The organism is Kitasatospora sp. NPDC056076 (assembly GCF_042266305.1).
GTDB lineage: Bacteria > Actinomycetota > Actinomycetes > Streptomycetales > Streptomycetaceae > Kitasatospora.
Genome location: NZ_JBHJWG010000020.1, coordinates 20,639 through 74,713, shown reverse-complemented (window position 1 = coordinate 74,713; position 54,075 = coordinate 20,639). Strand labels below are relative to the sequence as shown.

Genomic DNA, 54,075 nt, shown 5'->3' with positions numbered 1-54,075 from the left:
TGGCCAAGTTCGCGATGGAGCAGGCGGAGCGCTTCCCGGGGGGTGTGCTCTACGCGGATCTCAAGGCCTACCGGCACCGCTCGGCGGTGGATCTGGCCGGGGTGCTGGAGGGCTTCCTCCGCGCTCTCGGGGTCCGCCCGCCGGACGCGGAGGCGGAGCGCTTCGGGGAGTTCCGGACGGTGACCGCCGAGCAGCGCTGCCTGGTCCTCCTGGACAACGCCGAGCACGCCGCCGAGGTGCGCGCCCTGCTGCCCTCCAGCGGGATGGTGGTGGTGGCGAGTCGGCGGCGGCTGGACGCGTTGCGGATGGACGGTGCCGAGGTGCGGCAGCTGGACCGCCTGGGCGCGACGGCCGCGGCCGCGCTGGTGCGGGGCTGGCTGAGCGCCGAGCGCGGCACCGACGACGAGGTGGCGGCACTGGTGGAGCGTTGCGACGGGCTGCCGATCGCGCTGAACGCGGTCGGCAGCCAGCTGCTGCGTCGGGGCCGGCTGTCGGTGGGTCAGGTGATCGCCGAACTGTCCCACCAGGAGGGCAGGTTGGCGGTGCTGGACAACGACGAGGGGAACCTGCGGGGAACGTACGACCCGGTGTACGAGCGGCTCTCGCCGCAGGGGCGGGCGCTCTACCACCTGATCGGTGTGCACCCGGGCCCGTTCGTGTCGGCCGAACTGGCGGCCGCGGTGGGCATCGAACGGGCGGAGGACGCCCTGGACGAGCTGTGTGCCGTCCACCTCCTGGACGTGGTCGTCGACCAGGGGGTGGACGACCGCTTCCAGGTCCACGAGGTGGTGCGCACCCACGCCTACCTCTGCGCCCGTGAACTGCCCGACCGCACCGAGCTGTTGGCGCGGGCGGTGGCGTACTACCGGGGCAGGGCGTCGGTGGCCGACCGGGCGACCGGGCCACGGCTCCGGTTGCAGGACCCGACCGGCGACGCCCTGCCCGGCTTCCGGTCCGGAGCGGACGCGCTGGAGTGGCTGCACGCGGAACGGGCGAACCTGCGAGCGGTGGTGAAGGCCGCGGCCGACCAGCAGTGGCACGACGAGGCGTGGTGGCTGTGCGAGTCGCTGTGGCCGCTCTACCACGGTCGGAAGCTCTACGAGGACTGGATCGCCACCCACCGGACCGGCATCGAGTCGGCCCGGTGGGCCAACAACCCGGACGCGGTGGTCCGGATGCACAACCAGTTGGCCCGGGCGCATTACGAGCGCCAGGACTTCCGGCTCGCCGCCGAGCAGTTGGCGCTCGCCACCGAGCAGGTGCCGCTGGTGGCCAACCGCCAGGTGGTGGGCGTGCTGTACGAGACGGACGGCCTGCTGTGCCTGGCCGACGGCCGGCCCGGTGACGCCGTCGAGCGGTTCACGCTGGCGCTGGAGGAGAACCGGGGCGATGCCCACGGCGAGATCGTGCAGAGCTACAACCTGGCGCAGGCCCTGATCGCCGACGGCCGCCCGGAGGAGGCGCTGGCCGTGCTCGCGGAGGCCGGTGCCCGGGCCGTGGACACGGACGACCGGGACATGCTGATGAAGCTGCCGCTGGTCCGCGCCCGGGCCCACCGCGCGCTCGGCCGGCTCGACCTGGCCGTCGCGGACGCGGGCGACTGCGTGCGGCGGGCCGAGGAACGCAAGGCGTACCCGAAGGAGGCCCAGGCGCACACCCTGCTGCTCGCCCTCGCCGAGGAGCTGGACGACCCGGAGTTGGCGGCGCGGAGCCGGGCCCGGCTGCGGGAGCTGGCCGGTTAGGCCCTGTCCGGGCCGGTCAGGGCCCGGCGGTGAAGGCGACCCGGGTGCAGTGCCGGCCGGTGCGGACGGTGAGGCCGTGCTCGGGCAGGCCGGCCGGGTCGCCGCCGTCGGAGAGCCAGCAGGCGACGGCGGAGCCGAGCAGCAGGGGGTCGAGGACGGGCTCGGGGCTGCCGAAGTCGCGTGCGGCGTGGGCTTCGAGGAGTCGGCCGCCGGGCAGCCGGAGCAGGTGCCGGGCCGGGCCGAGGGCGGCCACCGCGACGGCGAGGCCGGGCAGTTCGAGGGCGGTGTCGGCGAGCCACTCGACGGCGGGGCGTTCGGCCCGGGCCTCGGTGCGGGCGAGGACTTCGGCGGTGTACCGCAGGGCGTCGCCCGGGTGGTCGTCGGTGAGGGCGTGGAAGCCGCGCGGGGTGTGGTCGTCGGGGTGGAAGGGGTAGCGCCGCAGGCTGACCTCCGTCCCCTCGCTCTTGCCCTCGACGTCGTACGCGCTGGGCCCTTCGCCGCCTCCGGGCCGGGGCGCGGGCTTGGGGTAGGGCGGCAGGACGGGTTCGCCGGCGGGCTCGTCGAGGCCGTCGAGGAAGGAGTAGAGCAGTGGGCGCAGCAGTCGGGCGGATTCGCCGCGGTGGGCGAGCGAGCGGTCGGTGATGGCGGTCAGGTCGGTGCGGTCGTCCGGGGTCCGGGCCAGGGCGAGTTCGAGTTGGGCGGCGAGGTCGCCGTCGGGGTCGAGGACGGGTGCGGCCTGGCCGAAGGCGTAGCTGGGGGACCGCGGGTCGAGTTCGGCGGCGCCGGTGGCGACGATCATCGTGGGCCGTCGCAGGGCGGCGCCGTAGAAGGAGACCGAGCCGTGGTCGCCGATCATGACGTCGGCGGCGACGAGGGCGGCCTGCCAGCCCTGGTGGGGCGGGACGAGGCGCAGGCCCATCCGCCGGGCGTCGTCGAGCAGGGCCGCCGGGTCGTGCCGGCTCCAGATGTTGGGGTGCAGCACGACGGCCACCGCGTACTCGTCGGCGGGCAGTCGGCGGACCAGCCGCTGCGGCAGGTCGGGGTGACGGCCGAATAACGAGTGCTCGCTCCAGGTGGAGTCGACGACGACGAGTCGGCGGCCGTCGACGGCGCCGAGGGCGGCGCGGTAGCCGTCGCGGGAGCGTCGGCTGCGCAGGATCCGGTCGAAGCACGGGTCGCCGACGACCTCGGCGACGTCCAGGGCCTCGGGGCAGGAGGCCCGCAGCCGGTCCAGCTGTTCGGGGTGGGAGAGGCCGAGGACGTCGACGAACACCTCTCCGCGGTGGGTGAGTTCGTTGCGGGAGAGGCCGGCGGAGCTGACCGCGTCGCCGGTGGACTCGGTGACCAGGCGGTTGTAGCCGGCACCGTGCGGGAGGACGACCAGGCGGGCGTCCAGCCGGTGCATGGAGGCGTGGACGGCGCAGGCGACGGCCAGGTCGAAGCGGTGGCGGACGGCGTCCTCCCAGTCCAGCACGGTGTAGCCGGGCAGGCCGTGGAGGTACTCGTCCAGGGCGCGGTCGGCGAAGGCGGAGCCGGGGTTGACGGTGAAGTACCGCTCGATGCCGTCCGGGTCGAGCAGGGTGAGGACGTCCAGGACCCGGGTCGCCGAGGTGAGGGTGCGGGCGACCGCCAGCACGCGGGCCTTGACCGGGCGGGTGTTCCAGCGGTCGGCGGGCCAGACGTGGGGGTGGGACGGCACATCGTGATCGTACTCACCCCGCCGCGCCCCCGGCGTGGTTTGCCGAGTGTCGGTCAGCCCGCCGCCGCGGCGGGCTCCTCGTGGTCGGCGGCGGCGCACTCGTCGAGGAGGGGGCGCAGGGCGTCGTCCACGAGCCGGTAGCGCACCACGCGTCCGTCCTTGTCGCCGGCGACCACGCCCGCCGTGCGGAGCAGTCGCAGGGCCTGGGAGACGGCCGGGTCGCGCATGCCGGTGGCGACCGCCAGGTCGCTGACGGCGAGCGGGCCGGCCCGGTGGAGGGCGAGCAGCAGGGCGAGCCGGCCGGGGTCGGAGAGCAGGGAGAACCGCTCGGCCCAGGTCCGGACGTGGGCGGTGTCCCCGATGGCGGCGATGGCCTCGCAGACCCGGTGTCCGTCGATGGTGCGGTGGCCCGCGCGGTCGGCCGGTACGAGATGCATGCGGACATTCTGGCAGCTCACGACCTGTGATCCTGGACACCTGCACAGGTGCGCAACCTTGCGAGGGTGTGGTCCTGCCCCTACGGTGTTCCCCGCCGTGGTGCTCGGGAAGACCGGTGACGGACCCTCAACAGGTCCCATTCCGGAGCGGCCCTCGCCACTGTGATCGGGGGACAGTCGTCCGGATCCACGTGCCACTGGGTGCTTCGTGCACCTGGGAAGGCGGGTCGGGAAGCCCCGTGAGCCAGGAGACCGGCCACGGCATCTCACGAAGTCATTCCACGAGGTGCTGGAGCGTGATCCGAAGATGACCCTGCCCGAAACCGCCGCGCCCGCCGAGGCGGGCCCCGCCCCCTCCGTACTGCCCACCTTCCGGTGGAAGCGCGAGGACACCCTCCGGACCGCCGGGTTGATGGGGGTGATCCTGGCCATGCACGTGGTGGCCTTCGGGACCCTCGTCTTCCTGGTCGCGCCGCACAACTACGCCGTCGGCACCCAGGTCTTCGGGGTGGGCCTGGGCATCACGGCCTACACCCTCGGCATGCGGCACGCCTTCGACGCCGACCACATCGCGGTGATCGACAACACCACCCGCAAGCTGATGGCGGACGGCAAGCGGCCGGTCTCGGTCGGCTTCTGGTTCGCGCTCGGCCACTCCTCGATGGTGGTCATCATGGCCGCCCTGGTGGCGGGCGGCGCCCAGCTGGCGAACACGCTGATGGACGACGACTCGGCCACCCACAAGTGGCTCGGGCTGGTCGGCACCACGGCCTCCGGGGCCTTCCTCTACCTGATCGGCGCGCTCAACCTGGCGGCGCTGCTCGGCATCCTCAAGGTGTTCCGCTCGATGCGGGCCGGGCAGTTCGACGAGTCGGAGCTGGAGGCGCACCTCGACTCGCGCGGCTTCATGGCCCGGATCCTGAACCGGGCGACCCGCTCGATCACCCGGCCCGGGCAGATGTTCCCGGTCGGCATGGTGCTGGGCCTGGGCTTCGACACCGCGACCGAGGTCACCCTGATGGTGATGGCCGGTTCGGGCGCGGCGGCCGGGCTGCCCTGGTACGCGATCGTCTGCCTGCCGCTGCTGTTCGCGGCCGGGATGAGCCTGTTCGACACCCTGGACGGGACGTTCATGAACTTCGCGTACCAGTGGGCCTTCTCCAACCCGGTGCGCAAGGTGTACTACAACCTGACCATCACCGGGCTGTCGATCGCGGTGGCCTTCATCATCGGCACCATCGAGCTGGTCGGCGTGCTGCACGAGAAGCTCGACCTGACCGACCCGGTGACCGGGTTCATCGCGGACATCTCGCTGGACAACGTCGGCTACGCGATCGCCGGGCTGTTCGTGGTGGTGTGGGCGATCGCCATCGCGTACTGGAAGCTGGCGGGCGTCGAGAAGCGCTGGACGCCCACGCAGCAGCAGTAGCGGTGGCGGCAGTGCCCGCGCGTCGCGAACGGCGCCTCCCCGAGCCGGGGAGGCGCCGTTCGCGTTCCGCCGTCAGTGCCGGTCGCCGTAGCGGCGGCGGAACTGCTCGACCCGGCCGGCGGTGTCGAGCACCCGGGACTGGCCGGTGTAGAAGGGGTGGCTCGCCGAGGAGATCTCGACGTCGATCACCGGGTAGGTGTTGCCGTCCTCCCACTCGACCGTGCGGTCACCGGTGACCGTGGAGCGGGTGAGGAAGGCGAGGCCGCCGACCTTGTCGCGGAAGACGACCGGGCGGTAGGCGGGGTGGATTCCGGGCTTCATGGCTGGGCTCCTCCGAGGGGGTTCGTGCGGTCAGCGCTCTTCGCGGAAGTCGACGTGCCGGCCCGCGACCGGGTCGTACTTGCGCAGGACCATCCGGTCCGGGTCGTTGCGGCGGTTCTTGCGGGTCACGTACGTGTAGCCGGTGCCGGCGGTGGAGCGGAGCTTGATCACGGGGCGCAGTTCGCTGCGGGCCATCGGGCGTCCTCCTGGGGTCTCGGGCCCGTGGACCCTCGGGGTCCGGGGGCCTCCGGGTGCGGGGTTCGCGGGGCTGGATCGGAACCGTACACCGAAATGGATGTCATTTTCATCTGGTGTAACGTGACCTCCGTCCTGCCCATTCCCGGACGCCAGGGAGCACCCATGTCCGCCCACTGCCGGCTCACCGGCCGCCGGCCCGGCTTCGGCAACGCGATCTCGCACTCGCACCGCCGCACCCCGCGCCGCTTCGACCCCAACATCCAGCGCAAGCGCTACTGGCTGCCCAGTGAGGGCCGGTACGTCCGGCTGGTGCTGAGCGCCAAGGGGATCAAGACCGTCGACACGATCGGCGTCGAGGCCGCCGTCGCCCGCATCCGCGCCCGAGGGTGGAAGGTCTGATGGCCAAGCAGAGCAAGATCGCCAAGAACGAGCAGCGGCGAGTGATCGTCGCCCGCTACGCCCAGCGCCGGGCCGAACTCAAGCGGCTCATCGCCCACCCCGGCACCGCCCCCGCCGAGCGCGCCGCCGCCCAGGCCGAACTCGCCCGCCAGCCCCGCGACGCGAGCCCCACCAGGGTCCGCAACCGCGATGCCGTCGACGGCCGGCCGCGCGGCTACCTGCGCGCCTTCGGCCTCTCCCGGGTCAACCTGCGCGTCCACGCCCACGCCGGACACCTGCCGGGCGTGCGCAAGGCGAGCTGGTGAGCGGCATGGACGGCACCAGGCTCCCGGTGGTGGTGGTCGCCGGGCTGCACCCGGACGAACGCCGGTCCGCCGTCGAGGAGTTGACGGCCGCCGCGGTGGACGCCGTGGTGCTGCGGCACGACCTGCGGGACGCCGCGCGCGGCCTGGTCCACCGCGAACTGCGGGACGCCGGCGGGGCGTTCGACACCGGCTCGGTCCCGCTGGTGAACGACTGCCCGTGCTGCGCCCTGCGCGAGGACCTGCTGCCCCGGCTGCTGGAACTCGCCGACGGCGGCCGGTACGGGCTCGCGGTGGTCGAACTCTGGGGCGGCAGCGACCCGCACCCCGCGGTCGAGGTGCTCGCCGGGGGCGAGGTGGACGGCCGCCCCCTGGCGGAGGCGATCGAACTCGCGGGCGTGGTCACCGCCGTCGACCCGGACCGGCTGGTCGGCGAACTCTCCGTGCCCGACGAGCTGGTGGAGCACGGGCAGCACACCGCCGCCCGGGACGAACGCACCCGCGCCGAGGCGCTCGCCCACCAGGTCGAGTACGCCACCACGCTCGCCGTGCCGCGCGCCACCGCGCACGCGCCGGGGCTCGCGCTGCTGCGCCAGCTCCACCCGACCGCCCGGGTGGTCCGGCTCGGCACCGGTGCGCTCGTCCGGGCCGCCCTCGGCGGCTTCGACGTGGCCGCCGCGCGCGACCGCGTCAACCCGGCGATCGCGCTGCTCCCCCAGGAGAGCGACGAGGCCGGGGTGAGCACCCTGGTCTGGGAGCGCCGCCGGCCGCTGCACCCGGAACGGCTGCACCGGGCCCTCGAACTGCTCGTCCCGGCCGCCCAGCGCAGCCGCGGCCGGTTCTGGCTCGCCAACCGGCCCGACCTGATGCTCGCCTGGGACGCGGCCGGGGCCAACCTCGCGGTCGAGGAGTGCGGGCCCTGGCTGATCGCCCTGCCCGACGCCGCCTGGGACCTCTACCCGCCGGCCCGCCGCGCCGCGGCCGCCCTCGACTGGCACCCCCTGCACGGGGACCGGGTGCAGCAGCTCAGCTTCACCGCGGAGGGGCTGGACGTCGACGGCCTCACCGAACTGCTCGACTCCTGCCTGCTCACCGACGCCGAACTCGCCGCCGGCGAACCCGGCTGGAAGGCCCTCCCGGACGGCTTCCGGGACCTCCTCGACCCCGTCCACCACTGACCGACCCCGCCCACCACCGCAAGGGAGCACCCGTGCGCAACCGCACCGCCGCGCCGAAGGCCCGGCCCAACCCGCTGGTCGCGGCCGGCATCGAGTACGTCGACTACAAGGACACCGACCTGCTGCGCCGCTTCGTCTCCGACCGCGGCAAGATCCGCAGCCGGCGGGTCACCCGGCTCACCGTCCAGCAGCAGCGGGCGGTGGCCCGGGCGGTCAAGAACGCCCGCGAGACGGCCCTCCTCCCGTACGCCTCCGGCACCACCCGTTAGCCCGGACCCGACGGCCCGGCACCACCCGACAGGAGCCCCCGATGGCAGTTCCCAAGCGCAGGACCTCGCGCAGCAACACCCGGCACCGCCGCGCCCAGTGGAAGGCGACCGGCCCGAAGCTCGTCCCGATCACCCTGAACGGCCGGGAGATGCTCGTCCCGCAGAACCTCGTCCCGGCCTACCGCCGGGGCCTGATCGACCCGGAGGGGAGGTGACGGCGGTCAGCGGGGAGTGCGCAGGGGCGCGCGGGGCGCAGTGGGGTGCCGGCGCATCCCTCGGGGGTGCTCGGCGGGCGGTTCGGGCCGGGGGTTCGTAGGCTCGACGCATGGCGGATGCGTACGCGGGGCGGCGGGAGCGGGTGAGGGAGCACTGCAGCGCGGCCGGCGCCGACGCGGCGCTGATCACCCGGGCGGCGAACGTGCGGTACCTGACGGGCTGCGCGCCCTGCGGGGCGACCCTGCTGCTGACCCGGGACCGGGTGCTGCTGACGCTCCCGGACGACCTGCCGCCGGACGACTCGGGGGAGCACCTGATCGCCGCGGACGTCACCCAGGTGCCGGTGGCGGCCGGGGCGGACACCGCCCTGGCGGCCGCCGCCACCGCGGACCGGCTGGGGGTGCGCGACCTGGCGGTCGAGGAGCACGACCTGACCGTCACCCGGCACCGGGCGGTCGCGGGCCTGCTGGAGGGCGGCCGGCTGGCGGACCTCGGCCAGGTGGTGGAGCGGCTGCGGGTGGTCAAGGACGAGCACGAGATCGCGGACCTGCGGATCGCCGCCGAGATCGCCGACCAGGCGCTGGGCGAGCTGCTGGAGTCGATCCTGGTCGGCCGGACCGAGCGGCACCTGGCGATGGAGCTGGAGCGCCGGATGATCGACCACGGAGCCGACCGGGCGGCCTTCCCGGTGTCGGTCGGCACCGGCAGCCACTCCGGCCAGCCCGCCCACCAGCCCACCGACCGCCGGGTGGAGGAGGGCGACTTCCTCACCGTGGTGATGGGCGCCCAGTACCGGGGCTACGGCGTCTCGACCGCCCGGACCTTCGTGATCGGAGCAGCTCCCGCGCCCTGGCAGGTCGAGCTGCACCGGCTGGTCTTCCGCGCCCAGCGGGCAGGTCGGGAGGCGCTCGGCCCGGGCGTCGAGCAGTGCGTGCCCGACCGGGTGGCCCGGCAGGTCCTGGAGGCGGCCGGGCACGCCGAGGCCTCTCCGCACCCGGTCGGCCACGGCATCGGGCTGGAGATCCGGGAGGCGCCGCGCCTCGGTCCGTCGGACATGGGTAAACTGGACAGCCGCGTGCCGGTCACCGTCGGTCCAGGGGTCCACCTCCCGGGCAAGGGCGGGGTCCGGATCGAGGACACGCTCGTGGTGCGCCCCCTCGAGGAGGGCGGGCCCGAGCTGCTCACCATCACCACCAAGGAGCTCCTCGCCCTGTGACGGCGGCCCCCGGGCCGGCGGCAGGACGCGAACCCTTGGTTCCTTGACAGCTATATCCAGGAGTAAGTGCGCCCGTGGCTTCCACGAACGATCTCAAGAACGGCATGGTCCTCAAGCTGGAGGGCGGCAAGCTCTGGTCCGTCGTCGAGTTCCAGCACGTCAAGCCCGGCAAGGGCCCGGCCTTCGTGCGTACGAAGCTCAAGGAGGTCCTGACGGGCAAGGTCGTCGACAAGACCTTCAACGCCGGCACCAAGGTCGAGACCGCCAACGTCGACAAGCGCGGCATGCAGTTCTCGTACAAGGACGGCGAGAACTTCGTGTTCATGGACATGGACACCTACGACCAGATCACGATCGAGCCGGCCGTCGTCGGTGACGCCGCGAACTACCTGCTGGAGGGCTTCGAGGCCCTCGTCGCCACCAACGAGGGTGCGGTGCTCTACATCGAGCTCCCGACCTCCGTCGAGCTCGTGATCTCCCACACCGAGCCGGGCGTGCAGGGCGACCGCTCCACCGGTGGCACCAAGCCGGCCACCCTGGAGACCGGTGCCGAGATCCAGGTCCCGCTCTTCGTCGTCACCGGCGAGAAGGTCAAGGTCGACACCCGCGACGGCAGCTACCTCGGCCGGGTGAAGTAAGTCCGTGTCGGCCGCACGTAGCAAGGCCCGTACCCGGGCCTTCCAGATCCTCTTCGAGGCCGACCACCGCGGGGTCGACCCGCAGCAGGTCCTTGCCGACTGGGTGGCGCGCGCCCGCGAGCCCAAGCCCGACGAGGGCACCCCGCAGGTGGGCGAGTACACCATGGAGCTGATCGAGGGGTACGTCCAGCACGCGCGTCGCATCGACGACCTGATCGAGCAGTACGCGGTGGGCTGGACCCTCGACCGGATGCCGATCGTGGACCGCAACGTCCTGCGGCTCGGCGCGTACGAGCTGATCTGGGAGGACGGCGTCCCGGACGCGGTCGTCCTGGACGAGTCCGTCGAGATCGCCAAGGAGTTCTCCACGGACGACTCCCCGGCCTTCGTCAACGGCATGCTGGCCCGCTTCCTGGAGCTGAAGCCGAGCATCCGCCGCTGATCGGTGCTGTTCGCAGACGGCCGCAGGCCCCCGGAACTCCGGGGCCTGCGGCCGTTCCGCGTTTCACCTGGTGGGCGTAGGGTGGGTGCTACTCGTCAGTAACTTCGCCGACGGCGCCGTCGGCGACCCGAAGGGCAGGCCACACCCATGAGCACCGCGACCCGCAGCGAGTTCGACCGGGGCATCGCCCTCACCAGACACCCCGAGGAGGCCGGCCGCTACGAGGCCGAGCTCGGCGCCGGCTGGCAGATCGGCGGCGGGGTCAACGGCGGGCTGCTGCTCGCGGTGGCCGGACACGCGCTGTCGCTGGAGCACGGGCAGCACCCCGACCCGGTGTCGATCAGCGGTTACTACCTGTCCGCCTCCACCCCGGGCCCGGCCACCGTCCGCACCGAGGTGCTGCGCACCGGTCGCGGGCTGTCCACCGGCACCGCCTCGCTCAGCCAGGACGGCGTCGAACGCCTGCGCGTGGTGGCCAGCCACGGCGACCTCGCCGCCGCCGACGGCGAGGTGCGCACCACCGCGACCCCGCCGCAGCTGCCGCCGCCGGACCAGTGCATCGGCGTCGAGCACGCCCCCAGGCAGCTGATCGAGCAGGCCGCCCTGCTGGAGCGCTTCGACCTGCGGCTCGACCCGGCCACCGTCGGCTGGGCGCTCGGCCAGCCCTCCGGCAACGGCCGGATCCAGGGCTGGTTCCGGCTCGCCGACGGCCGCGACCCCGACCCGCTGCTGCTCCTGCTGGTCGCCGACGCGCTCCCGCCGGTCACCTTCGACCTCGGCCTGCCGGGCTGGGCCCCGACCGTCGAGCTGACCGTCCACCTGCGGGCCAGGCCCGCCCCGGGCTGGCTGCGGGTGGTCCACTCCACCCGCAACGTGGCCGGCGGCTACTTCGAGGAGGACGCCGAGGTCTGGGACGAGGCCGGACGCCTGGTCGCCCAGTCCCGGCAGCTGGCCCGGGTGCCGCGCTGAGGCCGCGACGACCCCTATTACCGGTGGTTACATTTCCGTGACACGCCGTACGTGTGTGGCGCGCGGAACTGGGGAGTAACACGGTCAGCGGCGAGCCCCGCCGCTGACCGTCACCGTACCGTTCGACGGCCCCCAGCAGATGTCAGGAGCCACCGATGACCAGCCGCAAGGGCCGCGCCCGCCGCAACTCCGACTGCACCGCCGGCGGCCTGCGCCCCGCGCTGCGGGCGCCGCACCGGCCGCGGCGGGTCGAGGGGGCCGAGCAGGCGTTCGTCCTCGGTGTGCTCACCAATGCCGCGGACTTCGCGCGGGCCCGGGCCTGGGGCGTGTGCGACGCCCCCGACTACGAGCGCTACCTGGCCGACACTGCGGAGCTGCTGGCCGACGCGCTGGAGCGGTTCGAGACCGTCCGGGCCCGGATGTTCCACCCGCAGGACTTCGAGGAGTTCTGCCTGCTGCACGGCCTGGACCCGGCCGAGTCCGCCGCCCGCGACCGCTACCTGGTCAACCCGCCGTTGCAGACCCAGCTGCTGCCCTACCAGGGCGAGGAACTGGCCGGGGACTTCGTGCCGCGACTGGTCCGGGCCCGGGAGAACGGGCTGACGCTCTGCCACGCCGACCTGCTGCTCGACGGCGGGCTGTACGGGGGCGCGGGGGAGACCGACGAGGAGCACGCGCGCTGGGTGCGGGCCGCCTACCAGCGCGGCGGCGAGGTGTTCCGCCGGATGCTGGTGGGCGCGGGCGCCGGGGTGTACGAGCTGCGCCTGCGGGTGGACGCGCCGGGCGGGCGGCTGGCCGCGGCGGCCCGGGTCCTGCAGTGGGAGGACGGCGTGGCGCGGATCAACGACGAGGACCTGGAGCTGGTCTGCGCGGTGCTGTGCGCCGGGCTGGCGCTGGAGCTGCCGGGCGTCGCGGTGCTGCACGGCTCGCAGGGGTCGGCGGCCTCCGGCGGAGCCGCCGAGAGGGCCCGCGGGGGAGCCGCTGGTGGGTCCCGCGGCGGAGCCGCTGACGGATGCTTCCTGCCCGCCGCCTGGGCGTGGTCGAGCAGCGGCCCGGACTGGGCGCCGGCCGCCCGCCCGGTGCGGCTGGACGGCGTGGCGGCGCAGCCGGGCTACAGCCTGGGCACGGTCTGCTGAGCCGGTGACCGCCCGGCACGCCGCGGCGCGGCCCCCGGAAACCGGGGGCCGCGCCGTGACGTTTCTGCAAGCCGTTGCAGGCCGAGGCCCGCTTTTCCGGCGGAGCCGGAGCGCGAGCGTCAGCTCGCGTCCTCCTCGCGCACCGCGCGGCGCGCGTCGGGGTTGAGCACGCCCCAGGAGATCAGCTGCTCGGTGAGGATCGACGGCGACTGGTCGTAGATCACGGCCAGCGTGCGCAGGTCGTCCTGGCGGATCGAGAGGACCTTGCCGTTGTAGTCGCCGCGCTGGCTCTGGATGGTCGCCGCGTAGCGCTGTAGCGGACCGGCCTTCTCGGACGGCACCTGGGTCAGTCTCTCCAGGTCGAGGACCAGGCGCGGCGGCGGCTCGGCCGCGCCGCCGGGGGTGCCTCCGGGCAGCAGTTCCTGCACCGGCACGCCGTAGAACTCGGCGAGCTCGGCCAGCCGCTGCACGGTGACCGCACGGTCGCCGCGCTCGTACGAGCCGACGACGACTGCCTTCCAGCGCCCCTGGGACTTCTCCTCGACACCGTGCAGGGAGAGCCCCTGCTGAGTGCGGATCGCTCGGAGCTTGCCTCCGAGCTGCTTCGCGTAGTCGCTGGACATTGATCTCCCCGGACGAGATTGCTTCGCGTTCAGTGGTGGGTCACGGGCGTTGCCGGCGTCGTTACCGGTGGGTTCGACGCCTGTCTCGTAACTCACTGTGAGGTTACGTAGAGTAAGGTAGTTGCGTCAAGCCGAATGGGGCAGTCGTGCGAATGGCCCGCATCATCGGCGCATCCGGTGCGTGAACCCGGAGAAGCGGAATGATGGAGGTCCGTTTGCCGTGCGGCGCGCTGATAGGATGACCCGAAGCCCACGCCCGGTCGGCGGGGGCGCAGTCCCAGACATCCTTTAAGGCCCGTCCAGTGAGGCGGGGAAGGAGGTCCGCTTCGGCATGACCACACATCAGGAACCCACGCCGCGACCGCCGCACCAGGTGCTGGACGGCACGGACATCGCCCGGGTCGTCACCCGGATAGCGCACGAGATCGTCGAGCGCGCCAAGGGCGCGGAGGACGTCGTGCTGCTCGGCATCCACACCAGGGGCGTCCACCTCGCCCGCCGCCTGCACGGCCGGCTGGCCCAGATCACCGGGCGCGAGATCCCGCTGGGCACCCTGGACATCACCATGTACCGGGACGACCTGCGGTTGAAGCCCGCCCGCGCCCTGGAGCACACCGAGATCCCGCCCGGCGGCATCGACGGCAAGCTGGTCATCCTCGTCGACGACGTGCTGTTCTCCGGCCGCACCATCCGCGCCGCGCTGGACGCGCTGAACGACATCGGCCGCCCGCGCGCCGTGCAGCTCGCCGTCCTGGTCGACCGCGGCCACCGCGAGCTGCCGATCCGGGCGGACTACGTGGGCAAGAACCTCCCCACCTCGCTGCGCGAGGCCGTGCAGGTCCGCCTGGCCGACACCGACGGCGTGGACGCCGTGCTGGTCGGCGACCGCGACCACGCCGCCCGCAGCTTGCAGGCCATGGCCTCCCAGCCCACCGAACCGCACCTCCCGGAGTAGCCGCGTGAAGCGCCACCTCGTCTCCGCCGCCGATCTCAGCCGCGACGACGCGCTGCTGATCCTGGACACCGCCGAGGAGCTCGCCCAGCTCTCCGGCCGGGCCGTCAAGAAGCTGCCCACGCTGCGCGGCCGCACCGTCGTCAACCTCTTCTTCGAGGACTCCACCCGCACCAAGACCTCCTTCGAGGCCGCCGAGAAGCGACTGTCCGCGGACGTCATCAACTTCTCCGCCAAGGGCTCCTCGGTCTCCAAGGGCGAGAGCCTCAAGGACACCGCGCTCACCCTCCAGGCGATGGGGGCCGACGCGGTCGTCATCCGCCACCACGCCTCGGGCGCGCCGGCCCGGCTGGCCCAGTCCGACTGGCTGCACGGCAGCGTGATCAACGCCGGTGACGGCACCCACGAGCACCCCACCCAGGCCCTGCTCGACGCCTTCACCATGCGCCGCCACCTCAACGCCGGCCTGGGCAACGACCTGGCCGGGCGCCGGGTCACCATCGTCGGCGACATCCTGCACAGCCGGGTCGCCCGCTCCAACGTGCACCTGCTGACCACCCTCGGCGCCCAGGTGACCTTCGTCGCCCCGCCGACCCTGCTGCCGATCGGCATCGAGAACTGGCCCTGCGAGGTCAGCTACGACCTCGACAGCGTGCTGCCCAAGACCGACGCGCTGATGATGCTGCGGGTGCAGCGCGAGCGGATGAACGCCGCGTTCTTCCCGACCGAGCGCGAGTACAGCCGCCGCTACGGCATGAACGGCCTCCGGATGGCCCAGCTGCCCGGGCACGCCATCGTGATGCACCCCGGCCCGATGGTCCGCGGCATGGAGATCACCGCCGAGGTCGCCGACTCGCCGCGCTGCACCGTGGTCGAGCAGGTCGCCAACGGCGTCTCCGTCCGGATGGCCGTCCTGTACCTGCTGCTCGGCGGGGCCACCCTCGCAGACACCGCCGCCGCCCCCCGCACCGACTCCGTGGAGACCGCCCAGTGACCAGCTACCTGATCCGCAACGCCAAGATCCTGGGCGGCGCCCCGCAGGACCTCCACCTCGCCGACGGCGTCGTCCAGGAGATCGGCACCGGCCTGGCGGTCGAGGCGGACATCGAGATCGACGCCACCGGCATGATCGTCCTGCCCGGCCTGGTCGACCTGCACACCCACCTGCGCGAGCCCGGCCGCGAGGACGCCGAGACGGTGCTCACCGGCACCCGGGCCGCCGCGATGGGCGGCTTCACCGCCGTGCACGCGATGGCCAACACCACCCCGGTGGCCGACACCGCGGGCGTGGTCGAGCAGGTCTGGCGGCTCGGCCAGGAGGCCGGCTACTGCGACGTGCAGCCGGTCGGCGCCGTCACCGTCGGCCTGGGCGGCAAGAAGCTCGCCGAGCTCGGCGCGATGCACGAGTCCGCGGCCGGCGTCCGGGTCTTCTCCGACGACGGCAAGTGCGTGGACGACGCGGTGCTGATGCGCCGCGCCCTGGAGTACGTCAAGGCCTTCGACGGCGTCGTCGCCCAGCACGCCCAGGAGCCGCGGCTGACCGAGGGCGCCCAGATGAACGAGGGCCAGGTCTCCGGCGAGCTCGGGCTCGGCGGCTGGCCGGCCGTCGCCGAGGAGTCGATCATCGCCCGCGACGTGCTGCTCGCCGCGCACGTCGGCTCCCGGCTGCACGTCTGCCACCTCTCCACGGCCGGCTCGGTCGAGATCGTCCGCTGGGCCAAGTCCAAGGGCTGGGACGTCACCGCCGAGGTGACCCCGCACCACCTGCTGCTCACCGACGAACTGGTCCGCTCCTACGACCCGGTGTACAAGGTGAATCCGCCGCTGCGCACCGCCGAGGACGTCCAGGCGCTGCGCAAGGCGCTGGCCGACGGCACCATCGACGCCGTCGCCACCGACCACGCGCCGCACCCGGCCGAGGACAAGGACTGCGAGTGGGCCGTGGCCGCGATGGGCATGGTCGGCCTGGAGACCGCGCTGTCGGTCGTCCAGCAGACCATGGTCGACACCGGCCTGCTGAACTGGGAGGGCGTCGCCGACCGGATGTCGCACCGCCCGGCCCGGATCGGCCGTCTCACCGGGCACGGCCGGCCGATCTCGGTGGGTGAGCCCGCCAACCTGGTGCTCTTCGATCCCGCGTACCGTGGGGCCGTGAACCCCGAGAGCTTCGCCACCCGCAGCCGCAACACCCCCTACAAGGGCATGGACCTGCCCGGACGGGTGCACGCCACCTTCCTGCGCGGCCGCGCCACCGTGCTGGCCGGCGAGCCGGCCGAGCAGGGCGGCCTGGCGTGACCGGCTACGCGTCGCTGGCCAGGGAGCAGGCGAGGGTCACCGACTGGCCGGACTACATCGGCTGGGCGGTCGGACTGATGCTCGTCATCGGCCTGATCTACTGGCTGATGCGCCAGGGCTGGAACTGGCGCCGGACCCTGCAGTCCGGGATCCCGCCGCTGCCCGCCGTGCCGGCCCGCGCCGGACGCACCATCCTGGAGACCAGCGGGCGGTACCACGGCAGCACCACCGCCGGGAACTGGCTCGACCGGGTCGTCGCGCACGGCCTGGGCACCCGCAGCCGGGCCGACCTCACCCTCGGCACGGACGGGCTGCTGGTGCAGCGCCCCGGCGACGTCGACTTCTGGATCCCGGCCGAGCACCTCACCGGTGCCCGGACGGACTCCGGGATCGCCGGGAAGGTCGTCCCCTCCGGACTGCTGGTCGTCACCTGGGCCCACGAGGGCACCGAGCTGGACTCCGGCTTCCGGGCCGACCACCCCGACGAGCACGCCGCCTGGGTCGAGGCGATCAACGAGCTCGCAACACGTACCACGAAGACGAAGAAGACGGAAGAGGCCGCGCAATGACCGCACCTGCCCCCACCACGCAGCGCCAACGGCGGGAGCGCATCCCGGCCGTGCTCGTCCTGGAGGACGGCCGGACCTTCCGCGGCCAGGCCTACGGCGCGACCGGCGAGACCTTCGGCGAGGCGGTCTTCAACACCGGCATGTCCGGCTACCAGGAGACCCTCACCGACCCGTCGTACCACCGCCAGGTGGTCGTGATGACCGCGCCGCAGATCGGCAACACCGGCTGGAACGACGAGGACGACGAGTCCAAGCAGATCTGGGTCGCCGGCTACGTCGTGCGCGACCCCGCCCGGGTGGCCTCCAACTGGCGCTCCCGCCGCTCGCTGGACGAGGAGCTGACCCGCCAGGGCGTCGTCGGCATCAGCGGCATCGACACTCGCGCGCTGACCCGCCACCTGCGCGAGCGCGGCGCGATGCGCTGCGGGATCTTCTCCGGCGAGGCGCTGGCCGACCCGGCCGCCCTGCTCGCCCGGGTGCAGCAGTCGCCCGAGATGAAGGGCGCCGACCTGTGCGCCGAGGTCGCCACCACCGAGCCGTACATCGTGCCCGCCGTCGGTGAGAAGAAGTTCACCGTCGCCGCGCTGGACCTCGGCATCAAGGCGATGACCCCGCAGCGGATGGCCGAGCGCGGCATCGAGGTGCACGTGCTGCCCGCCAACTCCACCCTGGAGGACGTCTACGCCGTCAACCCGGACGGCGTCTTCTTCTCCAACGGCCCGGGCGACCCGGCCACCGCCGACCACCAGGTCGCCGTCGCGCAGGGCGTGCTGGAGCGGGCGACCCCGTTCTTCGGGATCTGCTTCGGCAACCAGATCCTCGGCCGCGCCCTCGGCTTCGGCACCTACAAGCTCAAGTACGGCCACCGCGGCATCAACCAGCCGGTGCAGGACCGCACCACCGGCAAGGTCGAGGTGACCGCCCACAACCACGGCTTCGCCGTGAACGCGCCGCTGGACAAGGTGAGCGACACCCCCTACGGGCGGGTCGAGGTCTCCCACGTCTGCCTCAACGACGACGTGGTCGAGGGCCTCCAGGCACTCGACGTCCCCGCCTTCAGCGTGCAGTACCACCCCGAAGCGGCCGCCGGCCCGCACGACGCCGCCTACCTGTTCGACCGCTTCGTGAAGCTCATGGAGGGCCAGCGTGCCTAAGCGCAGTGACATCAAGTCCGTCCTGGTGATCGGCTCCGGCCCGATCGTCATCGGCCAGGCCGCCGAGTTCGACTACTCGGGCACCCAGGCCTGCCGCGTCCTCAAGGCCGAGGGCCTGCGGGTCGTGCTGGTCAACTCCAACCCGGCCACGATCATGACCGACCCGGAGATCGCCGACGCCACCTACGTCGAGCCGATCACCCCGGACTTCGTCGAGAAGATCATCGCCAAGGAGCGCCCCGACGCGCTGCTGCCGACCCTGGGCGGCCAGACCGCGCTCAACACCGCGATCTCGCTGCACAGCGCCGGCACGCTGGAGAAGTACGGCGTCGAGCTGATCGGCGCCGACGTCGTGGCGATCAACAAGGGCGAGGACCGCGAGCTGTTCAAGGGCGTCGTCGAGGCCGTCAAGGCCAAGATCGGCCACGGCGAGTCCGCCCGCTCGGTCATCTGCCACACCATGGACGAGGTGCTGGCCGGCGTCGACACGCTCGGCGGCTACCCGGTCGTGGTGCGCCCCTCCTTCACCATGGGCGGCGCCGGCTCCGGCTTCGCCCACCACGAGGAGGACCTGCGCCGGATCGCCGGCCAGGGCCTGGCCCTCTCGCCGACCACCGAGGTGCTCCTGGAGGAGTCCATCCTCGGCTGGAAGGAGTACGAGCTGGAGCTGATGCGCGACAAGAACGACAACGTCGTGGTCGTCTGCTCCATCGAGAACTTCGACCCGATGGGCGTGCACACCGGTGACTCGATCACCGTCGCCCCGGCGATGACCCTCACCGACCGCGAGTACCAGATCCTGCGCGACATCGGCATCGCCGTGATCCGCGAGGTCGGCGTCGACACCGGCGGCTGCAACATCCAGTTCGCCGTCAACCCCGACGACGGCCGGGTCATCGTCATCGAGATGAACCCGCGCGTCTCCCGCTCCTCGGCGCTCGCCTCCAAGGCCACCGGCTTCCCGATCGCCAAGATCGCCGCCAAGCTGGCCGTCGGCTACACCCTGGACGAGATCCCCAACGACATCACCGAGCAGACCCCGGCCTCCTTCGAGCCGACCCTCGACTACGTCGTGGTGAAGGTCCCGCGGTTCGCGTTCGAGAAGTTCCCGAGCGCCGACGCCACGCTGACCACCACCATGAAGTCGGTCGGCGAGGCCATGGCCATGGGCCGCAACTTCCCCGAGGCGCTGCAGAAGGCGCTGCGCTCGCTGGAGAAGAAGGGCTCCCAGTTCACCTGGACGAGCCCGCTCGGCGAGAAGACCGAGCTGCTGGTCAAGGCCACCGTGCCGACCGACGGCCGGATCAACACCGTGATGGACGCCATCCGGGCCGGCGCCACCCCGGAGGAGGTCTTCGAGTACACGAAGATCGACCCGTGGTTCGTCGACCAGCTCTTCCTGCTGGACGAGATCGCCGGCGAGCTGGCCGAGGCCGAGGAGCTCACCCCCGAGCTGCTGCGCCACGCCAAGCGGCACGGTTTCTCCGACCAGCAGATCGGCGAGATCCGCGGCCTGCGCCCGGACGTCGTCCGCGAGGTGCGCCACGCGCTCGGCATCCGCCCGGTGTTCAAGACCGTCGACACCTGCGCCGCCGAGTTCGCCGCCAAGACCCCGTACTTCTACTCGTCCTACGACGAGGAGAGCGAGGTCGCCCCGCGCACCAAGCCGGCCGTGATCATCCTCGGCTCGGGCCCCAACCGCATCGGCCAGGGCATCGAGTTCGACTACTCCTGCGTGCACGCCTCCTTCGCGCTGGCCGAGGCCGGGTTCGAGACCGTCATGGTCAACTGCAACCCGGAGACCGTCTCCACCGACTACGACACCTCCGACCGGCTCTACTTCGAGCCGCTCACCCTGGAGGACGTGCTGGAGATCGTCCACGCCGAGCAGCAGGCCGGTCCGCTGGCCGGTGTGATCGTCCAGCTCGGCGGCCAGACCCCGCTCGGCCTGGCCCAGGCGCTCAAGGACAACGGCGTGCCGATCGTCGGCACCCAGCCCGAGGCGATCGACCTCGCCGAGGAGCGCGGCGCCTTCGGCCGCGTGCTGCGCGACGCCGGACTGCCCGCCCCCAAGCACGGCACCGCCTTCTCCTTCGCGGAGGCCAAGGCGATCGCCGACGAGATCGGCTACCCCGTCCTGGCCCGCCCGTCCTACGTGCTCGGCGGCCGCGGCATGGAGATCGTCTACGACGAGGCCTCGCTCGCGTCCTACCTGGAGCGGCACGCCGGTCTGATCTCCGAGCACCCGGTGCTGATCGACCGCTTCCTGGACGACGCGGTGGAGATCGACGTCGACGCGCTCTACGACGGCACCGAGCTCTACCTCGGCGGCGTCATGGAGCACATCGAGGAGGCCGGCATCCACTCCGGCGACTCCGCCTGCGCGCTGCCCCCGATCACCCTCGGCGGCTACGACATCAAGCGCCTGCGCACCTCCACCGAGGCCATCGCGCGCGGTGTCGGCGTCCGCGGCCTGATCAACATCCAGTTCGCGCTGGCCGGGGACATCCTCTACGTGCTGGAGGCCAACCCGCGCGCCTCCCGCACCGTCCCCTTCACCTCCAAGGCGACCGCGGTGCCGCTGGCCAAGGCCGCCGCCCGGGTCTCGCTCGGCGCCACCATCGCCGAGCTGCGCGCCGAGGGCCTGCTCCCCGCCGAGGGCGACGGCGGCACCCTGCCGGCCGACGCGCCGATCGCGGTCAAGGAGGCCGTGATGCCGTGGAGCCGCTTCCGCGACATCCACGGCCGCGGCGTGGACACCGTGCTCGGCCCGGAGATGCGCTCGACCGGTGAGGTCATGGGCATCGACAAGGTCTTCGGCACCGCCTACGCCAAGGCCCAGGCCGGCGCCTACGGCGCGCTGCCGACCAAGGGCAAGGTCTTCGTCTCGGTCGCCAACCGGGACAAGCGCAACCTGGTCTTCCCGGCCCGGGCGCTGGTCGGCCTCGGCTTCGAGGTGCTCGCCACCGCCGGCACCGCCGAGGTGCTCCAGCGCGGCGGCATCCCGTCCACGCTGGTGCGCAAGCACAGCGAGGGCGAGGGCCCGAACGGTGAGAAGACCATCGTCCAGCTGATCCACGACGGCGAGGTCGACCTGATCATCAACACGCCGTACGGCACCGGCGGGCGCCTGGACGGCTACGAGATCCGCACCGCGGCGGTCTCCCGCGGGGTGCCCTGCCTGACCACCGTCCAGGCGATGGGCGCGGCCGTCCAGGGCATGGACGCGCTGCTGCGCGACGAGGTCGGAGTGATGTCGCTCCAGGAGCACGCCGAGCTGATCAACGCCGGCCGCAAGTAGCACCACCGCAGTGGGGGGCACCGGAGCCGGATTGGTGCCCCCCACTCGTATGCCCTGATCCCGCTGCTGCCTTCGGAGTTGATCCCGCTTTGTACAAGTTCCTGTTCGACCTCGTGTTCAAGAGGATGGACCCCGAGAAGGCCCACCACCTGGCCTTCTTCTGGATCCGCCTCGCCTCCTCGGTGCCCGGCCTGCGCACCCTGGTGCGGCTGGTGCTCGCCCCGCGCGACCGGGCGCTGCGCACCCGGGCCCTCGGCCTCGACCTGCCCGGCCCGTTCGGGCTCGCGGCCGGCTTCGACAAGAACGGCGTCGGCATCGACGGCCTGGCCATGCTCGGCTTCGACTACGTCGAGATCGGCACCATCACCGGGGAGGCCCAGCCCGGCAACCCGGCGCCCCGGCTGTTCCGCCTGGTCGAGGACCGCGCGCTGATCAACCGGATGGGCTTCAACAACCAGGGCTCGGCCCGGGTCGCGGCCCGGCTGGCGGCCCGCCCGCACACCAGCTCCACCCCGGTGATCGGCGTCAACATCGGCAAGACCAAGGTGGTCGAGGAGGCCGACGCCGTCGCCGACTACGTCAAGTCGACCGAGCGGCTGGCCAAGTACGCCGACTACCTGGTGGTCAACGTCAGCTCCCCGAACACCCCCGGGCTGCGCAACCTCCAGGCCGTCGACCACCTGCGCCCGCTGCTCGCCGCCGTGCGCGAGGCCGCCGACCGCGCCACCGCGCACCACGTGCCGCTGCTGGTCAAGATCGCCCCGGACCTGGCCGACGAGGACGTCGACGCCGTCGCCGACCTCGCCCTGGAGCTGGGCCTGGACGGCATCATCGCCACCAACACCACGATCGGCCGCGGCGGCCTGCTCGCCGACCCGCAGCGGGTCGAGGAGATCGGCATGGGCGGCCTGTCCGGCGCCCCGCTCAAGGCCCGCGCCCTGGAGGTCCTCCAGCGGCTGCGCGCCCGCACCGGCGGCCGGCTGACCCTGGTCTCGGTCGGCGGCGTGGAGACCGCCGAGGACGCCTGGCAGCGGATCATCCACGGCGCCGACCTGGTGCAGGGCTACAGCGCCTTCATCTACGAGGGTCCGTTCTGGTGCCGCCGGATCCACAAGGGCCTCTCCGCCCGGATCCGGGCCGCGGGCTTCCGCGACCTCGCCGCGGCCGTCGGCAGCGCCGTCCGCGGCGCCTGAACCCCCTGACCGGTCTCGCAGCAGGCCGTACCACCCCTGGAAAGGACGACATGACCCTCGCCCCGTTCGGCGCCCGGCTGCGCCAGGCCCTCGACACCCGCGGCCAGCTCTGCGTCGGCATCGACCCGCACGCCTCCCTGCTCTCCGCCTGGGGGCTCGGCGACGACCTCGCGGGGCTGGAGACGTTCAGCCGCACCGTGGTGGAGGCCCTGGCCGACCGCGTCGCGGTGCTCAAGCCGCAGGCCGCCTTCTTCGAGCGCTTCGGCAGCAAGGGCGTCGCGGTGCTGGAGAAGGCCGTCGAGGAGGCCCGGGCGGCCGGCGCGCTGGTGCTGATGGACGCCAAGCGCGGCGACATCGGCTCCACCATGGCCGCCTACGCGGAGGCCTTCCTGTCGCCGAGCAGCCCGCTGTTCTCGGACGCCGTCACGGTCAGCCCGTACCTGGGCTTCGGGTCGCTGCGCCCGGCCCTCGACCTGGCCCGCGAGCAGGGCTGCGGGGTGTTCGCGCTGGCGCTCACCTCCAACCCGGAGGGCGCCGAGGTGCAGCGCGCCGTCGGGGCGGACGGCGAGCCGGTCGCGGCCTCCGTGCTGCGCCAGCTGGCGGCGGAGAACGCGGACGCCGCGCCGCTGGGCTCCTTCGGCGCGGTGGTCGGCGCGACGCTGGCCGACGCGGGCGTGGACCTGGCCATCAACGGCCCGCTGCTGGCCCCCGGGATCGGCGCCCAGGGCGCGACCATGGCGGACCTGCCGCGGGTGTTCGGCGCCTCGGTGATCAACGTGGTGCCGAGCGTCAGCCGGGACGTGCTCAAGCACGGGCCGTCGGTTCCGGCGCTGCGGGCGGCGGCGGAGCGCTTCGTCGGCGAGTTCGCGGACGCCGTCAAGTAGGCACCGGCGGACGCCGTCAAGTGGCCGGAGCAGTCCGGCCGGTGGGGCCGCGGTAGCCGATCGGTGACCGTGCGCAGTGTCCGCAGGACGGCGGGGCGGCACCGGAGTTGACGTGAGCGCCGTCACATCGAGCCCGCCAAAGTCTCGCAATCGCGGTCATTTTGCCCTGGAAAGTCCTGGTCGGCCTTGGCTGACCAGGACTTTTCGTGTTCTTTTCCTGACGCGGCGCCGCAATCCGGGTAGTGTCCGGCGATAGGTCATCGGCGAGCCGCGAACCCGTAGCTCCCGCAGGTCAGGGCCCTGTGGTTCCCCATTGGGCTCCCCTTGCGGACGGTGTCCTAGGTACCGAACCAGTCATAGCTCAATCCCTTCCTTCCACACCCTGAGGTGAACGGCGTGGCTCTTCCGCCCCTTACCCCTGAACAGCGCACCGCCGCGCTCGCCAAGGCCGCCGAGGCTCGCCGGGAGCGCGCCGAGGTCAAGAACCGGCTCAAGCACTCCGGCGCCTCCCTGCACGAGGTGATCAAGGCCGGCAAGAATGACAACGACGTCATCGGCAAGATGAAGGTCTCGGCCCTGCTGGAGTCCCTTCCGGGCGTCGGCAAGGTTCGTGCCAAGCAGATCATGGAGCGCCTCGGCATCAGCGAGAGCCGCCGTGTCCGCGGTCTCGGAACGAACCAGATCGCCTCCCTGGAGCGGGAGTTCGGCGGTGGCGCCGCCTGACCGTGCCCCCGTGGTCCCAGGATCGTCCGCGATCCGGGATAATCGGTGCATGAGTGAGCGTCCGCGGCTGACCGTGCTCTCCGGCCCCTCGGGGGTCGGCAAGAGCACGGTCGTCGCTCATATGAGGAAGATGTACCCCGAGGTCTGGCTCTCGGTGTCGGCCACCACCCGTCACCCGAGGCCCGGCGAGAAGAACGGGGTCCAGTACCACTTCGTCGACAACGACGAGTTCGACAAGCTGATCGCCAACGGCGAGCTGCTGGAATGGGCCGAGTTCGCGGGGAACCGCTACGGCACCCCGCGCGCGGCGGTGCTGGAGAAGCTGGAGCGCGGTGAGCCCGTCCTGCTGGAGATCGACCTCCAGGGCGCCCGCCAGGTGCGCGAGTCGATGCCCGACGCCCAGCTGGTCTTCCTGGCTCCGCCGAGCTGGGACGAGCTGGTCCGTCGGCTGACCGGCCGGGGCACCGAGCCGCAGGACGTGATCGAGCGGCGGCTGGAGGCGGCCACGATCGAGCTCGCGGCCGAGACCGAGTTCGACACAACCCTTGTCAACACCTCCGTCGAGCAGGTAGCGGCCGAACTGCTAGCCTTGCTCGGTGTAGCCTGACCTGTCAGTCTTTTCCACCCTTTCGGAAGGTTTTCGCGTGTCCTCTTCCATGACCGCGCCCGAGGGCATCATCAACCCGCCGATCGACGAGCTGCTTGAGGCCACCGACTCGAAGTACAGCCTCGTGATCTACGCCGCCAAGCGCGCGCGCCAGATCAACGCTTACTACTCCCAGCTCGGCGAGGGCCTGCTGGAGTACGTCGGCCCGCTGGTCGACACCCACGTGCACGAGAAGCCGCTGTCGATCGCGCTGCGCGAGATCAACGCCGGCATGCTGACCGCCGAGGCGGTCGAGGGCGCCGCCTGAGGCAGCCCCGCAACTTCCCCGGAGGGCCGGGCGGAATTCTTCCGCCGGGCCCTCCGGCGTTTTCCGGTAGGGGTCGCCGGGCCCTCCGGCGTTCTCCGCTCGCCGTCTCCCGGTCGGGGTGGGGCACGGTGCGAGTGATCGTCGAGGGGTCGTAGGGTGGGCGGGTTCCCGATCTGTCGGGTGCCCGATGCGGAGAAAGGCCGGTAGATGAGCGCGAGTGCGGACGCCCCCCGCGTGGTCCTCGGTGTCAGCGGCGGGATCGCCGCCTACAAGGCGTGCGAGCTGCTGCGCCGGTTCACCGAGTCCGGCCACCAGGTCACCGTGGTGCCCACCGCGGCGGCGCTGCACTTCGTCGGCGAGGCCACCTGGGCCGCGCTCTCCGGCCGCCCGGCCGCCACCGAGACCTGGGAGCGCGTGCACGAGGTGCCGCACGTGCGGATCGGCCAGCAGGCCGACCTGGTGGTGGTCGCCCCCGCCACCGCCGACCTGATCGCCAAGGCCGCCCACGGGCTCGCCGACGACCTGCTCACCAACACCCTGCTCACCGCCCGCTGCCCGGTCGTGGTGGCGCCCGCGATGCACACAGAGATGTGGGAGCACCCCGCCACCCGGGAGAACGTCGCCACCCTGCGCCGCCGCGGCGTGATCGTGCTGGAGCCGGCCGTCGGGCGGCTGACCGGCAAGGACACCGGCAAGGGGCGGCTGCCCGAGCCCGGCGCGATCTTCGAGGCCTGCCGGGCCGTGCTGCGCCGCGGCGGGGCGGTGCCGACCGACCTGGCCGGCCGGCACCTGGTGGTCTCGGCCGGCGGCACCCGGGAGCCGCTGGACCCGGTGCGCTACCTCGGCAACCGCTCCTCCGGCAAGCAGGGCTACGCGCTCGCCGTGACCGCCGCGGCCCGCGGGGCGCGGGTGACCCTCGTCTCGGCCAACGCCGAGCTGCCCGACCCGGCCGGGGTGGACGTGGTGCACGTCTCGACCGCGCTGGAGCTGCGCGAGGCGGCGCTGGCGGCGGCCGCGGACGCGGACGCCGTGGTGATGGCCGCGGCGGTGGCGGACTTCCGGCCCGCCGAGTACGCCACCGGCAAGATCAAGAAGGTCGACGGGGTCGAGCCGGCGCCGGTCGCGCTGGTCCGCAATCCCGACGTGCTGGCCGAGCTGTCGGCGCACCGCCCCCGTTCGGGCCAACTGGTGGTGGGTTTCGCGGCGGAGACCGACGACGTGCTCGCCAACGGCCGCGCCAAGCTCGCCCGGAAGGGGTGCGACCTGCTGGTGGTCAACGAGGTGGGCGACGGCAAGGCCTTCGGGCAGGACGTCAACGAGGCCGTGGTACTGGGCGCGGACGGCAGCGAGACCCCCGTACCGGTGGGCCCCAAGGAGGTGCTCGCGGACGTGGTCTGGGATCTGGTGGCAAAGCGGCTGGAATCGGGTCGGAACTGATCGATTCCCGCTCGATTCCCGATGGATTCCCGCTCGAGAACGTTCTTGATTTCCGGAAGCGGGTGACGTTCGGCGGAAGCAGCCGGTTAGACTCCAGGAATCAAGTCTTTCCGGATGTCCCCGGTTCGCCGGGGGCCTTCAGTCAGCAGCCGCTGCAACCCCAGGGAGCGCTGTGTCTCGCCGCCTGTTCACCTCGGAGTCCGTGACCGAGGGACACCCCGACAAGATCGCTGACCAGATCAGCGACACCATCCTTGACGCTCTCCTGCGGGAGGACCCGACCTCCCGGGTCGCCGTGGAGACGCTCATCACGACCGGCCAGGTGCACGTGGCCGGCGAGGTGACCACCAAGGCGTACGCCCCGATCGCCCAGCTCGTCCGGGACAAGATCCTGGAGATCGGCTACGACAGCTCCAAGAAGGGCTTCGACGGCGCCTCCTGCGGCGTGTCGGTGTCCATCGGTGCCCAGTCGCCCGACATCGCGCAGGGTGTCGACACCGCGTACGAGGCCCGGGTCGAGGGCGACGAGGACGACCTGGACAAGCAGGGCGCCGGCGACCAGGGCCTGATGTTCGGCTACGCGTCGGACGAGACGCCCGAGCTGATGCCGCTGCCGATCACCCTGGCGCACCGCCTCTCCCGCCGCCTCACCGAGGTGCGCAAGAACGGGACCATCCCGTACCTGCGCCCCGACGGCAAGACCCAGGTCACCATCGAGTACGACGGCGACAAGGCCGTCCGCCTCGACACCGTGGTCGTCTCCACCCAGCACGCCAGTGACATCGACCTGGAGTCGCTGCTCACCCCGGACATCCGCGAGTTCGTCGTGGAGCCGGAGCTCAAGGCGCTGGCCGACCAGGGCATCAAGCTGACCACCGAGGGCTACCGCCTGCTGGTCAACCCGACCGGCCGCTTCGAGATCGGCGGCCCGATGGGCGACGCCGGCCTCACCGGCCGCAAGATCATCATCGACACCTACGGCGGCATGGCCCGCCACGGTGGCGGCGCCTTCTCGGGCAAGGACCCGTCCAAGGTGGACCGCTCGGCCGCGTACGCGATGCGCTGGGTGGCGAAGAACATCGTCGCCGCCGGCCTCGCCCGCCGCGCCGAGGTGCAGGTCGCGTACGCGATCGGCAAGGCCGAGCCGGTCGGCCTGTTCGTGGAGACCTTCGGCACCGAGACCGTTCCGGTCCTCAGCATCCAGAAGGCCGTCTCCGAGGTCTTCGACCTGCGCCCGGCCGCGATCATCCGCGACCTGGACCTGCTGCGCCCGATCTACTCCCAGACCGCCGCGTACGGCCACTTCGGCCGTGAGCTGCCGGACTTCACCTGGGAGCGCACCGACCGCGTGGAGCAGCTCAAGGCTGCCGTCCAGGACTGACGTCCCGGCTCTGCCGAGCGGCGCCCACCCCTGTTGCGGGGTGGGCGCCGCTCCGCTTTGTGCGTCCTGTCGGTGTGACCTGGTAGTACTTGGGAGCGATGAGCAGCACAGGGGAGAACGGGGGCGCCGAGCCGGAGCAGCTGGCGTTCATCCGGGAGACGGTCAAGCGGGCCAAGCCCCGGTCGTGGCGCGGGGCCAAACGGGCCGAGCACCTGCCGGTGGCCCGGGTCGTGGTGGACAAGGGCGTGCTCACCATCGACAAGCTCTTCGACTACGAGGTGCCCGCCGCGATGGCGGAGGAGGCCCAGCCGGGCGTCCGGGTGCGGGTGCGTTTCGGAGCGCGGGTGGTCAAGGGCCAGCGCGAGGGGGGGGAACTGCACGACGGGTTCATCGTCGCCCGGCTGGAGAAGAGCGATTTCGCCGGCCCGCTCGCCCCGCTCGCCCAGGTGCTCTCGCCCGAACCCGTGCTCAGCCCGCAGCTGCTGCGGCTCTGCCGCACCGTCGCCGACCGGTACGCCGGGACGCTGGCCGACGTGCTCCAGCTCGCCGTGCCGCCCCGGCACGCCAAGGCCGAGGCCGAGCCCTCCCCGGCGCCGCTGCCGCGCCCCCAGGCCCCGGCGCCCGGGGGCTGGCAGCGCTACCCGGCCGGGCCGGACTTCCTCACCGCGCTGGCCGACGGCGGCTCGCCGCGGGCGGTGTGGGCGGCGCTCCCGGGGCCCGGCTGGCCGTACGAGATCGCCCGGGCGGTCGCGGCGACGCTGGCCGGTGGGCGCGGCGCCCTGGTCGTGCTGCCGGACCGCCGCTCGGTCGCCCGGGTCGACCGGGCGCTGACCGAGCTGCTCGGCCCCGGGATGCACATGGCACTGGAGGCCGACCTCGGCCCGCGCGAGCGCTACCGGCGCTGGCTGGCGGTCAGCCGCGGCTCGGTGCACGCCGCGATCGGGACCAGGGCCACCATGTTCGCGCCCGTCCGCGACCTCGGCCTCGTCGTGGTCTGGTCCGACGGGGACGGCAGCCACAGCGACCCGCGCGCCCCCCACCCGCACGTGCGCGAGGTGGCGCTGCTGCGCGCCGCCGAGGAGGGCGCGGCCGTGCTGCTCGGCGGGCACACGGTGACCGTGGAGGGCGCCCAGCTGGTCGCCACCGGCTGGGCCCGGCCGCTGGTCGCCGACCGGGAGACGGTGCGGCAGGTCGCGCCCCGGGTGCGGACCGTCACCGACCAGGACCAGCACCGGGACGCCGCCGCCCAGGCCGCCCGGCTGCCCTCGGTCGGCTGGGAGGCCGCCCGGGAGTCGCTGGCGGCCGGGCACCCGGTGCTCATCCAGGTACCCCGGCGCGGCTACGTGCCCCGGCTCGCCTGCGGCCGCTGCCGCACGCCCGCCCGCTGCCGGCGCTGCGAAGGGCCCCTGGAGGCGCCCTCGGCCGACGCCCCGCTCAGCTGCGGCTGGTGCGGGGAGGCGGAGAACGACTGGCACTGCCCCGAGTGCGGCTCCTTCCGGCTGCGGGCCCAGGTGGTCGGCGCCCGGCGCACCGCGGAGGAACTGGGCAAGGCGTTCCCGCGGATCCCGGTCCGGACCTCGGGGCGGGACGCGGTGCTGGACACCGTGCCGGACGAGCCCTCGCTGGTGATCTCCACCCCGGGCGCGGAGCCGGTGGTCGAGGGCGGCTCCGGGTACGGGGCGGTGCTGCTGCTGGACGGCTGGGCCCTGCTCGGCCGGCCCGACCTGCGGGCGGGGGAGGAGACCCTGCGGCTCTGGCTGGCCGCCGCCGCCCTGGCCCGGCCCGCCGGGGAGGGCGGGACGGTCGTCGTGGTCGCCGAGCCCTCGGCCCGGCCGGTGCAGGCCCTGGTCCGCTGGGACCCGCTGGGGCACGCCGGGCTGGAACGGGACGAACGGGCGCAGCTGCACTTCCCGCCGGTGTCGCGGATGGCCGCCGTCAGCGGGAGCCCGGCGGCCGTCGCCGACCTGCTGAACCTGATCCGGCTGCCGGAGGGCGCGGACGTGCTCGGGCCGGTGCCGGTGCCCGCGCTGCGCGGGGAGGAGCAGGAGCGGGCGCTGCTGCGGGTGGCGCCCGGGCAGGGGGCCGCGCTGGCGGCGGCGCTCAAGGCGGCGCAGATCGCGCGGATCGCGCTGCGGACGCCGGAGCCGGTGCGGGTGCGGGTGGATCCGACGGACATCGGGTAGCGGTGGGGGTGGCTGGGGGCTGGGGGCTGTTGACCGGTGGTGGCCGGCGGGGGTGACGGACCTGCGGGGGCGGGGTGAGTGGGCCACCCCGCCCCGGGGCGGCCCGGTCGGCGGCGCGGGTGGTCAGCCGCGGAGGGGGATGCCGGTCGGCGGGCGCTCGGCGGGCGTGCGGTCGCGGTCGACGGGGGTGCGGTCGAGTGGCGTCCGGTCGACGGGGGTGCCGACGGGGGTGCGGTCGAGCGGCGTCCGGTCGACGGGGGCGCCGACGGGGGTGCGGTCGATGGGGGTGCGGTCCATCGGTGTGCGGTCGATCGGGGTGCGGTCCAGGGCGTTGCGCTCCAGGCTGGAGCGGTCCAGGCCGCCCTGGCGGGCCGCCGGGACGGTGGCGGCCAGGCCGCCGCTGCGCTCGGTGGGGACGGGCAGCTCCTCGGAGCGGTCCGGGCGGGCGGGGCCGGGGACGGCGCCGCTGGCGGCGAGGAGTTCGCTGGTCGGGCGGCGCATCCCGTAACGGCGGTGGACCGCCTGCTTGGTGACCCCGAGGGCGGAGCCCACCGAGTCCCAGGAGAAGCCCAGCGCCCGGTCGAACTCGACCGCCGCCGCCACCAGGGTCTCCACGCTCTCCCGCAGCTCCTGCGCCAGGCGCACGGTCGGCGCGGGCGCCCGCCCGTACACCACGAAGCCGGCCGAGGTGCTCGGCCGGCGGGGTCGGTAGACGTTGCCCAGCTGGGCGGTGAGCGTCCGCAGCGCGTCGACCTGGCGCCTCACCCGCTCGATGTCCCGCACCAGCAGGTGCAGGCTCGCCCGCGCCCGGGCGTCGTGGTTGATCTGCTCGGCCATGGCCTACGTGCCACCTTCCGTACGGTTCAGCTCGGCCGGAGCGCGGTGTCCCGTGCGCCCGGCCCCGGTCAATCTCTCTTGACCAACGCCGAAGCGGGGGCCGGGGTAACGCGGCTCGGCAGACTCGGGATATGCCAGAAGCCGGTGCGGGCGTCCGAGGACGGCCCGTCGGAGCGCCCGGGCGGGTTGCATAGACTTGGCGGGAACCAGCCGTTGCCCGCAGCCCGAGCCCAGTCCGGACAGGAGCCCGTACCCCGTGGCGATCCAGCCGATCCGTCTCTTCGGAGACCCCGTCCTGCGGGCCAGCGCCCAGCCGGTGACCACCTTCGACAAGGAACTGCGCAGGCTGGTCGCCGACCTCACCGACACCATGCTCGACGCCCCCGGCGCCGGCCTCGCCGCGCCCCAACTCGGCGTCTCGCTGCGGGTGTTCACCTACCACGTGGACGGCGTCACCGGGCACCTGATCAACCCGGACCTGTCGCTCAGCGAGGACGAGCAGGAGGGCCCGGAGGGCTGCCTCTCGCTGCCCGGACTGCGCTACGACACCAAGCGCGCGTACGGCGTGGTGGCCAAGGGCTTCAACATGTACGGGGACCCGGTCACGCTGGAGGGCACCCAGCTGCTCGCCCGGTGCATCCAGCACGAGACCGACCACCTGGACGGCATCATCTTCATCGACCGGCTCGACCGGGAGCAGCGCAAGGCCGCGTTGAAGGCCATCCGGGAGGCCGACTGGGGCACCGGGCCGGCGCCCGTCGTCAAGGTCTCGCCGCACAGCACCTTCGGCTCCGCTCGCTGAGTTCGTTCCTCGATTCCCGTATGCAGAAAGGCACTTGATGCGTCTCGTCTTCGCCGGCACCCCCGAGGTCGCCGTTCCCGCCCTCGACGCGCTGATCGCCTCCGACCGGCACGAGGTCGTCGCGGTGGTCACCCGCCCCGACGCCCCCGCCGGGCGCGGGCGCAAGCTGGTCGCCAGCCCCGTCGCCCAGCGCGCCGAGGAGGCCGGGATCGAGGTCCTCAAGCCGGCGAAGCCCAGCGACCCGGACTTCGTCGCCCGGCTCACCGAACTCGCCCCCGACTGCTGCCCGGTGGTCGCCTACGGCGCGCTGCTGCGCCCCGGCACCCTGGAGATCCCGAAGCACGGCTGGGTCAACCTGCACTTCTCGCTGCTGCCCGCCTGGCGTGGCGCGGCCCCCGTCCAGCACTCGGTGCTGGCCGGTGACGAGGTGACCGGCGCCTCCACCTTCCTGATCGAGCAGGGCCTGGACTCCGGCCCGGTCTACGGGGTGATCACCGAGGAGGTCCGCCCGAGCGACACCAGCGGCGACCTGCTCACCCGGCTCTCGTTCTCCGGCGCCCGGCTGCTCGCGGCCACCATGGACGGCATCGAGGACGGCTCGCTGCACGCCGTGCCGCAGCCCGCCGAGGGCGTCACCCTCGCGCCGAAGATCGCCGTCGAGGACGCCCGGATCGACTGGAACCACCCCGCGCTGCGGATCGACCGGGTGGTGCGCGGCTGCGCGCCCGCGCCGGGCGCGTGGACGGAGTTCCGGGGCGAGCGGCTCAAGGTCACCGGGCCGGTCAAGCTGCTGCCGGAGTCGGCCGAGCTGGCAGCGGGCGAGGTCGCGATGGTCGGCAAGAACAGCGTGCGGGTCGGCACCGGCTCCCACGACCTGGAGCTGGGGGAGGTGCGTCCGCAGGGGAAGAAGGAGATGCGGGCCGCCGACTGGGCGCGCGGGGCGCGGCTGGAGGCCGGGGAGCGGTTCGGAGGCTGAGCCTCCGGTTTGGCGTTACTGTTCGTTTGATCCGTACGATCCGCATGTTTCGTACGAAAAATAGCCACCGCAGCACTTTGAGGTATCTGTGAGCACGCCCCCGAACACCCCCGCAGGCGCCAAGCGCGCCCCCCGTCCGCACCGGCGGCCGAAGAAGGACCCGGCCCGGATCGTCGCGTTCCGCGCGCTGCGCGCCGTCGACGAGCGTGACGCGTACGCCAACCTGATCCTGCCCTCCCTGCTCCGCGAGGCCGAGCAGAAGGGCATGGACCGGCGCGACGCCGCCCTCGCCACCGAACTCGTCTACGGCACCCTGCGGCTCCAGGGCACCTACGACGCGGTCATCGCCGCCTGCATCGACCGGCCGCTGAGCAAGGTCGACCCGCCGGTGCTGGACGTGCTCTCGCTCGGCGCCCACCAGCTGCTCACCACCCGCATCCCCAGCCACGCGGCCGTCTCGGCGACCGTCGAGCTGGCCCGGGTGGTGCTCGGCGACGGCAAGGCCAAGTTCGTCAACGCCGTGCTGCGCCGGATCAGCGCCCACGACCTGGACGCCTGGATCGAGCGGGTCGCCCCGCCGTACGACAAGGACGCCGAGGACCACCTGGCGGTCGTGCACTCGCACCCGCGCTGGGTGGTCTCCGCCCTCTGGGACTCGCTCGGCCGCTGGCAGCCGGACGCCTCCGGGCGCACCGCGATCGAGGAACTGCTGCGGGCCGACAACGCCCGGCCCGAGGTCACCCTGGTCGCCCGGCCCGGCCGGGCCACCGTCGGCGAGCTGGCCGAGGTGCTGCCCGAGGCCGAGCCCGGGCGCTGGTCCCCGTTCGCGCTGCGGCTCGCCGAGGGCGGCGACCCCGGTGCGCTGACCGCCGTCCAGGAGAACCGGGCCGGCGTCCAGGACGAGGGCAGCCAGCTGGTCGCCCTGGCGCTCGCGAGCGCGCCGCTGGACGGCCCGGACCGGCTCTGGCTGGACGGCTGCGCCGGCCCGGGCGGCAAGGCCGCCCTGCTCGCCGCCCTGGCCGCGGAGCGCGGCGCGGGACTGGTCGCGAGCGAGAAGCAGCCGCACCGGGCCCGGCTGGTGGCGCGGGCGCTGGAGGGCAACCCCGGCCCGTACACGGTGATCGCGGCCGACGGGACGCGCCCGGCCTGGCGCTCCGGCGGCTTCGACCGGGTGCTGGTCGACGTCCCCTGCTCCGGCCTGGGCGCGCTGCGGCGCCGCCCGGAGGCGCGCTGGCGGCGCCGGCCGGCCGATGTCGCGGCCTTCGGCCCGCTCCAGCGGGACCTGCTGCGCTCGGCGATCGAGGCCACCCGGATCGGCGGCGTGGTCGGCTACGCGACCTGCTCGCCGCACCTCGCGGAGACCCGGGCGGTGGTCGACGACGTGCTGCGCGAGCAGGGCGGCCGGGTCGAGTGGATCGACGCCCGGCCGCTGCTGCCCGGCGTTCCCGCGCTCGGCGACGGGCCGGACGTGCAGCTGTGGCCGCACCTGCACGGGACGGACGCGATGTACCTGGCGCTGCTGCGGCGGACGGCCTGAGCCACTGGTCGCCCGGGCGGCCTTGGGGGCCCAGGTCGCCTGGGCTGCCTGGGCTGCCGGGGTCGCCTTGGTTGCCGGGGTTGCACCTCCTGTAGGGGGAGGCGGCAGGGTGGCGGGCATGAACGGCGATGCGCTCCCCACCCTCCTCACCATCGGTGAACTGGCCCGGCGGACCGGGCTGACGGTGAAGACCGTCCGGTTCTACTCGGACCAGGGGATCGTGTCGCCGGCCGACCGCAACCCGGCCGGCCACCGGCGGTACGGCACGGACGCCGTCGCCCGCCTGGACCTGGTGCGCACCCTGCGCGAGCTCGGGCTCGGTCTGCCGGAAGTCCGGCAGGTGCTCGGCCGCGAGCGCGCGCTGTCCGAGGTCGCGGCGGCGCACGCCGCGGCGCTGGACGTCCGGATCCGGGTGCTGCGGCTGCGGCAGGCGGTGCTGCGGACGGTGGCCGCGCGCGGGGCGACCACGGAGGAGTTGACGCTCGTGCACCGGCTGGCCCGATTGACGGAGGACGAACGGGGGCGCCTGGTCGGGGAGTTCCTGGCCGCGGTGTTCGGAGCGGCCGCGGTGCCCGGCGGGGCTGCGGTGTCCGGCGGGTCTGCGGTGCCCGGCGCGGAGGGGTGCTGGGGTGGGGTGGCCGAGTCGCTGACGCCCCGGCTGCCGGAGCGGCCGTCGGACGAACAGGTCGAGGCCTGGGTGGAGTTGGCGCTGCTGGCCGGGGACGACGGGTTCCGGGAGCTGTTGCGCGGACTGGCGGAGGACGAGGCGGCGGAGGGTGCGACCGGTGCACCGCCCCGGCCCGGACTGGCCGTGCTGGTACGGAGGGCGGTCGGCCCGGCGGTGGCGGCGGGGGTGGAGCCGGGATCGGCGGAGGCGGCGCGGGTGGTCGCGGTCCTGCTGGAGCGGTACGCGGAGTTGGTGGGCAGGGCCGGGGCGGGGGAGCAGCTGCGGGCCCGGCTGCCGGCCCGGCTGGTGGAGTGCCTGGTGGACCGGCTGGTGGACCGGCTGGTGGGGCGACTGCGGGCGATGGCGGACCCCCGGCGGGAGCGGTACCTGGAGTTGCTGGCGGTCGTCAACGGGTGGGTGGCGCCGGAGAGTTCGGGTGAGGTGCTGGACTGGGCGGTGCGGGCCGTGCAGGCGGCGCGGGCAGCGCAGGCGGTACGGGCCGTACGGGTGGGCGGGGTTACGGCTGGAGGGGTGGCGGGGCCGGGCAGTTGGTGAGGAAGGCGTGGGCCTGGGCGCGGAGGTGGTCGACCGGGGGGTCCTCGCAGATCACCTCCAGGCCGAGCGCGGCGAACTCGCGCAGGTGGTGGGAGGACTGGTAGGCGAGGTACGGGCGGTGGCCGTCGTCGGGGTCCAGTCCGACGGCGAGGGTCGCGAAGAGGGTGCGCTCCCGCTCGGTGTGGGCGAAGTCCGTCCGGGAGAGCGTCCATTCGAACTCGTACGGCTCGGGCTCGGCGGGCAGGTCGAGGAGGGTCTGGGCGAGCCGGCGGACCTCGTCCGGGTCGGCGAAGGGGAGTGACTCCGAACCGAACGGCGCGGACGCGAACAGCTCCCACGCCGGTCCGTTGCGACGGACGGTCAGTTCCCACGCGCCGTCCTGGTCGTGCCAGTGGCAGCTGAGGATCGAGTCCATGGTGGTCAACCTCCCTGTGGAGCCGGGCCGTTACGTTACGTTCTCCTCATCGTGGCACACCGGTCCGACGAGGGCGCCTGGCGTGGGCCGCTCGCGGGCGGTCCGCCAGGCCTGCTGGAGGGCGTCGTAGCCGAGCACGGTGATCGCGTGCTCGGCGAGCAGGCGGCGGGCCTCGGGGGAGACCAGGAACTCGTAGTCACTGCGGCGGACGGGCCGGCCGTCGTCGGGGCCGGTGGCGAGGCCCGGGTGGACGGCCCACTCGGTCAGGCCCGGCGGGAGGGCCGCGAGCAGGCGGGCGTAGTGGGCGGGCTTGTCCTCCAGCGGTACGGCGAAGCTGTCGAGGAAGCCGTGGTCGACCACCGGCAGCCCGCGCTCGCGCAGCCGGTCCAGGGCGGGCGGCAGCCAGACCCGCACCGCCAGGCCGTACTCGGCGCCCAGGGCGAGGGCGAGGTCGAGGACGTCCTCGCGGCCGCCGTCGGCCAGGCAGTGGAAGTCCAGGTGGGTCGGGCTGAGGCCGCTCGCCCCGACGGCGTCGATCTGGGCGCGGAACTCGCGCTCCACGTCGTCGATCCGGGCGTTCGCGGTGAGCGCGGCCCGGCCCGCCGGAGTGGGGGCGTGGAACCCGCCGTCCGGCGCGAGGAGGGAGGGCACCCGGTCGCGGGCGGTGAGCGGGCCCCAGCGCAGGTGCGGTGCCTCGCAGACCAGGGTGAGGTGGACGCCGAAGGGGATCTCCGGGTGGCGGCGCAGGAGGCGGAGCGCGTGCGGGGCGGCGTGACAGGGGGTCATCAGGCTGGCGGAGGCGGCGATGCCCTGGCGGACCGCCTCGACCACGGCGAGGTTGACGGACTCGTCCAGGCCGAGGTCGTCGCAGTTGAGCAGCAGGAGGCGGGCCTCGGGAGGATGGCCGAGGAGCTGGTTGGCGCGCGGACCGTCCGGGGCGGTGACTGCGGTGGGCATGGGGGCAGTCTTCACCGGGAGGGGCGGCCGGCGCGCGGGGATTTCCGCTCGGTCGGGCTCGGTCGGGCTCAGTCTGTCGTGGGGGTGGGGTGCCACGGGCGGCCGGGGCGGGTCTGGACGGGGGCGGAGGTGAGGCGCAGGGCGTACACGTCGTGGTCCGGTGCCGGGGAGGGGACCGGGCCTAGGTACTCATGGCCGGTCAGGTGGCACCAGGCGGGCAGGTCGAGCGGGGCGGCCGGATCGGTCGTCAGGATGTGGACCACGGCCCCGGCCGGGAGGTGGGCGATCTGCTTGCGCAGGCGGAGCAGGAGTTGGACGCAGAGCAGGCCGGTGCCGTCGACGGTGAGCTCGGGGGCCGTACCGTCGGCGGCGGGGCGGACAGCGTCGTCGGGGGTGGTCATCGGGGGGTCTCCTGGGTCATGCGCCGGAGGCGGCGGGGCAGGTCGCCCTCCTCGAAGGCGTGGACCTCGGCGAGGGCGGGCTCCCGGCGCGGCGCCGCGCCGGGCAGCGGGCCGGGAGTGCGGGTCATGGTGGTGCCCTTCGCGGAGGTGAGGCGTGGTGCGGGTAGGTCTGGTGGTGCTGTTGGTGGCCGTGGTGCCGGTGTTTCGGGTCCAGCCTAGGGCTTCGGGATGTGGCGGTGTTCGGGGGCGGTGCCGCCGAGGCGGGTGAGCAGGGCGGAGAGCTGGGTGAGGTCCTCGCCGCTCCACTGGTCGGCGGCGAAGTGCTCGGTGGCGACCTGGCGGGCGGTGTACAGCATCTCGGCGAGCCGCTCGCGACCGGTCGGGGTGAGGGCGGCGTACGCGACGCGGGCGTCGCGGGCGGCGGCCTCGCGGGTCACCAGGCCGATCCGCTCCAGCGGGGCGAGGCCGCGGGTGACGCCGGAGGCGGTGAGGCCGAGGGCCTCGGCGAGGTCGACCCGGCGCATCCGGCCGCCGGGGGCCTGGGCGAGGTGCAGCAGCAGGGTGAAGTCGGACAGGCTCACGCCGTGCAGGCCGCTGAGGCTCGCGTCGAAGCGCTTGACCACGGCGGTCTGGGCGCGGACCAGGCGTAGTGCGGTGTCGAGCGGGTCGGGGCGGGGGGTGGTGTCGGGGCTCGGGACGGGGTTGGTGCTGGGGCGGGGGCTCGTGGGGTTTGTCATTGCCACCTCCTTGACTGCTCAAGTATATGCACGGGCGGAGCCGTCAAGGAGGTGGCAGGGGGAGGGGGTCGGTCAGCCGGTGGTGTTGGCGGCTCGGCGTTGGCGCTTGCCCAGTGGTGCCTGGGAGAGGTCCTCGGCCTGGGAGCGGAGGTTCTTGTAGCCGTAGCCGCGGTCCGTCAGCCAGGACTGCGCGACCTGTTCGGCCCGCTCGGTGGCCTCCAGGATGTCCTCCTCGGCCTCGCCCTCGTCCAGGAAGCGGAAGGTGAAGGCGGTGCGTGCGGCGAGGTCGTAGCTGAGGTGGCCCTCGCGGGTGAAGGCGGCGTGCAGCACGTCGTGCTCGGGGGCGGCGGCGAGGAGCTCGGCGCGCTGCTCGTCGCTGAGCCCGTCGAAGACGCCGCGCACCATGATGCGGAAGGTTCGGGTGGTCATGCCCCGACGATAGGCAGTGGAGGTGGCGGACCGCCAATGCGATTTCGCGGTCGAGGGGGAGGGGCGGGAGGGTCGGGGACGGGTCGGGGACGGGTCGGGTCACCGGTGGTCGGCCGGGGTGGGGAGGCCTGCCGTGAAGGTCTCGACGGCGTCGGCGAGGGCGGCGGGCGCTTCCAGCGGGAGCAGGTGGCCGGCGTCCGGGACGACCGTGAGGCGGGCGGGCGGGAGGTGGGGGAGCAGATGGGTGCGGAGCAGGTCCGCCGGCTCGACCCGGTCGTGTCGGCCCGTCAGGACCAAGGTGGGTACCCGGATCCGGGCACTGGCGGCGCTGATGTCGGTGGCGAGGCCGTGCAGCGGCCACTCCTCGCGGGCCGGGACGTCGGCGGCCAGGCTGTCCTGGACGGCGACGGCGCGGACCTCCGGTGGCAGCGGGGCGGCGGTCAGGACGTGGTCGAGGGCGTGGCCCGCGGACTGCGGCGAGTCGTAGGCGCGGGCGAGCGCCTGCCGGTGGTCGAGGGTGGCGGTGGGGGCCGGCCGCGGTGGGGCGGGGGCGACCAGGACGAGCCCGGCCAGGCCCTCCGGCCGCCGCGCGGCGGCGAGTTGGCACACCTTGCCGCCCATGGAGTGGCCGACCAGGACGAAGTGCTCCAGGTCGAGCCGACGGGTGACGGCGAGGAGGTCCTCGGCGAGCTGTTCCAGGTGGTACGGGCCGGGCAGCGCGCGGGACCGGCCCCAGCCGCGCTGGTCGTAGCGCACGGTGCTGCGCTCGGGCGGCAGGTGGCCGACGAACGCGTCCCAGGTGCGGGCCGAGCCGCCCCAGTAGTGGGCGAGGACCAGGGTGGGGCCGCCCCGCCCCTGGCGCTGGGCCTGGAGGGTGCCGCCGTCGACGGGGACGGGGACGGGGATAGGGACGGGGGTGTGGGGAAGGGCAGAGGCAGGGGCGGGGCGGATGGTGGATTCCGGCAGCATGGTGGTCTCCTCGGGAGGGGTACTCCTTGGAGGCTACGGTCAGGAGTGGGCCTGAGGCCCGGTCGAAAGGTGCACGGTGATGGTGGAAAGCGGACACGTGCCCGGGATCCGGCAGGTGCGGTACAGCCCGGAGGCCGGGTCGGCGGGGTTCGGGGTGGAGGTGCTGAGCTTCGAGCGACTGCGCCGGATGGACCGGGCCCGGCGCCGGGAGCGGCCGCAGCGGCCGGACTTCCATGTGCTGGCGCTGGTGCGGTCGGGCCGTGGCCGGCAGGTGGCGGACTTCGTCGACCACCCGCTGGGGGAGCGGAGCGTGGTCTGGATCCGCCCGGGTGTGGTGCACCGGTGGGCGGAGGTCGACGGGGTGGACGGGCCGCTGGTGCTGTTCGAGCCGGAGGTCCTGGCGGGAGCGGTCGGGGTAGCCGAGGCAGCTGGGGTGGCTGGGGCAGCTGGGGTGGCCGGGGCTGCCGGGGTTGCCGCGTTCGGGGCGTCCTGCTGGCAGGTGGACCAGGAGGACTGGGGGTTGGTGCTGGCCGGGGTCGAGCACCTGGCGCAGGAGCACGCGGCGGCGGTGGCCCGGGAGGAGCCCTTCTCCAGGGCGTTGCTCGGGCACCTGCTGGCGGCGCTGCTGCTCCGGGCGGGCCCGCCCGAGGCGCTGCGGCCGTCGGCGGCGGCCGGCGACCGGGAGGTCTTCCGGCGGTACCGTGCGGCGGTCGAGGAGGGCTTCGCCCGGCGGCACCACGTCGCCGACTACGCCCGCGAACTCGGCTACACCGTGCGGACCTTGACCCGGGCGAGCCGTGCGGCCAGTGGGCTCGGGGCGAAGCGCTTCCTGGACGAGCGCATCCTGCTGGAGGCCGAGCGGCTGTTGGCGCACACGGACCTGCCGCTGGCCCGGTGCGCGGAGCGGGTCGGCTTCGACGACGCCGCCAACTTCGCCGCCTTCTTCCGGCGGCTCGCCGGGGAGTCGCCCGGCCGCTGGCGCGAGGCCGCGGCCGGGCGTTGAGCCGGTGGGGGAAGCGTTGATGAAGGTCGCGTTGATGAAGGTCAGCGGGCGAAGGGGCCGAAGACGGTGGCGGCCAGGCGCAGGGCCTGGGGCGGCGTGCCACCGCTGGAGCCGACGGAGTAGACCAGGCGCTTGCGCAGGTCCGCGGTGGCGAACACGCCTCCGGAGTAGCCGAGATCGTGCCCGGTCTTTCCCCAGACCACGGTGCCGTCCGACAGTGGGAGGGACAGCAGCCCGGCGCTGTAGCAGGCCTTGCCCTTGTCCGGCCCCAACTGGCAGTCCCCGGTGCCGTGGTAGGGCAGCAGATGCCCGGAGGCGTCGTGCGGCAGGGCGAACAGGTCGTGCCGTTGCTGCGGGGGCAGGAGCTCGCCGTCGAACAGGGCGCGCAGGAAGCGGTCCAGGTCGGCCGGGGTGGAGACCATCGATTCGGAGTTGCCGCCCTGCTCGGAGACGTCCGTCGGGACGCCGGCGTTGCTGTCGAGGTATCCGGCCAGGTGTGGTTCGGGCATCTGCGGCGCGCCCCCGGTCAGTTCGGTGTGCCGCAGGTGGAGGGGTTCGAGGATGCGGGTGGTCACCTCCTGCTGGAGCGGGTGGCCCGTCACGCGTTCGATGAGCAGGCCGGCCAGGCGGTAGTTGAAGTTGTTGTACTCCTGCTCGGCGCCCGGCGAGGACGGTACGGGCCAGGGCCGGTCGGTGGGCCGCAGGGTGCGCTGGACGACCTCGTCGAAGGTCTCGACCCCGAAGCGCTGGGCGATCAGGCCGTCGTTGTCGCCGTCCTTGACTCCGGCCGGGCCCTCCACGGCCTGTGGCAGCCCGCTGGTGTGGTCGAGGAGTTGGCGGACGGTGACCGCCGGGTAGACCGGGCTGCCGTTCGCCCCGTCGGGCAGCACCCCGGGCAGGTACTGCTGGACGGTGCCGTCTAGGTCGATCCGCTGCTCGGCGGCGAGCTGGAGCACCACGGCGGCGACGAAGGTCTTGTTGATGCTGCCGATCCGGAAGGCGGCGTTCGGGGCGACCGGCTGCCCGCTCACTCGGTCGTCGGCCGTGCCGCGCCAGGTCCGACCGTCGACCGTCACCCGGGCGAGCGCACCCGCGGTGGGATCCCCTGGTCGGGTGGCTATGGCGGCGTTGAGGGCGGCTCGGTCGGGGCCGCCCCGGGGCGCGGTGTCGTCGGCCAGGGCGGCCGTTGGCGTGGCGGCGAGGAGCAGGCCGCCGACGGCGAGGGCGAGGGCGGTGCGCTGGGCGATGGGCATGGGTGCTCCGGGGCTGGTGGGGCGGGTGGGTTCTGCGGTGGCAGCCTTGGAGGGGGACGCGGGGTGACGGTCGGTCAGTTCCTTTCGCCTCGGGGGCGTGCGGTCGGGTCCGGTACGCGCCGGTGCAGACGGCCGCCCAGGACAGCGGCCACCGGCGCGGCAGCTGCTTCGGGCCGGGTCAGGGGCCGGACGGGGTGGGCAGTTCGACGGAGTGGACCGTGAAGCCGCCGCTGGTGACGGGGGCGAAGGGGGCCAGCGCCATGCAGGTGCCCACGACGGGCTGGTAGGGCTTGCCGTCCTTGTCCACGTCCACGTTGCCCACGCCCCAGGAGAAACCGAGGCGGTCCCGCCCGTGGCCGGGGGCGTCGTAGATGCTCAGGCCTATTCGCTGCCCAACCGGCATGGCGTCGGACTTGGTGATCACGGCCGTCAGGGTGGCGACGGGGCCGCCGGTGGCGAGGCAGTCGACCGCGGCGTCGGCCTGGTGGACCTCGCCGGTCTCGACCACGCGGTGGGAGAAGTGGACGGTGCCCCGGGCGTCGGTGGGCAGACCGTGCGGGATGCCGGGGAGGGGGCGGCTGCCGGGGGCGGCCACGGCGTCGACCGTGAAGCGGATCTCGTCGTCCGGGCGGGGGGCGTAGTGGATCCGGCCGGATCCGCTGACCCGGGTGGTGAGGGTGGCGGTGGGGTCGGTGGAAGGGGCGGCGGAAGGGGCGGTGGAGGGGGTCGCACCCGCCGGGGCCGGTGCGGTGAGCGCCACGAGGGCGAGCCCCGCGAGGGTGGCCCGGGCGGAGACCTTGCGGAAGGTACGGGCGAAGCGGAACACGGTGGAGACCCCCTTCTCCGGCGGCCCCGGTGGCCGCCGTCTCGGTGACTCCAAGACTGGCCGCCGGGACCCTCTCCCCACATGTGCCGATCGGCATAACCGATCCACCGGGTTCGGCATCCGGCCCTGCCGATCGGCAGGGCCAGGCCGGACGCCGGACGCCGGACGGCCTGGGAGCCCGCCCCCGGCTACGCCCGGGCCGGCAGCCGGGTGCAGACCGCACCCGTCGCCAGCGGCGCGGCCTCGGCGCCCAGTACGGTCAGGGTGAAGTCCGTGATCAGCGCATTGATGTCGGCGCTCTGCCGGACCAGGTAGTGGCTCCCGCCGGGCACCTCGTACCGCGCGAGGTCGGGCGCGACCTCCCGGGCGCGCAGCGCGTACTCCAGGGACTGGGCGGCGTTGGCCGCGCTGTGGTCGGCGGTGCCGTGCACGATCAGCACCCGCCGCCCGGCGAGCTGGTCGACCCGGTCGCCGGTGGGCAGCCAGGGGGCGAGCCCGGCCACCCCGACGACGTTCGGGTGCCCCGCGCACCAGAACGCGGCCCGCCCGCCGAGCGAGTTGCCGATGAGCAGCACCGGCACACCCGGGTAGCGGCGGTCGAGTTCGTCGAGCGCCCAGCGGGTGTCGACCGCGGTGTCGGCGTCGGCGCCGTTCCAGCCGCTGTAGCGGTAGTGCAGCAGGTGCACGGCCAACCCGTGCGGACGGCCGCGGTCGGTGAGTTCGGTGGCGAGACCCTGGAGGCCGAGTTCGGCGATCCGCAGTGGTCCGCGCTTGCTCCGGAGGAACCCGCCGGGCAGCAGCAGGGCGACGCCGGAGACCGGTCCGTCGCCCTCCCACGGGGTGAGCTGTGCGGTGTGCGGGCGCTGCGCTCGGAACACGCCGGTCCTTCCTGGTGGACGGTCGGGGGGTGACGGTCGGGGGTGGTGGTGTCTGGAGGGGACAGCCGGATTCTACGGTTCCGGCGGCGGGTCGCGGTGCGTGAGGAGCGCCCGCGGGGTCCAGCCGCTCACCCGGGTACGGGCAGGACGGCGAGGGGCGGCGCCGACGGCGGGTCAGGCTCGGCCCTTGACCGACTCGTTTGGTGGAAGCGGGAGTTGGTCTACTCGCCGGGCCGCTCGCGGTCCGCCCCCGACCCGTTCCGCCCGGCCGCCCGGGAGCGGTTCCCGAGCAGCTCCTGCACGCTCGGGAGCCGCCGCCGCTGCTGTGCGGGCGGGGCGATCGGCTGCTGCCGGGGCTCCGGGGCCGGGCCGAGCCCGACCTTGGCCGCCGCGTCGGCCAGGAAGTCCGAGGCCTGCCGTCGGGCGTTGTCCACGCTGTGCCGAAGCTGCTCGGCGTCGCCGCGGAGCTTGTCGGCCTGGCGGCTCAGCAGGTCGTCGCGCTGCTCGGTCCCGCCGCGCTGCTCGGTCCCGCCGAGCTGCTGGAGGCCGGCCGCGGCCCGGGCGGCGGATTCGCGTTCGAGCTGCTCGCCGCGGGCCCGGGCGTCGGCGATGATCTGCTGCGCCGCGGATTCGGTGAGGGTCCGGATCTCGGCCATGTCCTGCTCGGCCTGGCGGCGGAGGAAGGCGGCCTCGGCCTCGAACTGCTCGCGGAGCCGGGCGACTTCCGTGCGGGCGCGGTCGAGCAGGGCGTCCGCCTCCTGGCGCCGGGCCAGGACGTACGGGTCCGGTTCGGCGGTGCGGGCGTCCAGGAGGGTGGGCCGGTGCCCGGCGGTCCGCGGCGGTTCGGCGATCCGGCGCAGGCGTTCGGCGACGCCGTCGGCCTCGGCCGGTCGGTGGGCCGGGTCCTTGGCGAGCAGGTCCAGCACCAGGGCGTCGAGTTCGGCCGGCAGTCCGGGCCGCAGGGCACCGGGGGCGGTCGGCGGGACCTCGCCGTGCATCCGGATCAGCTCGTACAGGGTGCCGCTGAACGGCGGGCGGCCGGTGAGGAGTTCGTGCAGCAGGCAGCCGAAGGCGTAGAGGTCGGAGCGGGCGTCGAGGGGGCGGTTCTCGAAGCGCTCGGGGGCCATGTAGGCGGGGGTGCCGACGATCACGTTGGTGCTGGTGACGCCGTCGTCGGCGGTGCCGGTGCGGGCGATGCCGAAGTCGACCACCTTGACCGCACCGGCGGACTGGACCATCACGTTGGCCGGTTTGACGTCCCGGTGGACGACCCCGGCCCGGTGCGCGGTGGCCAGTGCCCCGGCGATCTGGGCCGCCCAGTCGAGGGGCAGGGGCAGCGGTGGCGGCCCGGCGGCCAGGTGGCGGCTGAGCGGGGCGCCGTCGAGCAGCTCCATGACCAGGAAGAACACCGGGCGGTCGGCGGTGCGGTGCTGCCCGAAGTCGTGCACGGTGACGATGGACGGGTGGTTGAGCGCGCCGGCGGTGGCCACCTCCCGGGCGAACCGGGCGGCGTCCTTTCCGGAGCTGGCACCACCGGTGGCACCGGGGAGCAGCACCTTGACGGCGACGAGGCGTCGGATGCGCGCGTCGCGGGCCTTCCAGACCGCGCCGAAGGCGCCCTCGCCGATCTGCTCGACCAGTTCGTACCGCCCGTCGAGTACCTCGCCCGGCTGCATCCCCCGCCCCTTCCGCGCTCCGGCGCCCGTGCCCCGCTCCGGCGCCCGTGCCCCGGTTCGCTTCAACCTACCCCGGGGGCAAGGGCGTTCGTCACCCGGCGCGGGCGGGCGTCAGCTCGTCCAGGACGGCGCCGAGCAGGCCGGGGAGGCGGGCGTCGAGCGCGTCGCGGCGGAGTGTGACCAGGCGGGCCTTGCCACTGGTGCGGACGGTGACCAGGCCGGCCTCGCGCAGGATCCGCCAGTGGTTGGAGAGGGTCGACTTGGGGACGGTGAGCCCCTCGGGGCTGCAGGTGGTCTCGCCCTCCTCGGCGAGGCGGCGGACGAGTTCGAGCCGGACCGGGTCGCCGAGGGCGTGCAGGACGGTGGCGAGGTCGAAGTCCTCGGGGTGGGGCTGGGGCAGGGTCCGCATCTGGGTCCTCGGGTTCCTCGGGTTCCTCGGTGGCGCCGGCCGGCCCTGGCGGTGGGGCGGCGCGCTGTCTAGTATCTCAGTTCGACAGTTCGGGAAAGCCGAACTGATCTTGGTGGTCGAGTGGATCCTCCGGAGGTTGGGACGATGAAGGTGCTGGAGACGCTGGCCCGGGTCTACGTGGACGACCTGGAGGCGGCCCTGCCCACGCTGCGCGAACTCACCGGCGAGCGCGAGGGGTTGCGCTTCCCGTACGCCGGGGTGGAGGTCGCGCGGATCGGCGGGCTGCTGGTCGTCGCGGGCCCGGAGGAGGCGGTGGCGCGCTTCCACAGGGTGCAGAGCACGCTGCTGGTCGACGACCTGGACGGCCTCGGGCCGCTGCTGGCCACCCTGGGGGGCGAACTGCTGGACGGCCCCAACGAGGTGCCGACCGGCCGCAACGCGACCGTCCGGCACCCGGGCGGAGCGGTGTTCGAGTACGTCGAGTTCGTGAAGGACCGGCCCGTCTTCGCGGACTGACGCGACGTCGGGGCCGGGGAAATTGCCGGTGCGGACGGGCGTTTCCGGGGGTAGGGTCCGCCGGTGACTGGTGATCGTGGGGGAATCGTGGAGGCCGGCACCACCGGGCCGGAGCCGGAGGCGGAACCCGGGCCGGAGGCAGGGTCTGAGGCAGGGCCTGCGGCGGAGGCAGAACCCGGCCCCGGCCCCGGAGCCGACGGCCGGGCGCCGCGGGTGGGCGTGCAGGTCGCCCTCGCGGTCGTCCTGGTGGGGGCGCTGTTCGCCGGCCTCTGGTACCTGACCGGGGACGGCCGGGGCTTCGGGCCGAGCAACACGCCGGCGAAGTGCAGTCCGGCGAAGCCGACGGACTCGGCCAGGTACCCGGCGCTGTGCGCCGCGCTCAACCGCCCCGACCTGCCGGTGCTGATGGGCGTGCCGAAGGAGCGGGTGCTGGTGGCGCAGGCCGGGATGACGCTGAGCGGCGGGTCGGCCCTGGACAAGGACGCCTACGGTGCGGCGGAGGTGCAGTTCGGCGAGCTCTACGTCCAGCTCGCCGACAGCGCGGACGTCGACGTGGACGAGTACGCCCGGCTGTACCCGCCGGCGGACCCGCGCGCACCCGTCCTCGGGCACAAGGCGATGTTCTACCGCACCCCCACGATGACGTTCTCCTTCGCCCTCGGCGGCGGCAAGTCCACCGCGGGCACCGGCGCCCCCGCCCACGCGCTCGCCGTCGCGAAGAACCCGGACGGGACGGGCGGCAGCTTCGAGGTGAGTGCCTGGCGCAAGGACTCGCTGCCGATCGACGACGCCGCCCTCTACCGCCTCGCCGAGGCGGTGCTGCCGGGCCTCCCGGGCTGGGCGGCGGGCTGACCGGTCGTAAGCGCCGCAGGTGTGGGCGGCTGGTGGGGCGGTGGGGCGCGATTCGTCACGATCGCGCCGGTCAGGGCCTCCCATGTGCAGGGAAGGACGTGGTTTTCCCTGCTCTTTGTTCAGGATCTTGCCCCGTTCTGCGACGATCCGATGATCGACGTCCCACTGCGGGGGCGGCGCTTCGCAGGGGAGAGACGGGCATGGCCGAGCGGCCCGAGGACAGCGTCGTCCGGGCAAGGACGAGGTGGGCAGCCAGGTTCGCCGAGCACCGGGAGACCGGGGCGGTACTGACCGGCGGTGTGCTGGGGGCCATGTTCGCGAGCATGGGCCTGGCCGTGCTGTTCGGCCCCGCGAACGGGTTCGGCGGCGACAGCCTGGGCTACCTGGGCGCCGTCAGCATCCTCGGCCTGCTGCCCTGCGGCGCCGGCTTCGTCTGGGCGCTGATCCACCCCAGGCGCGGGCTGCCCGCGGCGGCGGTCGGCGCCGTGCTGGGGCTGGCGATCTTCCTCGGCTTCGCCGGGGACGGCCTCAACGACGCCTGGCGGGCCCCGGCGGACCGCCCGTCCACGGTCCGCGCGGTCGGCAGCTGGACCAGCGGCAGCCTGGTGGTGCGGGTCCGCCCCGACCAGGTGGTCGCCTACCGCAGCAGCGGGGGAGCGGTCGCCTGGCAGTGGACGCCGCCCGGCTCCGACTCCGTGTGCACGATGAGCCGGGGGATCGGCGCGGGCGGCATCGGCCTGGTCGGGCACTCCCCGCACGGCAAGCCCTGCGCGGCGGTCACCTCGCTGGACCTCGCGGACGGCAAGCAGGGCTGGACCGCCACCGTGAACGCACCCGCCCGGGACGGCGACACCGCGGACTCCGACCTCGTCGCGGTCGCGGGCGCCCAGGCCGTGCTGCAGGGCACCGACGGCTGGCGCGCCGTCCGGCTGACCGACGGCCGGGAGCTGTGGCGCAGCGCGCCCGACACCGGGTGCACCCCGGTCGAGGTCGCGGGCGCGGACCAGGACGTGGTGACGGCCGCGGAGTGCGGTGACGGGACGGCGGTCGTGCACACCCTGGCGTCCGGGGACGGGCAGGGGCGGACGCGGGCTGCCATGCCGGCCGAGGGCGGGCTCAAGAACTTCATGGTGGTCTCCGTCGACCCGCTCGTGGTCTGGGTCGACGCCCAGGCCGAGCGCGGCACCCACGCGGTGTTCAGCTTCGACCGGACGGGTCGCCAGCGGGCGTCGATCGCGGTCTCCGGCGGCGAGTACGACCTCGACGTGATGCTGGGCGGCGTCCACGCCTTCGACGAGTTCACCGCCCGGCCGCTGCTCGGCGCGGTGGTGGTCGGGGACCTGTTCATCGTGCCGGGGGAGCGGCAGGGCGACGTCAGCATCAGCGGCGGCCCGCACCCGAGCCGCACCGCCACCGGGCGGCTGGTCGCGTACTCCCTCGCGGACGGCACCAAGCAGTGGACGGCGGGCCTGGACGACCAGGTGACGGGCGTGCTGGTCGACGGGACGTCGGTGTGGGCGATGACCCGCGACCGGCTGGCCCGGATCGACGCGGCGACCGGCCGGCAGAGCCGCGAACTGGACGTCAACGACACCTCCTCGCTCTACCCGGTGGACCTCTCGGCGGCCGGTCGGGAGGAGTTCACGGTCGTCGCCGAGGACGGCACCAGGGACGAGCCGCCGGTCCGCGGCATGGGCTGAGAGGGCCGGACGCGACCCGAGGGCGCGGCTACTGTGCCGGTCATGTCTGATGATCTGCGGAACATCCGCCCGGGTGCTGGATCCGCCGCACCGTGGGGCGTCGAGCGGGCCACCGGCTCCCCGCCCGACCGCTCCGTGCGGCGTATCGCGACCGGCCACACCGAACCGCTGCTGGCGGTGGCGACGGCGGTGGTCGACGGCCGTCCCCTGGCGGTCACCGGCAGTTGCGACCGGACCGCGCGGGTCTGGGACCTGGCCACCGGCCGGCAGATCTGCCCACCCCTCGCCGCCCACACCGGCGAGGTGTGCTCGGTGGCGACGGCGGTGGTCGACGGCCGCCCCGTGGCGGTCACCGGCAGCTCCGACCGGACCGCGCGGGTCTGGGACCTGACCACGTGCGAGCAGGTCGGCGAACCGCTCACCGGCCACGCGGCCGCGGTGGCGGCCATGGCGACGGCGGTGGTCGGCGGCCGCCCCGTCGCGGTCACCAGCGGCGGGGACGAGACGGTGCGGGTCTGGGACCTGACCACCTGCGAACAGATCGGCGAGCCGCTCACCGGCCACACCTCGGCCGTGTTCTCGGTGGCGACGGCGCTGCTCGACGGCCGCCCCGTCGCGGTCACCGGCAGCTACGACGACACCGTGCGGGTGTGGGACCTGACGATGTGCGAGCAGATCGGCGAGCCGCTGACCGGCCATGAGGAGGGGGTGCGGGCGGTGGCGACGGGAGTGGTCGACGGCCGCCCCGTGGCGGTCTCCGGTGGTCACGACGGGACGGTGCGGGTGTGGGACCTGACCGCGTGCGAGCAGATCGGCGAGCCGCTGACCGGCCACGACGGCTGGGTGCTGTCGGTGGTCACGACGACGATCGGAGGCCGCCCCCGCATTGTCAGCGGAGGCGAGGACTGGACGCTCCAGGTGTGGGATCCGACGACGGTCAGGCGCGTCGGCGACCCGGTGGTCGGCCATGCCGACAAGGTGCGGGCGATGGCGACCGCGGTGCTGGACGGCCGTCCCCACGTGATCGCCGGCAGCCAGGACGGGATGCTGCGCGTGTGGGACCTGGCCCCGGGCGGCCAGGTGGGTGAGTCGTAGCGGCCCGGCCCGTTGGTGAACGGGCCGGGCCGGGCGTTCCTCACCGCGGCCGATAGGCCTGGATGAGCAAGGTGTCGGCCGCACGTGCGCCCGAAGTCGTCGGGGGGAACCGGGCGATGCTGATCGCCGTGAAGTCGGCCTCCTCCAGCAGCTTCGTCCAGACGTGCTCCTGGAGGACCCAGCGACGCATCGAGGCCGGAAGGCCGTCCGCGTCGCGGGCCGGGATGTCGGCGTGCCGTACGTCCGGTTCGGCGGGTGCTCCGCCGATGTAGTGCCCCAGGGTGGAGGCGGCGAACAGCCCACCGGGACGCAGGGCGCGGGCAGCGGCCGGGAGCAGTCGGCGGGGGTCGGTGAAGTCGAAGGCTCCGAAGACCGAGTAGAGGACGTCGTACGCGCCCGGGTGCGCGTCCAGGTGCTCGACCACGTCGGCGTGGAGTGTGCGCAGGCGTGGCGCGAGGTCGCTGTAGAGGTCGCGGGACATCGCGTGTTGGGCGGGGGAGCCGTCCACGGCGTCGACCCGGGCCGGGGCGTGGTGAGTGGCAAGGTGGGCGGCGTGTCGGGCGGCACCCGCACCGAGATCGGCCATGACGAGGCCGCTGAGGTCGCCGAGGACCTCGGTCCCCGGACCGCCGTCCTGGGCCCAGACCCAGGAGAAGGAGTCGGGGACGGTCCGGTCGGCGCGGGTGCGGCTGCGGCCGTAGTGGTGCCAGAGGTCCCGCGCCGCTGCTCGGGCGGGGGTGGTGGTCTTCACCCGCGCCATCCTGGTTCCCGGCGTGTCCGGGCGAAGAGGCTTCGGTGAAACTCACCCGTACGCGTTGCGGTGGCCTCGGCTCGGCCGAGGCCACCGCAACCGGCCGGTCAGTGGGAGTCGTTGCCGGGGTGGCAGGGGCCGCAGTCTGCGGTGCCCCCTCGATCACGATGCTCGAACGGGCAAGACGGGCCTCAACCGCCTCAGCGGTGAACGAGCCGGGCCGGGATGGTAGTTGGGTGTACGGCAGCGCGGCAGGGCCTGGGGCGGGGGGCCGTGTCGTGCGGGAGAGGTCCGCGGGGGCGGGGACTCTGCGGGCCCCCTTGTTCCGCAGGGCGGAGCGCGGGGCCGGGCGGCGGTGCCGTCCGTCGGGGGGCGGGCGTGTGCGGTGTCTCGGTGCGGGCCGGCCTCCGGGCTCTCCGCAGGACAGGCTTGGGTGCGGGATCTACGGTGGAACCGGGTAGCCGCTCTTTGCCGAATGAGTGTCCACGTCGGTTCTTGTCGGCGAGTCTTCCGGCACCGGCTTCGTCCGACCTGGCGAAGCGCAGCCTCGTTCTCCCAGGAGGGGTTATGGCTACTGGGACAGTCAAGTGGTTCAACGCCGAGAAGGGCTTCGGATTCATCGAGCAGGACGGCGGTGGTCCGGACGTGTTCGTGCACTACTCGAACATCGACAGCCAGGGCTTCCGTGAACTGGTGGAAGGCCAGAGGGTCGAGTTCGACATCACCCAGGGCCAGAAGGGACCGCAGGCCGAACGCGTCCGCCTCGCAGGGTGACGGGTCGGCCCGGGCCCGCCCTGGGGCCGGAGCCAGGCGAGCCCGGGCCCGCCCGGGCCGACACGCGGGAGGACATGATGAGCGTTCGGCACACCCTGAACATCATGGACTGGCACGAGGACGGCTCCTCGACCTGGCTGCGCTGGGCCGTCAGCGCGGACCAGATGAGGATGGTCCGGGACCTCCTCGACCGGGCGCCGGACGCCGAGGGCGTCGTGACCCCGGAACAGGCGGACCAGGCACGCGCGGCCGCCGATCGGTGGCTGACCTGCGCGAACCAGGACTGGTCACCCCCGGGGTGAGGTCACACCGGAGTCGGTGCGGGGCAGCGGACACCGCCTTTCTCGCGCCGCCTTCTCGCGCTCACGGCCGTTTCGTGGTGCTGAACCTCGGGCCGGGAAGGTTCAGCACACCGACCCGTCGTGGTGTGGCGACCACCAGAGCGGGCTTGACGCCGAACGTCACCACCCGTGCGGCGACGGCCCGTTCGCCGAGCCCGGGCAGTTCGGCGACGACCTGGCGTCGGTTCAGATCCCAGACCCGGATGGCGCCGTCGAGGACGTGAACCACGACGACCCGCCGGAGGAAGTCGTACACCAGGGCCAGTTCCCCGGACTGTTCGCCCCCGGCCGTTGCGATCGGCAGGCGGCCGAGTTCCGTGCCGGTGGCCGTCTCGTGGACGGCGACGGCGTCCGGGCCGGACACGCAGGCCAGCGTGCCCGAGGTGCTGAGGGCGAGGCCGGTCACCACCGGGCTGCCACCGAAGGCGTGCAGGACCCGGCCGTTCGACCCGTCCCAGGCGACGGCACCGGCCGGGGCCCGGCCCGTGCCGTCGCCCCAGCCGATCACGATGCCCTCGGCGGCGGACAGCAGCTGCCGGGGGTGCGCGCCGCCCGCGAAGCGCAGGCGACGGTTCGGTCCCGTCAGGGCGAAGGGTGGTACGCCCGGCCCGGCCAGGGCGATCGCCCGTACGCCCTGGTGCGGGAAGGCGGCGCCGGTGGTGTACGGCTGCGACTCGTCCGGTGCGTCCAGTGGTCGGCCGAGGACGGGTGCCTGCCCCCGCAGATCGGCCTCGACGAGGACCTGCCGGGGCCCGTGGGAGGACGTGTCCGGCATCCGTTGCAGGACGGTCAGGGCCGTGGTGTCCGGCCCGTCCGCCAGCACCACCCCTTCGTCCGGGCCGAACAGCCCGGGCACCGGGAGGGCCGGCGACAGCCTCATCAAGCCGTGGACCTCCACCGACGACCAGAGCCGCCCCAGTGCCTGCCCGCGCAGGCACACCGCCAGTGCGGGCGAGCCCTGCGCGCGGACCGGCTGCAACCACGCCTGCTCGACGACCTGTTCGGGCGTGCAGGTGAACAGCGGCCGCAGGGCCGCCAACGAGGTCGGGCCCTGGACCGGCGGGTGGTTCGGCGGAGGCGGAAGCGGAAGCGGAGGCGAAGACGGAATCAGGTTCGGGTTCGGGCTCGGGACGTGGTCGACCCTCGTCGGTACGACCACGGTCGGGGTGTAGCCCGGCAGCGGGCTCCGGAGGCTGCGGCGCAGCGAGTCGGCCGTCGCGAGCGCGTCCGGGCGCAGCGCCGGGTCCTTGCTCAGCAGCGCCCCGAGCAGATCGGCCAGTGGCCCGGCGTTCCTGAACGGCGCGGGCTGCTGGGTGAGGATCGAGACGTACAGCGCCGTCAGCGTCGTCGCGTCGAACGGGCGGCGGCCCTCGACGATCGTGTACAGCGTCGCGCCCAGCGACCACATGTCGCTGGCGGGCGCGGCCTCGACGCCCTCCAGTTGCTCGGGCGACATGTAGTGCGGGGTGCCGATCGCAACACCGGTGCGGGTGAGTTGGGTGGTGGCGTCCAGGAGCCGGGCGATCCCGAAGTCGGCGATGACGGCGCGGTTGCCGGCGAGCAGGACGTTCTCCGGCTTCAAGTCGCGGTGCACGACGCCGGCGGCGTGCGCGTGGGCGAGTGCGTCGGCCATGGCGGCGCCGAGTTCCGCGACCCGGCGCCAGTCCATGGCCCCGCGTTCGCGGACCTCCTCACCGAGGGAGGAGCCGCGGACCAGCTCCATGACGATCCACGGGACGCCGCCGTCGGTGATGACGTCGTGGACGGTGATCACCCCGTCGTGCCGCAACCGGGCCGCGACGCGCGCCTCGCGCATCGCCCGCTCCACCAACTCGCGGCGCTCCTCAGGGAGGAGGTCGTCCGGGAGCATCAGCTCCTTGAGCGCGACGACCCGGTCGAGGTTGGCATCGTGGCCACCCCACACCCGGCCCATCCCGCCCCGCCCGATCAACCGGTCGAGCCGGTACCGGCCGCTGACCACGTATCCCACCCCGATAGACATGCGGGTCACTGTAGGCAATGCCTGATCGACGGGCGAGCCGCACGGGGGAGTCGGCCCACGCCCCTGCCCGGCCCGTTGGTGAACGGGCCGGGCTGGGAATGCAGTTAGGCGGTGAAGCGGGGGTCGCGGGCTTCGATGGCCTGGACGAAGGCGGTCCACTCGGCCTGGTCGAAGGCGAGGTGCGGGCGGTCGGGGTTCTTGTCGTCGCCGAGCCAGACGTCGCCGTTGTCGAACCGGGCGATGATCACGCAGTCGCCGTTGTCATCAGCGGAGAAGGGCGACTTGGCCCACTCGGCGTCAGCGGGATCGTGGGCATAGGGGTCGTGCATGAGACCTCCCGTTGGGCAGCGGCCCGGCCCGTTGCCGACCGGGCCGGGCTGGGAATGCAGTTAGGCGGTGAAGCGGGGGTCGCGGGCTTCGACGGCCTGGACGAAGGCGGTCCACTCGGCCTGGTCGAAGGCGAGGTGCGGGCGGTCGGGGTTCTTGTCGTCGCCGAGCCAGACGTCGCCGTTGTCGA

58 protein-coding genes, 1 pseudogene and 1 riboswitch (1 of these 60 running past the window's edge) are annotated in these 54,075 nt (G+C 73.7%); of the genes and pseudogenes, 37 read left to right on the top strand and 22 right to left on the bottom strand.

Features of this window, described 5'->3' with window-relative positions:
• A protein-coding gene (locus ACFC1T_RS18875; RefSeq protein WP_375889967.1) for an AAA family ATPase crosses the window boundary here: on the top strand, nucleotides 1–1,742 show its 3' portion. It extends 253 nt beyond the left edge of the window; 1,742 of the gene's 1,995 nt are visible here — the last part of the coding sequence; the start codon falls outside the window, past its left edge; its stop codon occupies nucleotides 1,740–1,742.
• 16 nt (nucleotides 1,743–1,758) lie between these two features.
• Here the strand turns inward: ACFC1T_RS18875 and ACFC1T_RS18870 are convergent, their stop codons facing one another.
• Entirely contained in the window at nucleotides 1,759–3,441 is a 1,683-nt protein-coding gene (locus ACFC1T_RS18870) for a hypothetical protein (RefSeq protein ID WP_375889965.1), read from the bottom strand.
• 53 nt (nucleotides 3,442–3,494) lie between these two features.
• Nucleotides 3,495–3,878, bottom strand: coding sequence for an ArsR/SmtB family transcription factor (locus tag ACFC1T_RS18865; protein ID WP_375889963.1), 384 nt, complete (start codon nucleotides 3,876–3,878; stop codon nucleotides 3,495–3,497).
• Nucleotides 3,879–3,959: 81 nt separating this feature from the next.
• A riboswitch (cobalamin riboswitch) is annotated at nucleotides 3,960–4,154 on the top strand.
• A gap of 31 nt (nucleotides 4,155–4,185) precedes the next feature.
• Here ACFC1T_RS18865 and ACFC1T_RS18860 point away from each other — a divergent pair.
• The gene (locus ACFC1T_RS18860; protein ID WP_375889961.1) at nucleotides 4,186–5,307 is read left to right on the top strand and encodes a HoxN/HupN/NixA family nickel/cobalt transporter; all 1,122 of its coding nucleotides are present in this window, start codon (nucleotides 4,186–4,188) and stop codon (nucleotides 5,305–5,307) included.
• Between the two features lie 72 nt (nucleotides 5,308–5,379).
• Here the strand turns inward: ACFC1T_RS18860 and ACFC1T_RS18855 are convergent, their stop codons facing one another.
• Both ACFC1T_RS18855 and rpmG read right to left on the bottom strand, forming a co-directional pair.
• Nucleotides 5,380–5,628, bottom strand: a complete 249-nt coding sequence (locus ACFC1T_RS18855; RefSeq protein ID WP_375889960.1) for a type B 50S ribosomal protein L31 — start codon at nucleotides 5,626–5,628, stop codon at nucleotides 5,380–5,382.
• A gap of 30 nt (nucleotides 5,629–5,658) precedes the next feature.
• The gene (gene rpmG, locus ACFC1T_RS18850; protein WP_350508653.1) at nucleotides 5,659–5,823 is read right to left on the bottom strand and encodes a 50S ribosomal protein L33; all 165 of its coding nucleotides are present in this window, start codon (nucleotides 5,821–5,823) and stop codon (nucleotides 5,659–5,661) included.
• A 165-nt stretch (nucleotides 5,824–5,988) separates the two neighbouring features.
• Here rpmG and rpmB point away from each other — a divergent pair, with 165 nt between their 5' ends.
• From rpmB to ACFC1T_RS18800, 10 genes are all read left to right on the top strand, one after another.
• Nucleotides 5,989–6,225 carry a 50S ribosomal protein L28 gene (gene rpmB / locus ACFC1T_RS18845; protein WP_375889957.1) on the top strand — a complete coding sequence of 79 codons (237 nt, stop codon included), beginning with the start codon at nucleotides 5,989–5,991 and terminating at the stop codon, nucleotides 6,223–6,225.
• A complete protein-coding gene (gene rpsN, locus ACFC1T_RS18840) occupies nucleotides 6,225–6,530 on the top strand; it encodes a 30S ribosomal protein S14 (protein WP_375889956.1) in 306 nt (101 codons plus the stop codon). The genes rpmB and rpsN overlap by 1 nt, the downstream gene beginning before the upstream one ends.
• Before the next feature lie 5 nt (nucleotides 6,531–6,535).
• Nucleotides 6,536–7,705 carry a CobW family GTP-binding protein gene (locus tag ACFC1T_RS18835; RefSeq protein ID WP_375890058.1) on the top strand — a complete coding sequence of 390 codons (1,170 nt, stop codon included), beginning with the start codon at nucleotides 6,536–6,538 and terminating at the stop codon, nucleotides 7,703–7,705.
• A 32-nt stretch (nucleotides 7,706–7,737) separates the two neighbouring features.
• The gene (gene rpsR, locus ACFC1T_RS18830) at nucleotides 7,738–7,974 is read left to right on the top strand and encodes a 30S ribosomal protein S18 (protein ID WP_375889954.1); all 237 of its coding nucleotides are present in this window, start codon (nucleotides 7,738–7,740) and stop codon (nucleotides 7,972–7,974) included.
• 41 nt (nucleotides 7,975–8,015) lie between these two features.
• Entirely contained in the window at nucleotides 8,016–8,189 is a 174-nt protein-coding gene (gene rpmF, locus ACFC1T_RS18825; protein ID WP_375889952.1) for a 50S ribosomal protein L32, read from the top strand.
• Nucleotides 8,190–8,299: 110 nt separating this feature from the next.
• Nucleotides 8,300–9,406 (top strand): aminopeptidase P family protein, encoded by a 1,107-nt coding sequence (locus ACFC1T_RS18820; RefSeq protein WP_375889951.1) that lies wholly within the window; start codon nucleotides 8,300–8,302, stop codon nucleotides 9,404–9,406.
• A gap of 74 nt (nucleotides 9,407–9,480) precedes the next feature.
• Nucleotides 9,481–10,044, top strand: coding sequence for an elongation factor P (gene efp / locus ACFC1T_RS18815; RefSeq protein ID WP_375889949.1), 564 nt, complete (start codon nucleotides 9,481–9,483; stop codon nucleotides 10,042–10,044).
• Between the two features lie 4 nt (nucleotides 10,045–10,048).
• Entirely contained in the window at nucleotides 10,049–10,486 is a 438-nt protein-coding gene (gene nusB / locus ACFC1T_RS18810; RefSeq protein WP_350508646.1) for a transcription antitermination factor NusB, read from the top strand.
• A 147-nt stretch (nucleotides 10,487–10,633) separates the two neighbouring features.
• The gene (locus tag ACFC1T_RS18805) at nucleotides 10,634–11,455 is read left to right on the top strand and encodes a thioesterase family protein (protein ID WP_375889947.1); all 822 of its coding nucleotides are present in this window, start codon (nucleotides 10,634–10,636) and stop codon (nucleotides 11,453–11,455) included.
• Nucleotides 11,456–11,610: 155 nt separating this feature from the next.
• Complete coding sequence (locus ACFC1T_RS18800; RefSeq protein ID WP_375889945.1) at nucleotides 11,611–12,591, top strand: hypothetical protein; 981 nt, start codon at nucleotides 11,611–11,613, stop codon at nucleotides 12,589–12,591.
• 119 nt (nucleotides 12,592–12,710) lie between these two features.
• On the opposite strand, the gene ACFC1T_RS18795 is transcribed toward ACFC1T_RS18800, so the two are convergent.
• Nucleotides 12,711–13,214 carry a transcriptional regulator gene (locus tag ACFC1T_RS18795; RefSeq protein WP_030056198.1) on the bottom strand — a complete coding sequence of 168 codons (504 nt, stop codon included), beginning with the start codon at nucleotides 13,212–13,214 and terminating at the stop codon, nucleotides 12,711–12,713.
• A 331-nt stretch (nucleotides 13,215–13,545) separates the two neighbouring features.
• Between ACFC1T_RS18795 and pyrR the strand changes: the two genes are divergently transcribed.
• From pyrR to ACFC1T_RS18725, 14 genes are all read left to right on the top strand, one after another.
• Nucleotides 13,546–14,169, top strand: a complete 624-nt coding sequence (pyrR, locus tag ACFC1T_RS18790; RefSeq protein ID WP_375889943.1) for a bifunctional pyr operon transcriptional regulator/uracil phosphoribosyltransferase PyrR — start codon at nucleotides 13,546–13,548, stop codon at nucleotides 14,167–14,169.
• Between the two features lie 4 nt (nucleotides 14,170–14,173).
• Nucleotides 14,174–15,160 carry an aspartate carbamoyltransferase catalytic subunit gene (locus tag ACFC1T_RS18785; protein WP_375889941.1) on the top strand — a complete coding sequence of 329 codons (987 nt, stop codon included), beginning with the start codon at nucleotides 14,174–14,176 and terminating at the stop codon, nucleotides 15,158–15,160.
• Entirely contained in the window at nucleotides 15,157–16,461 is a 1,305-nt protein-coding gene (locus ACFC1T_RS18780; RefSeq protein WP_375889939.1) for a dihydroorotase, read from the top strand. The genes ACFC1T_RS18785 and ACFC1T_RS18780 overlap by 4 nt, the downstream gene beginning before the upstream one ends.
• Entirely contained in the window at nucleotides 16,458–17,030 is a 573-nt protein-coding gene (locus tag ACFC1T_RS18775) for a hypothetical protein (RefSeq protein WP_375889937.1), read from the top strand. The genes ACFC1T_RS18780 and ACFC1T_RS18775 overlap by 4 nt, the downstream gene beginning before the upstream one ends.
• A complete protein-coding gene (gene carA, locus ACFC1T_RS18770; protein ID WP_375889935.1) occupies nucleotides 17,027–18,184 on the top strand; it encodes a glutamine-hydrolyzing carbamoyl-phosphate synthase small subunit in 1,158 nt (385 codons plus the stop codon). Before ACFC1T_RS18775 ends, carA begins: the two co-directional genes overlap by 4 nt.
• The gene (gene carB / locus ACFC1T_RS18765; RefSeq protein ID WP_375889933.1) at nucleotides 18,177–21,485 is read left to right on the top strand and encodes a carbamoyl-phosphate synthase large subunit; all 3,309 of its coding nucleotides are present in this window, start codon (nucleotides 18,177–18,179) and stop codon (nucleotides 21,483–21,485) included. The genes carA and carB overlap by 8 nt, the downstream gene beginning before the upstream one ends.
• A gap of 89 nt (nucleotides 21,486–21,574) precedes the next feature.
• A complete protein-coding gene (locus tag ACFC1T_RS18760) occupies nucleotides 21,575–22,678 on the top strand; it encodes a quinone-dependent dihydroorotate dehydrogenase (RefSeq protein WP_375889931.1) in 1,104 nt (367 codons plus the stop codon).
• A 50-nt stretch (nucleotides 22,679–22,728) separates the two neighbouring features.
• Nucleotides 22,729–23,562, top strand: a complete 834-nt coding sequence (gene pyrF, locus ACFC1T_RS18755; RefSeq protein ID WP_375889930.1) for an orotidine-5'-phosphate decarboxylase — start codon at nucleotides 22,729–22,731, stop codon at nucleotides 23,560–23,562.
• Between the two features lie 396 nt (nucleotides 23,563–23,958).
• Nucleotides 23,959–24,285: an integration host factor, actinobacterial type gene (gene mihF, locus ACFC1T_RS18750; protein WP_030290269.1), complete on the top strand. Its 327-nt coding sequence runs from the start codon at nucleotides 23,959–23,961 to the stop codon at nucleotides 24,283–24,285.
• 49 nt (nucleotides 24,286–24,334) lie between these two features.
• Complete coding sequence (gmk, locus tag ACFC1T_RS18745) at nucleotides 24,335–24,892, top strand: guanylate kinase (RefSeq protein ID WP_375889928.1); 558 nt, start codon at nucleotides 24,335–24,337, stop codon at nucleotides 24,890–24,892.
• 37 nt (nucleotides 24,893–24,929) lie between these two features.
• Nucleotides 24,930–25,199: a DNA-directed RNA polymerase subunit omega gene (gene rpoZ / locus ACFC1T_RS18740; protein WP_188297240.1), complete on the top strand. Its 270-nt coding sequence runs from the start codon at nucleotides 24,930–24,932 to the stop codon at nucleotides 25,197–25,199.
• Nucleotides 25,200–25,406: 207 nt separating this feature from the next.
• Entirely contained in the window at nucleotides 25,407–26,636 is a 1,230-nt protein-coding gene (gene coaBC / locus ACFC1T_RS18735; RefSeq protein ID WP_375889926.1) for a bifunctional phosphopantothenoylcysteine decarboxylase/phosphopantothenate--cysteine ligase CoaBC, read from the top strand.
• A gap of 172 nt (nucleotides 26,637–26,808) precedes the next feature.
• A complete protein-coding gene (metK, locus tag ACFC1T_RS18730; RefSeq protein WP_375889924.1) occupies nucleotides 26,809–28,017 on the top strand; it encodes a methionine adenosyltransferase in 1,209 nt (402 codons plus the stop codon).
• A gap of 98 nt (nucleotides 28,018–28,115) precedes the next feature.
• Nucleotides 28,116–30,200: a primosomal protein N' gene (locus ACFC1T_RS18725; protein ID WP_375889922.1), complete on the top strand. Its 2,085-nt coding sequence runs from the start codon at nucleotides 28,116–28,118 to the stop codon at nucleotides 30,198–30,200.
• Between the two features lie 491 nt (nucleotides 30,201–30,691).
• Here ACFC1T_RS18725 and ACFC1T_RS18720 read toward each other — a convergent pair.
• Nucleotides 30,692–31,037, bottom strand: a pseudogene (locus tag ACFC1T_RS18720) (hypothetical protein); the annotation flags it as partial.
• A 256-nt stretch (nucleotides 31,038–31,293) separates the two neighbouring features.
• Between ACFC1T_RS18720 and def the strand changes: the two are divergent.
• The 4 genes from def to ACFC1T_RS18700 all read left to right on the top strand — a co-directional run bounded on the left by def (nucleotide 31,294) and on the right by ACFC1T_RS18700 (nucleotide 35,574).
• The gene (gene def, locus ACFC1T_RS18715; RefSeq protein ID WP_375889921.1) at nucleotides 31,294–31,839 is read left to right on the top strand and encodes a peptide deformylase; all 546 of its coding nucleotides are present in this window, start codon (nucleotides 31,294–31,296) and stop codon (nucleotides 31,837–31,839) included.
• Nucleotides 31,840–31,876: 37 nt separating this feature from the next.
• Complete coding sequence (fmt, locus tag ACFC1T_RS18710) at nucleotides 31,877–32,815, top strand: methionyl-tRNA formyltransferase (protein ID WP_375889919.1); 939 nt, start codon at nucleotides 31,877–31,879, stop codon at nucleotides 32,813–32,815.
• An 88-nt stretch (nucleotides 32,816–32,903) separates the two neighbouring features.
• Complete coding sequence (locus tag ACFC1T_RS18705) at nucleotides 32,904–34,352, top strand: RsmB/NOP family class I SAM-dependent RNA methyltransferase (RefSeq protein ID WP_375889917.1); 1,449 nt, start codon at nucleotides 32,904–32,906, stop codon at nucleotides 34,350–34,352.
• 118 nt (nucleotides 34,353–34,470) lie between these two features.
• On the top strand, nucleotides 34,471–35,574 hold the full coding sequence (locus ACFC1T_RS18700; protein ID WP_375889916.1) for a MerR family transcriptional regulator: 1,104 nt from the start codon (nucleotides 34,471–34,473) through the stop codon (nucleotides 35,572–35,574).
• Here the strand turns inward: ACFC1T_RS18700 and ACFC1T_RS18695 are convergent.
• The 7 genes from ACFC1T_RS18695 to ACFC1T_RS18665 form a co-directional block, all read right to left on the bottom strand.
• Nucleotides 35,537–35,989, bottom strand: a complete 453-nt coding sequence (locus ACFC1T_RS18695) for a hypothetical protein (protein ID WP_375889914.1) — start codon at nucleotides 35,987–35,989, stop codon at nucleotides 35,537–35,539. The genes ACFC1T_RS18700 and ACFC1T_RS18695 overlap by 38 nt on opposite strands.
• A 30-nt stretch (nucleotides 35,990–36,019) precedes the next feature.
• A complete protein-coding gene (locus ACFC1T_RS18690; RefSeq protein ID WP_375889913.1) occupies nucleotides 36,020–36,946 on the bottom strand; it encodes a polysaccharide deacetylase family protein in 927 nt (308 codons plus the stop codon).
• A gap of 68 nt (nucleotides 36,947–37,014) precedes the next feature.
• Nucleotides 37,015–37,347 carry a sulfurtransferase TusA family protein gene (locus ACFC1T_RS18685; protein WP_375889912.1) on the bottom strand — a complete coding sequence of 111 codons (333 nt, stop codon included), beginning with the start codon at nucleotides 37,345–37,347 and terminating at the stop codon, nucleotides 37,015–37,017.
• On the bottom strand, nucleotides 37,344–37,475 hold the full coding sequence (locus ACFC1T_RS18680) for a hypothetical protein (RefSeq protein ID WP_375889910.1): 132 nt from the start codon (nucleotides 37,473–37,475) through the stop codon (nucleotides 37,344–37,346). The genes ACFC1T_RS18685 and ACFC1T_RS18680 overlap by 4 nt, the downstream gene beginning before the upstream one ends.
• A gap of 87 nt (nucleotides 37,476–37,562) precedes the next feature.
• On the bottom strand, nucleotides 37,563–38,084 hold the full coding sequence (locus tag ACFC1T_RS18675; RefSeq protein ID WP_375889908.1) for a MarR family winged helix-turn-helix transcriptional regulator: 522 nt from the start codon (nucleotides 38,082–38,084) through the stop codon (nucleotides 37,563–37,565).
• 72 nt (nucleotides 38,085–38,156) lie between these two features.
• Nucleotides 38,157–38,513, bottom strand: a complete 357-nt coding sequence (locus ACFC1T_RS18670) for a DUF6204 family protein (protein WP_375889906.1) — start codon at nucleotides 38,511–38,513, stop codon at nucleotides 38,157–38,159.
• A gap of 99 nt (nucleotides 38,514–38,612) precedes the next feature.
• A complete protein-coding gene (locus tag ACFC1T_RS18665; protein ID WP_375889905.1) occupies nucleotides 38,613–39,482 on the bottom strand; it encodes an alpha/beta fold hydrolase in 870 nt (289 codons plus the stop codon).
• 79 nt (nucleotides 39,483–39,561) lie between these two features.
• Here ACFC1T_RS18665 and ACFC1T_RS18660 point away from each other — a divergent pair, with 79 nt between their 5' ends.
• Entirely contained in the window at nucleotides 39,562–40,485 is a 924-nt protein-coding gene (locus ACFC1T_RS18660; RefSeq protein WP_375889903.1) for a helix-turn-helix domain-containing protein, read from the top strand.
• Between the two features lie 41 nt (nucleotides 40,486–40,526).
• Here ACFC1T_RS18660 and ACFC1T_RS18655 read toward each other — a convergent pair whose 3' ends face one another.
• From ACFC1T_RS18655 to ACFC1T_RS18635, 5 genes are all read right to left on the bottom strand, one after another.
• Entirely contained in the window at nucleotides 40,527–41,738 is a 1,212-nt protein-coding gene (locus ACFC1T_RS18655) for a serine hydrolase domain-containing protein (RefSeq protein ID WP_375889901.1), read from the bottom strand.
• Between the two features lie 178 nt (nucleotides 41,739–41,916).
• The gene (locus ACFC1T_RS18650) at nucleotides 41,917–42,564 is read right to left on the bottom strand and encodes a hypothetical protein (RefSeq protein ID WP_375889899.1); all 648 of its coding nucleotides are present in this window, start codon (nucleotides 42,562–42,564) and stop codon (nucleotides 41,917–41,919) included.
• Nucleotides 42,565–42,752: 188 nt separating this feature from the next.
• Nucleotides 42,753–43,442: an alpha/beta hydrolase gene (locus ACFC1T_RS18645; RefSeq protein ID WP_375889898.1), complete on the bottom strand. Its 690-nt coding sequence runs from the start codon at nucleotides 43,440–43,442 to the stop codon at nucleotides 42,753–42,755.
• A gap of 221 nt (nucleotides 43,443–43,663) precedes the next feature.
• Nucleotides 43,664–45,118: a protein kinase gene (locus ACFC1T_RS18640; protein ID WP_375889896.1), complete on the bottom strand. Its 1,455-nt coding sequence runs from the start codon at nucleotides 45,116–45,118 to the stop codon at nucleotides 43,664–43,666.
• A 91-nt stretch (nucleotides 45,119–45,209) separates the two neighbouring features.
• A complete protein-coding gene (locus tag ACFC1T_RS18635; protein WP_375889894.1) occupies nucleotides 45,210–45,527 on the bottom strand; it encodes an ArsR/SmtB family transcription factor in 318 nt (105 codons plus the stop codon).
• Nucleotides 45,528–45,671: 144 nt separating this feature from the next.
• Between ACFC1T_RS18635 and ACFC1T_RS18630 the strand changes: the two genes are divergently transcribed.
• The 4 genes from ACFC1T_RS18630 (at nucleotide 45,672) to ACFC1T_RS18615 (ending at nucleotide 49,690) form a co-directional block, all read left to right on the top strand.
• Nucleotides 45,672–46,043, top strand: a complete 372-nt coding sequence (locus tag ACFC1T_RS18630; protein WP_375889892.1) for a hypothetical protein — start codon at nucleotides 45,672–45,674, stop codon at nucleotides 46,041–46,043.
• 213 nt (nucleotides 46,044–46,256) lie between these two features.
• Nucleotides 46,257–46,895, top strand: a complete 639-nt coding sequence (locus ACFC1T_RS18625) for a DUF6215 domain-containing protein (protein WP_375889890.1) — start codon at nucleotides 46,257–46,259, stop codon at nucleotides 46,893–46,895.
• Between the two features lie 200 nt (nucleotides 46,896–47,095).
• Nucleotides 47,096–48,595, top strand: coding sequence for a PQQ-binding-like beta-propeller repeat protein (locus tag ACFC1T_RS18620; RefSeq protein ID WP_375889888.1), 1,500 nt, complete (start codon nucleotides 47,096–47,098; stop codon nucleotides 48,593–48,595).
• A gap of 42 nt (nucleotides 48,596–48,637) precedes the next feature.
• Nucleotides 48,638–49,690, top strand: coding sequence for a WD40 repeat domain-containing protein (locus ACFC1T_RS18615; RefSeq protein WP_375889885.1), 1,053 nt, complete (start codon nucleotides 48,638–48,640; stop codon nucleotides 49,688–49,690).
• A gap of 40 nt (nucleotides 49,691–49,730) precedes the next feature.
• On the opposite strand, the gene ACFC1T_RS18610 is transcribed toward ACFC1T_RS18615, so the two are convergent.
• Nucleotides 49,731–50,450 (bottom strand): class I SAM-dependent methyltransferase, encoded by a 720-nt coding sequence (locus tag ACFC1T_RS18610; RefSeq protein ID WP_375889882.1) that lies wholly within the window; start codon nucleotides 50,448–50,450, stop codon nucleotides 49,731–49,733.
• 558 nt (nucleotides 50,451–51,008) lie between these two features.
• Here ACFC1T_RS18610 and ACFC1T_RS18605 point away from each other — a divergent pair.
• Both ACFC1T_RS18605 and ACFC1T_RS18600 read left to right on the top strand, forming a co-directional pair.
• A complete protein-coding gene (locus ACFC1T_RS18605; protein WP_375889879.1) occupies nucleotides 51,009–51,215 on the top strand; it encodes a cold-shock protein in 207 nt (68 codons plus the stop codon).
• 77 nt (nucleotides 51,216–51,292) lie between these two features.
• Nucleotides 51,293–51,517: a hypothetical protein gene (locus ACFC1T_RS18600; RefSeq protein WP_375889877.1), complete on the top strand. Its 225-nt coding sequence runs from the start codon at nucleotides 51,293–51,295 to the stop codon at nucleotides 51,515–51,517.
• A gap of 61 nt (nucleotides 51,518–51,578) precedes the next feature.
• On the opposite strand, the gene ACFC1T_RS18595 is transcribed toward ACFC1T_RS18600, so the two are convergent.
• From ACFC1T_RS18595 to ACFC1T_RS18585, 3 genes are all read right to left on the bottom strand, one after another.
• Nucleotides 51,579–53,558 carry a protein kinase gene (locus ACFC1T_RS18595; protein WP_375889875.1) on the bottom strand — a complete coding sequence of 660 codons (1,980 nt, stop codon included), beginning with the start codon at nucleotides 53,556–53,558 and terminating at the stop codon, nucleotides 51,579–51,581.
• A 104-nt stretch (nucleotides 53,559–53,662) separates the two neighbouring features.
• Nucleotides 53,663–53,887, bottom strand: coding sequence for a DUF397 domain-containing protein (locus ACFC1T_RS18590; protein ID WP_375889872.1), 225 nt, complete (start codon nucleotides 53,885–53,887; stop codon nucleotides 53,663–53,665).
• A gap of 60 nt (nucleotides 53,888–53,947) precedes the next feature.
• On the bottom strand, nucleotides 53,948–54,075 hold a 128-nt coding region (locus ACFC1T_RS18585), incomplete at its 5' end, for a DUF397 domain-containing protein (RefSeq protein WP_375890056.1).

What these genes read in the sequence shown, in the direction of transcription:
- ACFC1T_RS18610 (WP_375889882.1), bottom strand. Translation starts at nt 50,450, where the DNA reads ATGGCGCGGGTGAAGACCACCACCCCCGCCCGAGCAGCGGCGCGGGAC.
- ACFC1T_RS18635 (WP_375889894.1), bottom strand. Translation starts at nt 45,527, where the DNA reads ATGCGGACCCTGCCCCAGCCCCACCCCGAGGACTTCGACCTCGCCACC.
- ACFC1T_RS18805 (WP_375889947.1), top strand. Translation starts at nt 10,634, where the DNA reads ATGAGCACCGCGACCCGCAGCGAGTTCGACCGGGGCATCGCCCTCACC.
- ACFC1T_RS18680 (WP_375889910.1), bottom strand. Translation starts at nt 37,475, where the DNA reads ATGACCCGCACTCCCGGCCCGCTGCCCGGCGCGGCGCCGCGCCGGGAG.
- rpmG (WP_350508653.1), bottom strand. Translation starts at nt 5,823, where the DNA reads ATGGCCCGCAGCGAACTGCGCCCCGTGATCAAGCTCCGCTCCACCGCC.
- ACFC1T_RS18675 (WP_375889908.1), bottom strand. Translation starts at nt 38,084, where the DNA reads ATGACAAACCCCACGAGCCCCCGCCCCAGCACCAACCCCGTCCCGAGC.
- carA (WP_375889935.1), top strand. Translation starts at nt 17,027, where the DNA reads ATGACCGCACCTGCCCCCACCACGCAGCGCCAACGGCGGGAGCGCATC.
- ACFC1T_RS18695 (WP_375889914.1), bottom strand. Translation starts at nt 35,989, where the DNA reads ATGGACTCGATCCTCAGCTGCCACTGGCACGACCAGGACGGCGCGTGG.
- ACFC1T_RS18835 (WP_375890058.1), top strand. Translation starts at nt 6,536, where the DNA reads ATGGACGGCACCAGGCTCCCGGTGGTGGTGGTCGCCGGGCTGCACCCG.
- ACFC1T_RS18800 (WP_375889945.1), top strand. Translation starts at nt 11,611, where the DNA reads ATGACCAGCCGCAAGGGCCGCGCCCGCCGCAACTCCGACTGCACCGCC.
- ACFC1T_RS18590 (WP_375889872.1), bottom strand. Translation starts at nt 53,887, where the DNA reads ATGCACGACCCCTATGCCCACGATCCCGCTGACGCCGAGTGGGCCAAG.
- ACFC1T_RS18660 (WP_375889903.1), top strand. Translation starts at nt 39,562, where the DNA reads ATGGTGGAAAGCGGACACGTGCCCGGGATCCGGCAGGTGCGGTACAGC.
- rpmB (WP_375889957.1), top strand. Translation starts at nt 5,989, where the DNA reads ATGTCCGCCCACTGCCGGCTCACCGGCCGCCGGCCCGGCTTCGGCAAC.
- ACFC1T_RS18820 (WP_375889951.1), top strand. Translation starts at nt 8,300, where the DNA reads ATGGCGGATGCGTACGCGGGGCGGCGGGAGCGGGTGAGGGAGCACTGC.
- ACFC1T_RS18640 (WP_375889896.1), bottom strand. Translation starts at nt 45,118, where the DNA reads ATGCAGCCGGGCGAGGTACTCGACGGGCGGTACGAACTGGTCGAGCAG.
- ACFC1T_RS18860 (WP_375889961.1), top strand. Translation starts at nt 4,186, where the DNA reads ATGACCCTGCCCGAAACCGCCGCGCCCGCCGAGGCGGGCCCCGCCCCC.
- ACFC1T_RS18600 (WP_375889877.1), top strand. Translation starts at nt 51,293, where the DNA reads ATGAGCGTTCGGCACACCCTGAACATCATGGACTGGCACGAGGACGGC.
- ACFC1T_RS18865 (WP_375889963.1), bottom strand. Translation starts at nt 3,878, where the DNA reads ATGCATCTCGTACCGGCCGACCGCGCGGGCCACCGCACCATCGACGGA.
- ACFC1T_RS18685 (WP_375889912.1), bottom strand. Translation starts at nt 37,347, where the DNA reads ATGACCACCCCCGACGACGCTGTCCGCCCCGCCGCCGACGGTACGGCC.
- rpsN (WP_375889956.1), top strand. Translation starts at nt 6,225, where the DNA reads ATGGCCAAGCAGAGCAAGATCGCCAAGAACGAGCAGCGGCGAGTGATC.
- ACFC1T_RS18655 (WP_375889901.1), bottom strand. Translation starts at nt 41,738, where the DNA reads ATGCCCATCGCCCAGCGCACCGCCCTCGCCCTCGCCGTCGGCGGCCTG.
- gmk (WP_375889928.1), top strand. Translation starts at nt 24,335, where the DNA reads ATGAGTGAGCGTCCGCGGCTGACCGTGCTCTCCGGCCCCTCGGGGGTC.
- ACFC1T_RS18595 (WP_375889875.1), bottom strand. Translation starts at nt 53,558, where the DNA reads ATGTCTATCGGGGTGGGATACGTGGTCAGCGGCCGGTACCGGCTCGAC.
- ACFC1T_RS18665 (WP_375889905.1), bottom strand. Translation starts at nt 39,482, where the DNA reads ATGCTGCCGGAATCCACCATCCGCCCCGCCCCTGCCTCTGCCCTTCCC.
- fmt (WP_375889919.1), top strand. Translation starts at nt 31,877, where the DNA reads ATGCGTCTCGTCTTCGCCGGCACCCCCGAGGTCGCCGTTCCCGCCCTC.
- coaBC (WP_375889926.1), top strand. Translation starts at nt 25,407, where the DNA reads ATGAGCGCGAGTGCGGACGCCCCCCGCGTGGTCCTCGGTGTCAGCGGC.
- ACFC1T_RS18690 (WP_375889913.1), bottom strand. Translation starts at nt 36,946, where the DNA reads ATGCCCACCGCAGTCACCGCCCCGGACGGTCCGCGCGCCAACCAGCTC.
- ACFC1T_RS18605 (WP_375889879.1), top strand. Translation starts at nt 51,009, where the DNA reads ATGGCTACTGGGACAGTCAAGTGGTTCAACGCCGAGAAGGGCTTCGGA.
- ACFC1T_RS18615 (WP_375889885.1), top strand. Translation starts at nt 48,638, where the DNA reads ATGTCTGATGATCTGCGGAACATCCGCCCGGGTGCTGGATCCGCCGCA.
- rpmF (WP_375889952.1), top strand. Translation starts at nt 8,016, where the DNA reads ATGGCAGTTCCCAAGCGCAGGACCTCGCGCAGCAACACCCGGCACCGC.
- ACFC1T_RS18630 (WP_375889892.1), top strand. Translation starts at nt 45,672, where the DNA reads ATGAAGGTGCTGGAGACGCTGGCCCGGGTCTACGTGGACGACCTGGAG.
- ACFC1T_RS18670 (WP_375889906.1), bottom strand. Translation starts at nt 38,513, where the DNA reads ATGACCACCCGAACCTTCCGCATCATGGTGCGCGGCGTCTTCGACGGG.
- ACFC1T_RS18620 (WP_375889888.1), top strand. Translation starts at nt 47,096, where the DNA reads ATGGCCGAGCGGCCCGAGGACAGCGTCGTCCGGGCAAGGACGAGGTGG.
- ACFC1T_RS18795 (WP_030056198.1), bottom strand. Translation starts at nt 13,214, where the DNA reads ATGTCCAGCGACTACGCGAAGCAGCTCGGAGGCAAGCTCCGAGCGATC.
- ACFC1T_RS18855 (WP_375889960.1), bottom strand. Translation starts at nt 5,628, where the DNA reads ATGAAGCCCGGAATCCACCCCGCCTACCGCCCGGTCGTCTTCCGCGAC.
- pyrR (WP_375889943.1), top strand. Translation starts at nt 13,546, where the DNA reads ATGACCACACATCAGGAACCCACGCCGCGACCGCCGCACCAGGTGCTG.
- pyrF (WP_375889930.1), top strand. Translation starts at nt 22,729, where the DNA reads ATGACCCTCGCCCCGTTCGGCGCCCGGCTGCGCCAGGCCCTCGACACC.
- ACFC1T_RS18725 (WP_375889922.1), top strand. Translation starts at nt 28,116, where the DNA reads ATGAGCAGCACAGGGGAGAACGGGGGCGCCGAGCCGGAGCAGCTGGCG.
- ACFC1T_RS18700 (WP_375889916.1), top strand. Translation starts at nt 34,471, where the DNA reads ATGAACGGCGATGCGCTCCCCACCCTCCTCACCATCGGTGAACTGGCC.